Consider the following 45,718-nt stretch of genomic DNA (forward strand, 5'->3'; position numbering starts at 1 on the left):
ACCTTTCCGCCAGGCAACGGCGGCAACGGCGGCAACGCGCTGCTCATCGGCAACGGCGGCAATGGCGGCCACGCCACGGCCATCGGCAGCACCCCTGGCACCGGCGGCCTGCGGGGGCTGCTGTTCGGCCAAAACGGCGCGAACGGCTAGCCGTAGCGGCAGGTCAGCGCACCGTGCCGGTGGTTACGGTTGCGTACGTTTTCCTCACTCGGGGAAACTGGGCCCGGTCAAAACCCGGCCAAGGATCGAGCCGCCGAAGTGAAGGGAACCGCATTGGGCCACTACATCGCCAACGTCCGCGATCTCGAATTCAACCTCTTCGAGGTTCTCGATGTCGGCGCCGTCCTCGGCACCGGGCGTTATAGCGAGCTCGACGCCGACACGGTGCGCACCATCCTGGCCGAGGCGGCCCGCTTGGCCGAAGGTCCGGTCGCCGAGACCTTCGCCTACGCCGACCGCAACCCACCCGTCTTCGACCCGGCCACCCACTCCATCAGCGTGCCCGACGAGTTGGTCAAGACGGTGCAAGCGATCAAAGACGCCGAGTGGTGGCGCCTGGGTTTGGCCGAAGAGATCGGCGGCATGCCCGCACCCGCACCACTGGTCTGGGCCGTCAATGAAATGATCTACTGCGCCAACCCTTCTGCGGCCTTCTACAACCTGGGTCCGACGCTGTCCCAGTCCCTGTACGTCGAGGGCACCGATCAGCAACGACAGTGGGCGGCAATGGGTGTCGAACGCGGTTGGCAGGCCACCATGGTGCTCACCGAACCCGACGCGGGCTCCGACGTCGGTGCCGGCCGGACCAAGGCCGTCGAACAACCCGACGGCAGCTGGCACATCGAGGGCGTCAAGCGGTTCATCTCCGGCGGCGACGTGGGCGACACGGCCGAAAACATCTTCCACCTAGTGCTGGCCCGGCCGGAGGGCGCAGGTCCGGGGACCAAAGGTTTGAGCCTGTTCTACGTGCCCAACTACCTTTTCGACCCGGACACCGGTGAACTCGGCCCGCGCAACGGGGTCTACGTCACCGGCCTGGAACACAAGATGGGACTGAAGTCCTCCCCGACGTGCGAGTTGACCTTCGGCGCCACCGACGTGCCCGCGGTCGGCTACCTGGTCGGCGGAGTGCACAACGGGATCGCGCAGATGTTCACCGTGATCGAGCACGCCCGTATGACCATCGGCGTCAAATCCACGGGCACGCTGTCCACCGGCTACCTCAATGCGCTCGCCTACGCCAAAGAACGGGTGCAGGGCGCGGACCTGACCCAGATGACCGACAAGACCGCGCCTCGCGTCACGATCATGCGCCACCCCGACATTCGCCGCAGCCTGATGACCCAGAAGGCCTACGCCGAGGGCCTGCGGGCGCTGTATCTGTATGCCGCCGCACACCAGGACAACGCTGTGGCGCAACATGTTTCGGGCGCCGACCCAGACATGGCGCACCGCGTGGACGATCTGCTGCTGCCGGTTGTCAAAGGCGTCGGCTCAGAGCGGGCCTACGAGGTCCTGACCGAGTCGCTGCAGACCCTGGGTGGTTCGGGCTTCTTGACGGACTATCCCATCGAGCAATACATCCGCGACGCGAAGATCGATTCGCTCTATGAGGGCACCACCGCCATCCAGGCGCTGGACTTCTTCTTCCGCAAGATCGTCCGCGACCACGGCCAGGCGCTGCAGTTTGTGACGGCTCAGATAACGCAGACCATCGACAACATCGATGAAGCGCTGAAACCGCAAGCCGCGCTGCTGCAGACCGCGCTCGACGAGGTCACCGCAATGACGGGCGCGCTGACCACCTACCTGATGTCCGCCGCGCAGCACCCGACCGACATCTACAAGGTCGGGCTCGCATCGGTGCGATACTTGCTGGCCGTCGGCGACCTGATCATCGGCTGGCGGCTGTTAGTGCAAGCCGGAGTCGCCCATGCGGCGTTGGCCAACGGACCGTCCAAGGACGACGAGGCGTTCTACCGAGGCAAGGTCGCGGTTTCGGGTTTCTTCGCCAAGAACATTCTGCCCAAGCTGTCCGGAGTCCGGGCCGTCATCGAATCCGTCGACGACGAGATCATGCGCATACCCGAAGCTGCCTTCTGACGGGCCGTGGGCGCCGAAGCCCGCGTGCGGCTATGACCGGGGCAGCGCGCGGTGCAGTGCGTTCATGGTGATGTTGGCCCTGCCACGGCGGGCAGGAGGCAGGCCGCTGACCACCTGCGGTGAGTCAGCGGTGGCCCGGGTGCGGTCGTGGAGTCGCATCGCGGCGCTGCGACCGATACCGACCATCGGCGCAGCGGGAATTCTTCTGGCCAGGCAAGCGCACTGCGGACAGGCGGCGCTGTCGGGCACTGAGGCCATCGGATGCTGCTCGACAAATTTCGGACAGCCCCGCGCGCAGCGGAATAGGTAGGTCGGCACCCCGCCGACTATAAGTCGTCGGCGGCGACATGTAGACCGCCGCCGGCGTTGTCGTGGGCGGTTTGCAGAAGATCATCAGCACCATCACAGTTACCAGTCATCTTGGGCTGCAAGAGTCGTCATGTGCAGAGAGTGCGACGTGCCTGAATTACTGTTCCCGCTGGATTCCACCAAAAAATTCCATCAGCAACAGATAATCGGCCACAATCGCTGGCATCCGGATATCCCCCCGGCCGTCACCGTCAAGCGCGGTGCCACGTTCCGCGCACACTGCCGCGAATGGTTTGACGGCGCCATACACAACGACGATTCGGCCGAGGACATCCTCACCGCTCCCCTGCAGAATGTGCACTGCCTGTCCGGACCGTTCGCGGTCGACGGCGCCGAACCGGGCGACCTGCTGATCGTGGATATCCTGGACCTCGGTCCCATTCCGCAGGAGGACTCGGGCCCCCTGGCCGGACAGGGCTGGGGCTATACCGGGATATTCGCCAGACACAACGGCGGCGGCTTCCTCACCGATCAATTCCCCGACGCCTACAAGGCGATCTGGGACTTCGCCGGACAAACGGCGACCTCGCGACACATTCCCGGCGTCAAATACACCGGCATCGTGCATCCGGGCCTCATGGGAACGGCCCCGTCCGCGCAACTGTTGGCGACCTGGAACAGACGCGAGGGGGCTCTCATAGCGACGGATCCCAATCGGGTGCCGCCCCTTGCCCTGCCACCGGAACCAGACGGCGCCATTCTGGGTGCGCTGACCGGCGACGAGTTCAACCGCGTCGCGGCCGAGGCCGCCCGCACCGCTCCGCCCCGCGAGAACGGCGGCAACCAGGACATCAAAAATCTCACCAAAGGTACCCGGGTGTTTTATCCGGTGTTCGTGCCCGGCGCGAACTTGTCGTTCGGCGATTTGCACTTTTCTCAAGGCGATGGCGAGATCACCTTCTGCGGCGCCATCGAAATGGGTGGCTTCATCGACGTCCATGTGGACGTGATCAAAGGAGGCATGCAGACCTACGGCGTCCATGAAAATGCCATCTTCGTCCCGGGCAATACCGCCCCGCAGTATTCGGAGTGGATCGCTTTCTCGGGCACGTCGGTGACCTTGGACGGCGAACAGAAATACCTCGATTCGGATCTCGCCTACCAGCGCGCCTGCCTGCATGCGATCGACTACCTGACAAAGTTCGGCTATAGCCCCGAGCAAGCTTATCTGCTACTCGGGTCGGCCCCTATCGAGGGACGCCTGTCCGGAGTGGTCGATATTCCCAATTCGTGTGCCACCGTATACATTCCGACTGCGATCTTTGACTTTCCGGTGACGCCGTCAGCATCTGGACCGCATCGGATCGACCCCGGTATGGGGGCGCCCCGGGCCAGCTTCACCGGCACCCTGGAAATCAGACGGTGAAGCCGAGCGCGCGCAGTTGCTCGCGGCCGTCGTCGGTGATCTTGTCCGGACCCCACGGCGGGTTCCACACCCAGTTGATCCGTATCTCGTCGACCAGACCGCTGCCGACCAGCGCGCTGCGCGACTGATCCTCGATGACATCGGTGAGCGGGCAGGCCGCCGAGGTCAAGGTCATGTCGATCAGCGCGACGGTTCCTTCGTCGCCGTCCGCCACGTCCAGCCCGTAGACCAGGCCCAGGTCGACGACGTTGATCCCCAACTCCGGGTCGACGACGTCGCGCATCGCCTCCTCGAGATCGGCGAGCAATTCTTCGTTGGGAGCGGCGGTTTCACTCATTGCTGACCTCCTCCAGGGCATGACTGGCCTGAGCCAGCGCATCTTTGCAAGCCATCCATCCGAGCAACGCGCATTTCACCCGTGCGGGGTATTTCGCCACGCCGGCGAACGCGATTCCGTCTCCGAGAACGTCCTCGTCACCGTGCACCGTTCCACGTGAGGACACCATCTCGGTGAACGCGTCGATGATCTGCAACGCTTCGGCCACGCTGCGGCCGATCACCTGCTGGGTGAGCACCGACGTCGACGCCTGGGAGATGGAACAACCTTGGCCGTCATAGGAGACGTCGGTGACGGTCGTGCCGTCGTCGGACAGCGCGACCCGTAGGGTGACCTCGTCGCCGCAGACGGGGTTGACATGGTAGACCTGCGCGCCGAACGGTTCCCGCAGCCCGCGGTGCTGCGGATGCTTGTAGTGATCCAGGATGACGTCCTGATACATCTGCTCTAGTCGCAACGTCAGGCTCTCCCAAAGAACTTCAACGACCGTCGCACCCCGGCCAGCAGCCGGTCGACTTCGTCGAGCGTGTTATACACCGCGTAGGATGCTCGTGCGGTGGCGGCCACGCCGAACCGTCGGTGCAGTGGCATGGCGCAGTGGTGTCCGACCCGCACCGCCACACCTTCGTCGTCGAGAATCTGGCCGACATCGTGGGCGTGCACCCCGTCGACGACGAATGCGACCGGGGAGCCGCGGTTTTCCATCGTTGTGGGCCCGATGATGCGGACACCTTCGATAGCGGACAGCCCCTCGATGCTCGCCGCGACCAGCTCACGTTCGTGAGCCTCGACGGCGTTCATGCCGATAGCGCCCAGATAGCGTGCGGCGGCGGCCAATCCGACCACCTGGGAGGTCATCGGGGTGCCGGCCTCGAAGCGTTGCGGCGACGGCGCATAGGTGGACGCTTCCATGGTCACCGTCTCGATCATCGAACCGCCGGTAAGAAACGGGGGCATCGCGGCCAGCAGCTCGCGACGGCCATATAGCACGCCGATCCCAGTGGGACCCAACATCTTATGCCCGGAGAAGGCGGCGAAGTCCACGCCCAGCGCGTGAAGATCCACCGGCTGGTGCGGCACCGACTGGCAGGCGTCCAGCACGGTCAGCGCGCCGACTTCTCTTGCTCGGGACACTAATTCGGTTACCGGCGCCAGCGCACCGCTCACGTTGGAATGATGACTGAACGCGACCACTTTCACGCGCTCGTCGAGTCGCAGCGAATCCAGGTCGATACGCCCGTCGTCAGTCACGCCATACCAGCGCAGGCTGGCCCCGGTGCGCCGGGTGAGCTCCTGCCATGGCACCAGGTTCGCGTGGTGCTCGAGCTCCGTCGTGACGATGACGTCACCGGGACCGACGGCGCGCTCGAACCGCTTGTCGCCCAAGACATATGGCACCAGATTGAGCGCTTCGGTGGCGTTCTTGGTGAATACCAGCTCATCGGCACGGGCACCGACGAACGCCGCGATGTCGGCTCGGCCCTGCTCGTAAGCGTCGGTGGCCTCTTCCATCAGCTGGTGCGCACCACGGTGCACCGCGCCGTTGGAGGTGATGAGAAACTCCCGTTCGGCGTCGAGTACTTGCAGCGGCCGCTGCGACGTCGCGCCGGAATCCAAGTATGCCAACTGGTTTCCGCCCCGCATCACACGCTGCAGGATCGGGAAATCGGCACGGATCGCGGCGAGATCCAATGGCGTCGCGGAGATGGTCATGCCTACGCTCCAGCGGCCGCCGCTTGGGTAAAACGCACGTAGCCGTTTTCCTCGAGTTCGTCGGCCAGTTCGGGGCCGCCGGATTCGACGATGCGGCCGCCGACGAATACGTGCACGTGTTGCGGATGGATGTAGCGCAGGATTCGGGTGTAGTGGGTGATCAGCAGGACGCCGCCGTGCTCGGTTTCGGCGTAACGGTTCACCCCCTCGCTGACTACCCGCAACGCGTCCACGTCCAAGCCCGAATCAGTTTCGTCGAGGATGGCGATCTTGGGTTTGAGCAGCTCGAGTTGCAGGATTTCGTGACGCTTCTTCTCGCCACCGGAGAAGCCTTCGTTGACGTTACGTTCGGCGAAGGCCGGGTCGATGTCGAGTGCGGCCATCGCCGCCTTGACCTCTTTGACCCAGTGTCGCAGCTTCGGCGGCTCGCCGCGGATGGCGGTTGCCGCCGAGCGCAGGAAGTTCGACATCGAGACGCCGGGCACCTCGACGGGATACTGCATGGCCAGGAATATCCCCGCTCGTGCTCGCTCGTCGACGCTCATGGCCAACACGTCGGCGCCGTCCAGCGTGATGGAGCCCGAGGTCACCTGATACTTGGGGTGGCCGGCGATGGCGTAGGACAGCGTGGACTTCCCCGAGCCGTTGGGACCCATCAAGGCATGTGTCTCACCGGAATTCACGGTCAGGTCGACACCGTTGAGAATGGGGATTTCTCGCTCCCCGTCGGCGGCGTTGGGATTTTCGACACTGACGTGCAGGTCTTTGATTTCCAGGGTCGTCATGAGGCTGTTGATCTCGATTCCGTAATTTCCAGTTCGTGTTCGATGGCTGTGATCAGTCGTTCGCGTATCTCGGGCACTGCGATCTTGGAGATGATCTCGCCGAAGAAGCCGCGGATCACCAGCCGGCGGGCCTGCTCTTCCGGGATGCCTCGAGAGCGCAGGTAGAACAGTTGCTCGTCGTCGAAACGTCCAGTGGCGCTCGCGTGTCCGGCCCCGGCGATCTCGCCGGTTTCGATTTCCAGGTTGGGCACCGAGTCCGCGCGCGCCCCGTCGGTGAGCACCAGGTTGCGGTTGACCTCGAAGGTGTCGGTGCCGGTAGCCGCGGCGCGGATCAGCACGTCGCCCACCCACACGGTGTGCGCGTCGGGCCGCGACGATTCCGGATCTCCTTGCAGCGCACCCTTGTACAGCACGTTCGACTTACAGTCAGGGTGCGCGTGGTCGACCAGCAGCCGCGATTCCAGGTGCTGGCCGTCGTCGGCGAAGTACAGCCCGAGCAGTTCGGCATCACCGCCGGGAGCATCGAAGCGCACATTCGCCGCCAGCCGCACCACCTCCCCACCCAGCATGACGGCGACGTGCCGCAGCACGGCGTCCTTGCCGAGCCGGGCGTGGTGGGCGCTGAGGTGAACAGTGTCGTCGGCCCAGTCGGCGATCCACACAACCGTCAGCCGAGCGGCGTCATCGACAACGAATTCGACATTGTCGGCGTAGGTTCCGCTCCCCCGGTTGTCGATGATGACGACGGCTTCGGCAAGCTCCTCGACCCGGATCTGTAGGTGCCCGTAAGCGGTTGCGCCCTCGCCCGGGCCGGTGACGCTGACATTCACCGGCTCGGCGATGTGCGTGTCCCGCCCGATGGTAACCAGCGTCGCCGAGTTGAACGACGAAAACGCTTGCGCCGCAACCCGGTCGGCCGGAACACCGGCTTGACCGAGCCGCTCGTCACCACGGCGCACGGTTTCCACGCCGATGCCGGGGTGCTCGCTGACGCTGATCTGGGCAACGCCGGTGGCCGGCGCGGAGCCGTCGTGCAGGCCGCGCAGCCGCTTCAGCGGCGTAAACCGCCAGAGCTCGTCGCGGCCGTGCGGAACCTCGAAAGCGTCGACGTCGAAGGACGCGAACAGCTCACCCTTGTTCAATACGGGAGCGGACGTCATCCGACCGCGCCCTCCATCTGCAGCTCGATCAGCCGGTTCAGCTCGAGCGCGTACTCCATCGGCAGTTCCTTGGCGATCGGCTCGACGAAGCCGCGCACCACCATCGCCATGGCCTCGTCCTCGGTCAGCCCGCGGCTCATCAGGTAGAACAGCTGGTTTTCGCTGACCTTGGACACGGTGGCCTCGTGGCCCATGGTGACGTCGTCCTCGCGGATGTCAACGTAGGGGTAGGTGTCGCTGCGGCTGATCGTATCGACCAGCAGCGCATCGCATTTCACGCTGGACTTGGATCCATGCGCGCCCTTGTTGACTTGGACGAGTCCGCGGTAGGAGGTGCGGCCGCCGCCGCGGGCCACCGACTTGGACACGATGTTGCTCTTCGTGTTGGGAGCCAGGTGCAGCATCTTGGCGCCGGTGTCCTGGTGCTGGTCTTCGCCGGCGAATGCCACCGACAGCACTTCACCTTTGGCGTGCTCGCCGGTCATCCAGACCGCCGGGTATTTCATGGTCACCTTGGACCCGATGTTGCCGTCGATCCACTCCATGGTGGCGCCGGCTTCGGCGCGCGCCCGCTTGGTGACCAGGTTGTAGACGTTGTTCGACCAGTTCTGGATGGTCGTGTAACGGCAACGGCCACCGGGCTTCACGATGATCTCGACTACCGCGGAGTGCAGTGAGTCCGACTTGTAAACGGGCGCAGTGCAGCCCTCCACGTAGTGGACGTAAGCGTTCTCTCCGACGATGATCAACGTTCGCTCGAACTGTCCCATGTTCTCGGTGTTGATCCGGAAATAGGCCTGCAACGGGATGTCGACGTGCACGCCGGGCGGAACCATGATGAAGCTGCCGCCCGACCATACGGCCGAGTTCAAAGCGGAGAACTTGTTGTCCCCGGCCGGAATGACCGTGCCGAAGTACTGCTTGAAAATCTCGGGATGCTCGCGCAAACCGGTGTCGGTGTCGAGGAAGACGACTCCTTGCTTTTCAAGGTCTTCCCGGATCTGGTGGTACACCACTTCTGAGTTATGCACCACCAGACCTTCGGCAACGAAGTTGTGCGGCCCGTCGACTTCGATGTCGTACACCGGTTCCACCGCATAGGGTTCAACCGACTTGACTCGCTCGAAACCGAGCCAATCGTTGCAGTGCACCCGGATCGTCGTCCCATGCGAATTGTTGGACGAATGCATGTAGCGACGACGGCCAAAGCGATCGGTTCGCTTGGGGTTCCGGCATCCGAGCCGCTCAAAGTCACCCGAAATGCGCAGCCGCCAAGCGATTTGCATCCGCTCCGGCGCGTGCCGATAGGGCTGCGTGAACGACCAGGGTCCGTCTGCCCGCAATCCGGCCAATTCCACTAGTTCACGCGCTTGACCGATCAGGCTTTGATTGGCGCACGTCAGTAAGAGCGAACCGCTCTTGTCCGGCGTCATGTAACCGTCGGCGTCGACCCAACCGCCGAGGAATGCCAGTCGCTGGTCGACCGGCAAGCCGTAGACCCAGTCGGGCACTCGCTTAGTCAGAGACAGTCCCCCGAAGCCTAAGGCAACGATCCACTCGGTCAGCGCTTTCGAGTTCACCACGATGCGGTACTCATCAGCTTCGATGCACCGCAGGCCGAACAAGTCCTTCACGACGCGGGTCAATTCGGCCCGCAGTTCCACATCGGTTGCCGCGATAGCGAACTGAACGCGGTGGGTCCTAGTCGACAGATGCAGGTTGCCGTCGCCGATGTAAAGCCCTAACAACCACATGAGGTCAAGCGAGCTCGCTTGTGGTGAATTCAACCCGACAACACTCGGAAGTTGAGCTGCGACACCAACATCGGGGATGCGGCGCGGCACCGCGATCAAGTCACCCGGCTTGATCGCACCGACGGTGACCCAACGCCGGGCATACCGGGCGCATTGGCTACCCTCCTTGCGTTCGTCACGTAGTACCAGCATCGGGTGGTTGTCGGTCGCGCGGATGCTGCGCCGGGTCGTCTTGACCGCATAGGTAAGGCGGGTGTCCGTCTGCGCCGATGCCTTAACCGGCGCAACGACGAATCGCTCAGCACCTTCGTCGTAGGCGAACACACGATCGCCGAACTCGATCTCTTTGATCGGGATCTGCCCGCGGTTGGCGGTCCACACCAAGGTGTCACCGGCCAGACATTCATACTGGGCGGCTACACCAGCAACCAATCTTTGCTTTTCTGCTTCGGGAATTCCGAGCCGGTCATAAGTGTTTTTGATGTCCTCGGGCAAATCATCCCAGGTCGCGGCCTGCTTCTCGGTGGAGCGCACGAAGTACTTGATGTTGTCGAAGTCGATGCCGTCGAGGTTGGAGCCCCAGCGCGGCATGGGCTTGCGCTCGAAGATGCGCAGCGCCTTGAGCCGGTTCTGCAGCATCCACTCGGGCTCGTTCTTCTTCGCGGAGATGTCGCGAACCACCGCCTCGGACAGCCCGCGCTGAGCGCTGGCGCCGGCGACATCGGAGTCGACCCAGCCGTAGCCGTAGCGGCTCAGCGAAGCAATTGCCTCCGCCTGGGTCAGCGGCTCGGCAGCGGTCTTGCTGGCCTCGATGGTCATACGGACGCTCCTTTGATGCTCGTAGTGTCGCGGCGCGGGCTGGGCGCCGGGGTTAAAGGCACATGGGTGGTGCAAGCGCAGTCGCCGTTGACGATGGTCGCCAACCGCTGCACGTGGGTTCCCAGCACTTCGGCCATGGCCTGCTGCTCGGCTTCGCACAACTCCGGGAATTCCTCGGCGACATGGGACACCGGACAGTGATGCTGGCAGATTTGCACACCATGGATGGGCCCACCCACCCGGGTGGTGGTGGCGACGTAACCGGCTGTGGTCAACGCGTCGGCGATCCGCTCCGCGGCCGCTTCCACCGCGGCGTCGCCGGGCCCGTCGGCTCGGGCGACATCGGCCAGAATCGCGTCGATGCGTCGCCGCGCGAATGTCCGCACCGCGACGTCGCCGCCGATCTCCCGCAGTTGCCGCATGGCCGCCGACGCCAAGTCGTCATACGAGTGGTCCAGCTTGGCCCGGCCGGCCGAGGTCAGCCGGTAACGCTTCGCCGGCCGTCCGCGTCCCGCCTGCTGCCACGGCGCGGCCGGTACGGACTCCGCATCGCCCGCCTCGATGAGCGCATCAAGATGACGCCGCACACCGGCGGCCGACAGCCCCAACCGGTCGCCGATCTCACCGGCGGTGATCGACCCGGATTCCACCAGCAAGCGCACAATGGCGCGACGGGTATGACCGTCGGGGACCGCGGCTGGGACAGCAGGAGTAGCTGCCGAGATTTTCACAACACAAGTGTGACGTAATTCCAGGGAGCTGTCTAGCGAGGGTGCCCTCACGCCGCAACGCGGCGCGCCCAGCCATCCCAAGTCGCCGGGGCTAGGCTGCTCTGATGGCAGCCCGCCACCACACGCTGAGCTCGTCGATCGCCAGCCTCCACGGTGACGAGCAGGCGGTGGGGTCGCCGCTGAACGCTGCCGAACTGACTGCGCTCGCACGCACCCGGCTGTTCGGCGCCACCGGCACGGTCTTGATGGGCATCGGGGCCCTGGGCGCCGGCGCCAGGCCGGTCGTGCAGGATCCCACCTTCGGGGTCCGGCTGCTCAACCTGCCGTCGCGAATCCAGACCGTGTCGTTGACCATGACCACCACCGGTGCGGTCATGATGGCGCTGGCCTGGCTGATGCTCGGCCGGTTCGCGCTGGACAAGCGGAAGATGTCGCGCGGCGACCTGGACCGCACCCTGCTGTTGTGGATGCTGCCGCTGCTCATCGCCCCGCCGATGTACAGCAAGGACGTCTACTCCTACCTGGCCCAAAGCCAGATCTCCCGCGACGGACTCGACCCCTACCGAGTGGGCCCGGCGTCCGGCCTGGGTCTGGGCCACGTGTTCACGCTGTCGGTTCCCAGCCTGTGGCGGGAGACGCCGGCCCCCTACGGTCCGCTGTTCCTGTGGATCGGCCGCGGAATCTCCGCGCTGACGGGGGAAAACATTGTCGCCGCGGTGCTCTGCCACCGGTTGGTGGTGTTGATCGGCGTGGCGCTGATCGTGTGGGCCACGCCGCGGCTGGCCCGGCGCTGTGGTGTTGCCGAGGTCAGCGCGCTGTGGCTGGGCGCGGCCAATCCCCTGCTGTTCATGCACCTGGTCGCCGGTATCCACAACGAGGCACTGATGCTCGGGTTGATGCTGACCGGCGCCGAAATCGCGCTTCGTGGCATCGATTTGGCCGACTCGGGGGAAACCCCGCGCCTGATGCCCGCATCATGGCGCCCGGGCGCGGACTGGGAACCACTGGCCCTGTTGCTGGGCGGATCGATCCTGATCACGCTGTCGTCGCAGGTGAAGCTGCCTTCGCTGCTGGCGCTGGGCTTCATCACGATGGCCTTGGCTTACCGCTACGGCGGCACGATCAAAGCGCTGCTGCTGACCGGCGGCGGCATGGCGACACTGTCGACGTCGGTGATGGCCATCGTCGGATGGGCAAGCGGGCTGGGCTTCGGCTGGGTCTACACGCTGGGCACCGCCAACGTGGTGCGCAGCTGGATGTCGCCGCCGACACTGCTGGCGCTGGGCACCGGGCAGGTGGGCATTCTGCTGCGCTTGGGAGATCACACCACCGCGGTGTTGTCGCTGACGCGTGCCATGGGCGTGCTGATCATCATGGTGATGGTCTGCTGGTTGCTGCTGGCGGTGTTCCGCGGCCGGCTGCACCCGATCGGCGGCCTCGGGGTCGCGCTGGGCATCACAGTGTTGCTGTTCCCCGTCGTGCAGCCCTGGTATCTGCTCTGGGCCATCATTCCGATGGCGGCGTGGGCGACCCGCACCGGATTTCGGGTGGCCGCCATCGTCATCCCGCTCATCGTCGGCATCTTCGGGCCGACGGCCAACGGGGACCGCTTCGCGTTGTTTCAGATCATCGATGCCACCCTGGCCAGCGCGATCATCGTGTTGGTCCTGATTGCGCTGACCTACCACCGGTTACCGTGGCAAGGACTGCCGACGGGGAACGGCGAAGCGAAACACCAGATGCTCGTCGACCCGGTGCCCGCAGCTGAGGCTTCGGTGACCCCACAGACGACGTCGGCGCCGGGCGCCTACGCTGACTCCACGTGAGCTCGGCCCCCCACGCATCCCCAGGAGACTCCGTCGTAGTCCGGCTATGTGGAGTGACCAAGCGGTACGGATCCCTGACGGCCGTCTCCAGCCTCGACCTCGAGGTGCGGGCCTCCGAGGTACTGGCGCTGCTGGGCCCCAACGGTGCCGGCAAGACGACAACCGTCGAGATGTGCGAGGGCTTCGTACGCCCGGACACCGGAACCATCGAGGTGCTCGGGCTGGACCCGATCGCCGACAACGCGCGACTGCGCCCCCGCATTGGCGTGATGCTGCAGGGCGGCGGCGGATATCCAGCCGCACGCGCCGGGGAAATGCTGAACCTGGTCGCCGCCTATGCGGCCGACCCGATTGATCCGCGGTGGTTGCTGGACACCCTGGGGCTCACCGAGGTTGCCCAGACCACTTATCGGCGGCTCTCCGGAGGGCAGCAGCAGCGACTTGCGCTGGCCTGTGCGCTGGTGGGGCGTCCCGAGCTGGTTTTTCTCGACGAGCCCACTGCCGGCATGGACGCCCACGCCCGGCTAGTGGTATGGGAGTTGATCGACGCTTTGCGCCGCGACGGCGTGACGGTCGTACTGACCACCCATCAACTCAAAGAAGCTGAGGAACTCGCGGATCGGCTGGTCATCATCGACCACGGCGTCACGGTGGCCGCGGGGACCCCGACCGAGCTGACACGAACCGGCGCCAAAGACCAGTTGCGGTTTACCGCACCACCGCGGCTTGAGCTGTCGCTGCTGGCCTCCGCGCTGCCGGAGGACTATCAAGCCTCCGAGTTGACGCCCGGCGAGTACCTCGTCGAGGGCCCGGTCAACCCGCAGGTACTGGCAACCGTCACCGCCTGGTGCGCGCAGATCGACGTGCTGGCCACCGATATGCGGGTCGAACAACGCAGCCTCGAGGACGTGTTCCTGGATCTCACCGGCAGGAAGTTGCGACCGTGACCGACAACACGCTGTTCCCCCCGGGAACCTTCACCCCGAACCCGCGCCCCAATGCCGTATCCCGGATGCTGGCCGCACAGTTCGGGCTGGAACTCAAACTGCTGTTGCGCAACGGCGAGCAGCTGCTGCTGACCATGTTCATCCCCATCACCTTGCTGGTCGGGCTCACGCTGCTGCCGCTCGGCTCGTTCGGGCAGCACCGCGCGGCCACGTTCGTACCGGTGATCATGGCGCTCGCCGTGGTCTCCACCGCGTTCACCGGCCAGGCCATCGCGGTCGCGTTCGACCGCCGCTACGGCGCACTCAAACGACTCGGTGCGACGCCGCTACCGGTCTGGGGAATCATCGCCGGCAAGTCACTGGCCGTGGTCGCCGTGGTATTTCTGCAAGCAATCATCTTGGGCGCAATCGGCTTTGCGCTGGGCTGGCGACCGGCACCGGCCGCACTGGCCTTGGGGGCGGCCGTCATCGCGCTGGGCACCGCGGGCTTCGCCGCGCTCGGGCTGCTGCTGGGCGGCACGTTGCGGGCCGAGATCGTGCTCGCGGTTGCCAACCTGATGTGGTTCGTGTTCGCCGGGTTCGGCGCACTCACCCTCGAAACCACGATGATCCCGATGGCGATCAAGTGGGCGGCCCGGCTCACCCCGTCCGGCGCGCTCACCGAGGCGCTGTCGCAGGCGATGATCCTGTCGGTGGACTGGTTCGGGCTGATCGTCCTGGCGACGTGGGGAACGCTGGCGGCGCTGGCGGCGCGTCGCTGGTTCCGCTTCACCTGATCGGGCCCCGGTCAGCCCGTCGATATTGCCGCCATGGTCGCCGGCCTAGCTGAAACCACAGCCATGGCGGCAATCTCGGCGCGACGCCCGCTTCTACTACGTGACGTAGTTGTCGTTACGATCGGGCGGTGGCCGTCGGACGAACGCTGATGCGGTTGGTGGACCTGCTCCCCGACCCGAGTCTGCGGGTGCAGCGCGCAATTGCCGCCGCCGTCATCGTGACCCAGGGCGGTATCGCGGTCACGGGCACGATCGTGCGGGTCACGGCGTCGGGCCTGGGTTGTCCGACCTGGCCGCAGTGCTTCCCCGGCAGCTTCACCCCGGTAGCGGTTGCCGAAGTGCCGCGGATCCACCAGGCGGTGGAGTTCGGCAACCGGATGATCACCTTCGCGGTCGTGATCGCCGCGGCGGCTGCCGTGCTGGCGGTCACCAGGGCGCGCCGGCGTCCCGAGGTGCTGGTCTACGCATGGCTGATGCCCGCGTCGACGGTGGTGCAGGCGGTGATCGGCGGCATCACGGTACGCACCGGGCTGCTGTGGTGGACAGTGTCTGTTCACCTGTTGGCATCCATGACGATGGTGTGGCTGTCGGTGTTGCTCTACGTCAAGATCGGCGAGCCCGACGACGGGATTGTTCGCCGGCTCGTGGTCCGACCGCTGCGCGCGCTCACGGTGTTGAGCGCGGTGAATCTGGCCGCGGTCCTGGTCACCGGCACGCTGGTGACAGCCGCCGGGCCGCATGCCGGTGACAAGAGCCCCACCCGCACGGTGCCGCGGCTGAAAGTCGAGATCAACACCCTGGTGCACCTGCATTCGTCGCTGCTGGTTTCCTACCTGGCGTTGCTGGTCGGCCTCGGATTCGGGTTGTTGGCTGTCGGTGCGGGACGGCCGATCCTGCGGCGCCTCGCCGTGCTGCTCGCCCTGGTTTTCGCGCAGGCGCTGGTGGGCATCGTGCAGTACCACATCGGGGTTCCGCCGGCGCTGGTCGCCACCCACGTCGCCGGGGCCGCAGCGTGCACCGCAGCCACCGCGGCGCTATGGGCGTCGATGCGAGAACGGGCCCAGCCCCAACCGCTCCAGAGCTGACTCCACGCACACCGCGAACCGCCGCTGGCCCCGATCGCGGGCCGATGCGTCCAATCGCCGCCACCCCAACGACGGGTCCACCAGCTGCAGTTCCAGCAGCCGCGCACCGACCAGGTGGGCCCGCGCGCAGAGCAACTCACCGATGCCGACGCCGCATGCGGCCGCGGCGGCGCCCAGCGCGGCGGCGCCGATCTCCCAGGTTTCGAAATCGGGCTCACCCTGGCGCAACACGTCATCGTGCGAAGTGAAGGCGTGCGACGGCTGGCCCCCAAGGAAGATCAGCACCGTTTCAACGTCCGGGCCGGCCGTCTGCACCACCACCGAATGGCCGCCTTGCCGGCGTTCGGCGATATAGGCCGCGGCCGGCGAGGGATCACTGAACCGGCGGGCGCCGGTGCCGACCGTCGGGCTGATGAAGACCCGTCCGGCATACGGCAGCCGGATCTGCTGGCCCGGCGCGCATACCTCACCGGGCACGGTCGGCACTCCCCGACTGTCCAGGTCTTCCAGATAGCCACGGTCGGCGTTCCAGGCGACCACCGAAGGGGCATTCAGCAGATTGGCCACGCTGTTGGTCCAGGGCAGGAACTCGTCGAGGCGCTCGGCGTAATCGCGGGTGGCCCGCAATATCACCAGATGCGCGCGCGCCACGTCGGGATCGTCCCAAGGTAACCAATGGGCGTGTAACCCACGGTGGCGCAACGCCGCAACCAGCCCGACGTCGTCGCCGTCACCGGCGGGCTGCCGCGGCCAACCCGCCAGCACGACGCGCGGATGGAAGATATCCGGCCGGGCAAGCTTCATTGCCGGGCATGATAACCAGATGCACGCAATCGAAGTCAGTGAAACCGGCGACCCCGAGGTGTTGCGCTACGTCGAGACGGCACAGCCCGAGGCGGGCGACGGCCAACTGTTGGTCAAGGCCGAGGCGATCGGTGTCAACTTCATCGACACCTATTTCCGTTCGGGGCAGTACCCACGACCACTGCCGTTCATCATCGGCTCCGAGGTGTGCGGCACCGTGGTGGCCATCGGTGAAGGAGTCGAGAGCGCCATCACGGTGGGCGACCGGGTGGTCAGCGCTTCCGCCAATGGTGGCTACGCCCAATTCTGCACGGCGCCAGCGTTTTTGAGCGCCAAGGTACCGGACGGCGTCAGCTCCGAGGTGGCGGCGTCGGCGTTGCTGAAGGGCCTGACCGCCCATTACCTGCTGAAGTCGGTGTACCCGGTGCAATCCGGCGAAACGATCTTGGTGCATGCCGGCGCCGGCGGTGTCGGGCTGATCTTGACGCAGTGGGCCACTCACCTGGGAGTGCGGGTGATCAGCACCGTCTCGACCCCGGAGAAAGCCAAGCTGTCCCGGGAAGCCGGTGCGGCCGAGGTTCTCGACTACCCCACCGATGCCGGGCAGTTCGCCGATCGGATCCGGGCGCTGACCGACGGAGCCGGTGTGGCGGCCGTATACGACGGCGTGGGCGCCACCACGTTCGACGCCAGCCTGGCCAGCCTGGCCGTCCGCGGGACGCTGGCGCTGTTCGGCGCCGCCTCCGGTCCGGTTCCGCCGGTCGACCCGCAGCGCCTCAACGCGGCCGGGTCGGTGTATCTGACCCGCCCATCACTGGTCCACTTCCTGCGCACCGGCGAGGAATTCGGCTGGCGCGCCGCCGAGCTGTTCGACGTCATCGGCGGCGGGGTGGTCAACGTGGAGATCAGCGGTCGGTATCCGCTGGCCGAAGCTGCCCGGGCACATCAGGACTTGCAGGGCCGCAAGACCACCGGCTCAATAGTGTTGCTGCCGTAAGTCGCTGACCCGCTGCGTGAATCGACGGAGATAATGTGAGCCCGGCTCATCACCCCCAGGTCAGACGGATGTTTGATCAGGCCGACGTCGTGATGTCTCTTCTGGACCAGCAAGTTCACCGGATGGACGCCGAGGCGTTCACCGCCACACATCAGACAGGCGCCGTCGAGGTGACGGTTAATGGGCATCGACGCCTCATCGGACTCAGCATCAACCCGGGGATACTTGGCATGGGCGCCCACGACGTTGCTCGGATGATCAACGAAACCATCAGCGCGGCAACCGATTACGCGCAGGAATGCATGGCCGATGATGTTGCGGAGCTAGCGGACAGTATTGCCGACGCCCTGGCGGTGATGCGGGACCTGCCGCCTCCGGCGTAGGGACGTCAAGACACCCAGATGCGTGGATCTTCCCGGTGAGCCGAGGGTGCCTCAAGCTGATAAGCGCCGTCGGCGCCGCGGGTGTAGGGGAAGATCAGCCCGATCGCCACACCTTCGCGGTGCTCAACGCTGATCTCGATACCGTCCTGATTCGCCTCGGTCAATCTGACGTTGACCGCGACGGCGGCGGCCCGCAGGCTGTCCTTCAAGTCGGTGAGCGCGCGCCACTGCGTAGCGATCTGCTCTGCTATCGGCAGTTCACGACCGCGGGGATAGTTAGGCGCGATGGCTTGTCGTTCGCCGCCGTTGGACACCGCGAGGGCGAACGGCAGAAATTCACCCGCCGAGGCGACCCGCTCGAGCGCGAACCCGGTTGCGGCGTCGACCAACTCGTCGAGGTCGGCTTGTGCTTCCTCGGTCACGCTGTCGCGCCAACCGGCCATAGCTCGCCATCTCCGCTTCGTTCTAGTCGCGTGTGGACCGCCTGTGACAGTAGTCTGCGGATACGACGTCTTTTCGAGGGGTGGTCAGCATGGCGGCCGAAGAGCTTCGCGTTTACTGTGCAGAGCTGGCTCACGCGTCGAAGACCACGACGGGCGCTGCCGACGAGATCGATGGCCTGCGCGACAAGCTGGGCGGGCAGACGGACGGCCTTGCCGGCACCTGGACCGGTCAGGCAGCCAGTGCCTATCTGGATGTCTGGGCCGAGATCGACGACGAGTGCGGCCAGATGCTCGCCGACCTGCGATGGATCGGGGAATCGCTGGCAGCCGCGGCCGCCGGCTACGCCCAGATGGAGCACGCCGCGGCCGATGCTTTCGGCAGCATCAGGCCCGCTGGCCCGGTTGACGGGCGCTGATCATGGCGCGCCGCACCGTCAACGAGCATGACTTGGTGGACGCCGCCGATGCGATGCGGCAGTTTTGCCTGGTGATGAAGGATCGCCTCAACGAGGTGGCCACCGAATTGCGTGGCCTGCAACATCATTGGGAAGGTGTGGCGTTCGACGCATTTCTGGAGCGGGTGCAGCACTGGCAGGGCTGGGCGGACGAGATGAGCGAGGTGGTGTTCGACATGCACCTCAACGCGCACATCGCGCATCGCAACTATGTGCATAACGCGGAGGTTAATACCGCGATGTGGGGCGGTTAACCCTGGTTGAGGCGAGGGCGGATCGCCGCCGGGCTGTTCATGGGAGTGTTGCTAGGCCCATATTCCGAAGGGATGGCCGTGACGCGCAGTGACGCCGGGAACGGATCGGGCAGTCCGGCGAGTTGGCCGCGATCGGTGGGTTCCTCGGTCGGCGCGTATAGGGCGCCCTCGTCGTAGTAGGTGGTGTGTTCGGGCGGCAGATAATCGCGGACCAGTGGCAGGTAATCGTTGCCCAGCCAGGTCCACCAGACTGGGTTGGCCGGCAGACCCAGGATCCCGCCGGGGCCGCGCAGTGAGCCGCTCAGATCCCAGCTGGTGTCTGGGGGTCCGGACAGTTTGTGGTTGCGTAGCACTTCGCCGGTGGCCAGCACGCTGCCGCGCCGGCGGGCGTACTCGACGAAGAAGCGCTGCACGGTGTTGCGCCACGGTGGGTCGTCCAACGGTTGGGCCACCATTTTGAGGGTGTCAATCAGGATGCCGTCCCATGGCTCGAGGTACAGCCCGCCGTCGATGCACGGCAGGGTGGCCTTGAACCATGCGCCGTGGGAGGCGAAGGTTGCGATGAATTGGTCGTCTCCGTCCCGATCCAGCCGATACCGCAGCGGGTAGACATTGCCGAAGCGACGTGGCAGCGCCTCGGGCAGAAACTTTCTTGCCAGCTCCAGCCACAGGGTCGCCGCGTCGGGCGCCGACTCCGGTGAGTGCCACTGCAAGTCAACGATGCGGATCAGCTCCGAACCGGGCGAGGCGATCTGGCGTGCCCTCTTCGCGCCGAGAATCTCCTCGGTCTGCTCGTCGACCGCAACACCCCCCGCGGCCCAAGCCAACGCCTTGGCGAACCGCCGGGCGGGCCGCACTTCGGCCGGATCGCTGCCCTCGATGACGATCTGCCAACTGGTGGTCGGGTCCAGCACATGCGGCACCACGTCGTCCGGCACGTCCTCGGGCTCGATCTCGTGCGGCCCGAAGACGGTGAACGAGTACTTTTCTTGCTTACCGCGCAGCACGGTCATCTCATGGTCACCGCTATCGCCGACCGACAACCCGGGGACCGATGCGACGATTTCTTCCAACTGCTCGTCGTCGATGCTGGACGCGGCGTAGACGGTCAGGTCATAGGACAATGGGGTCAGCCCTTACTGTCGTCCGAATTCACCCGAAATCACCGAACGCCAGGTTGCCATACAATCGATCCGCTAGCGCGGGAGGTGGGCGGGGCGGCCATGACTGACGTTGACCCGGAGTTGTTCTACGACGCGGCCGCGGCGTACAAGGAAAACAGCGACCACGCCGGCGCCGCGCTGCGCAAGCTGGCCGGGGTGGATGCCGCCGGAGCGGCCGGAACCCACGGGGTCGGCCCGCAATGGGCGAGTTCCTACGACGCCGCGGCCGAGGAGGCCGGCCAGGTCGCCTACCGGTTGGTCAACGTGTTCCACAATTTGGGCAGCCTGCTACGCCAAAACGGCATCAACCACGACCAAACCGAGGAAGCCTCGACCCTCAACCAGCGCGATGCCTATGGCGCGCCGATCACCCCGCCGGGTGAATCCGCCGGCACCTTCATCGACGCGGCGGTGGCTGTGAGTTCGGTGGCCGGTGGCGGCGATCCCGAACCGCCGCACTGGAATCTGGTCGCCGACCGCATCGTGGACGGCTGGCCCGACGGGCATCCCGATCATGCGCTGGCGGCCTCGGCGGCCTGGGAAACCTTCGGCCACGACCTCGTTCGCATCGACGATCAACCCGGCCCCGAAGAGCAACGGCTGATCGTCGATGTGGAGGCCGCCGAGATTGCGCCGCTGGTCGACCGGCTGGAGGAGGCGCGCGGTGTCAACACCGATATCGCCGGCGCTTGTGGCGATTTGTCGCGTGCGGCAAAGGATTACGGCAATAAGCTGAAGTCCGTCAAGGACGACATGGCCTTCGTCGTCAACCAGTTGCATTGGCTGATAATCATTTTGGATAGCTACCCGCCGGTGCTGCATCGACTGACCGGGCCGATCAAGGAGACCTTCATCGCCGCGGCCGTTACCCAAATCAACGGGCTCAACGCCGCGCTGCGCACCACCGCGACCGCGTCGATGACCGATTTGACGGCGGCAGGCAGCGCCATGGGCACGGCATTGCCCGCGGTGAAGCGGCTGTTGGATCTGGTGCCGCGTCGGGTCAATCCGACACCGACGCATCGGGTTAACGACAACCGCCGCAAAGGCCGCCGCGCCGAGGACATCGCCGGCATCGACCAGTCAAAGAAGGTGCGGATCCCCGTCAGGAACCCGAAACCTGGCCGCCCCAGGTTCAGGATCCCTGATGAAATCGACGATGAAAATCACGTAGTGCGTGAGGTCAAAAATGTTAAGAAGCTCGACACCACCCAGCAGATCCGCGATATCGCAGAGTGGGCGCGCGACAACGGCTACAAGCTGGTCATCGTGGTGGACAAAGGCCGGACGGACGCCGGAAGCGTAGAACAAACATTGGAACGCGACTTTGAAGGACTGGATGTGGTAATCGACGACAGCAAGAACCTGTCATGAACCAGAAGTACGGCGACGACCCCGCAACCTGGCCGGAATACCGACGAGCGATGAAACACGAACTCAACGCCGCTGGCATCCCTGAAGACACCATCTTCCAACTTGTCAACTCCCGCTACGACTACCCTCAGGCAGTGCCGATCATGGTGGACTGGCTGCAGAACCTCGACGAACGCATCCCAGCCGAAGAAGATCGCCGCGCCTGGCGAGTCGCCTTGATCCGCAACCTGATCACCAAGAACGCCAAAGGCAACCGTGTTGCCGCCGACATCTTATTCCACCAATTCGATATCGACCCGCCGCTGAGCGGCTTGGAACTCGAAGTCACCGGGTTTGCCCTGGCTGAAGTCTGTGATGGCTCCGACTTCCCAAGGGTGGCCGCGTTGCTTCGCTCCGGCAAGGACTTCTCAACAAAGTTTGAGTTGGTGCGCTGGCTCGGCCGATTCAAGACCGAGGAGGCCAAGGAGCTAGTGGTTAGCCAACTCGCCGATCCGACAACTCGGGCTGACGCTATGGCGGCCCTGGTGCGCCAACGCGCCACCGGGGTACGGGTGACCGTTGCGAGGTACCTCAACGACGAGGTCTGGCGCAAGGAAGCGCAAAAGACCCTCGACAAACTGCCCCCGGACTAGTCCTGTCCCCCGCCTCACCCGCGGCTCGCGCCGGTCGAGCATGCCCACGCCCGCAGCCACAACGCTCACCCAGCCGGCCCTAGGTGAATCGGACGACGCTGCCCGGTACCAGGAGTTCCACTCGTCCGCGGCATTCGATTTGTACCGGCGGCACATCACGCGGTTCGACGCTGATCTCCGCGCCCTTGCCGCTGACCCGCAGGTGCAGGTGGTTGCCGCGGTAGTGAATCGGAAAGCCAAGCGCACCAAGGTATTCCGGCCAGAGCGGAGACAGCACGATGCGATCTCCACGAATCTCGAGGCCAGTGAAGCACCGTTGCACGAAATCGACACTGCCGGCCATGGCGGCGAGGTGGACGCCTTCCGAAGTGGTGCCACCCTGGATGTCGGCGATATCGGACTTGAGCACTTGCTGGAAGAACTCCAGCGCCCGATCCCGGTTGGCCCTGGCCAGCACCCAGCCATGGACGACCGCGCTCAGCGTCGACCCATGTGAAGTACGCGCCACGTAATAGTCGACCATCTCCGGAATCCGGCGCGGATCCAAGTGGTAGTCGAGCCGGTCCAACAGCTCCCGCAATTCGTCGGCCGACAGCAGGTAGAGCAGCATCAGCACGTCGGCCTGCTTGGACGCCCGGTATCGGTTGACGTCGTCGTCCTCGGCTTCGAGGATGCGGTCGAGCCGCTGAATATTGCGGTATCGCCGTCGGTAAGCGTCCCAATCCAGTTCCAGCAATTGCTCGTATCCTTCGAACTGGCTGATCACACCATCGTGGAACGGAACGAACATGCGCCGGCTGACGTGGTCCCAGTGGGCGAGCTCCTCGTCGGTCACGCCCAGCTCTTCGCACAGGTCCAGCCGGTTGGGCAGCGGCATCAGCTGCAGCGCGTCGATGGCCCGCAGGATCACCCAGACCGCCATCACGTTGGTGTAGGCGTTGTTGTCCACGCCGTCGTATGGCCGGTCCGGGTAGCCGGAGTGGAATTCGTCGGGCCCGATGACTCCGTTGATGGTGTAGCGGTCGCGGTCCCGGTCGTAGGTGGCCCGGCTCACCCAGAATCGGGCGATCTCGGCCATCATCTCGGTGCCGTAGTCGATCATGTACGCCAAATCACCGGTGACCTGGTAGAAGTTCCATACGTTGTAGGCGACGGCGATGCCGATGTGGTGCGCGCGATGGCTGGCATCGGGTCGCCATCGCCCGGATCGCGGATTCAGGTGCTGCTCCGGGCTTTCCTCTCGCCCGTCGCTCCCGGACTGCCATGGGTACATGGCGCCGCGGTAACCGGCCAGCTTGGCCGCGCGCCGAGCCTCCACCAGGCGCCGATGCCGGTACCGGAGCAACGACCGGGTGACCGTGGGAACTCGCAGGTTCAGCACCGGAAAGATGAACAGCTCGTCCCAGAAGATATGGCCGCGGTATGCCTCGCCATGCAGCCCGCGGGCCGGGACGCCGACATCGAGTTCCTCGCTGTTGTAGGACACCGTCTGCAGCAGATGAAGCAGATGCAGCCGCAAGACTCGCAACTCTTCGGTGTGGTTGCTGAATTCGATCGACAACCGCTCCCACAGATGCGCCCAGGCGAGCCGATGGGCAGCACAGATGTCGGCGAACCGCCCTTGGCGGGCGAGCCTGCGCTCGGCTCCGGTCGACGGGTGTGACGTGGCAACGTCACGCCCGGTCACCAGGGCGACGATCTTCTCCACGGTCAGCGGCTGACCCGGTTTCAGGTCGGTGAAGATCTGGTGGCCGATCTCGAATTCCTGGTCGAGCAGTCGATACGTCGCGGGCGCCGGCGCATCGCCGTGCCACACGCTGGTCCGCGCGGCCAGCGCGACCGGGATCTTCGACTGGGTGGTCTCGACGGCCATCAGCACCGAATTCTCTGACAGCGCAACCTTTTCCAGTACCTGGAGGTGGTTGCTGGCCAAGTCCCGGTAACGCTCCACGCCGGAGTTGCGGACGTCGCCGTCCAGGGTTGACCGGATCTCGATTGTCCCCTCCCAGTCCTGGGCCACGATGGTGGTTTGCAGCGCCGCCACGTGCGCCTGGTTCATCGCCACGAACCGGTGCTGCGTTATCGAGGTGGTGCGGCCCGCGTCGTCGCGGTAGGTCAGCTCCCGAGCGAGCACCGCACCGCGCAGGTCCAGGGTCTGGCGGTAGGACAGCAACGTCACCGCGTCGACGTCCAACCAGTCACCGCCGTCGATGCGGAAGGTCAGCGGAAGCCAGTTGGGCAGATTCACCAGGCTTTCGTGCGCAGTCCTGGTACCGGCGACCAGATCATCGAGCCGGTTGTAGACACCGGCGGCATAGGTTCCCGGATAATGGACTTGCCCGGCCTTCGATTCCGGAGCTGCCCCTCGGGTGGCGAAGTAACCGTTGCCCACCGTGCACAGGGCTTCACGCAGCTTTTCGCTCGGCGGATCGTAACCCTCCCAGGTGAAAGTCCAACCGCGAGCGCGCGTCTCCCGGTCATAAGCCAGCCACCTGGCGCCACGCCGGACGAAGTCACGAGCTTCGGTGGGGCTGGTCAGCGTGAAGCTGGCAGCGGTCGGGCGGTCACCGTCCTCGTCGTGCCGGACCACGACCCCGATACCGCTGAACCGCACGGCGTCGAAGGCGTCCTCGTCGGTGAGGTCGCCACCGATGTAGATCGGCAGCACCCGGCCCGGTTGGGCCCCCGATTCGACCCCCGATTCGATGACGTGATTGCGGATCCAGGCAAGTGCGGTGCCCTTGTCCCAGTCGACATCGGGGCGCAGTTCGACAACGCCGCGGGCGGTGGTCAGCCGAAGGCCGTGTCGTCGGCTCTGCCGGTGCGCTGCCCCGACCACCGCGGACACCTGCTCATGCGCGACCTTGCCATAGTGCACGCGGACGACGAACCGGGTGTGTTCGACGAGCGCACCCGATGTCGGGTCCAGTTCGTCGCGAAGTGCGGTGGCCGCGCTTGCCAGCACGGGGACCGCGGCGGCCGCCGCGTCATGCTGATACCGAGTGCCGTCGGGTGCCATCAGGTCAAAACCGTGGCCGCCGGCATACCAGATGCCCGGCAGCCCCACCCGGTTGCGAATATCCGCCAGATCCCGGCCGGACAGCATCGCGACCGGACACTGCATCGCCAAATCCGCAAGCGCCTCGGCCGCACCGTCGACCAGCGTGGCGAGGTCGGGGTCCGGCACGGTCTCCGACAGCGTGCTGTCGTAGTTCACACAGACGAACGGCTGCCGGCCGGAGACCATCCCGATGACCTGACCGTAGGAATCCAGCGCGTTGGGGCGCCGCGACATGCATTCGTCGCCGGTGCGGACCATGACGTCGGAGAGATTGGCGACGACGACGTCGGCGCCGCAGTGCAGTAGCTCGTCGGGATGCCCCTCCTCGTCGAGACCAACGACGTAGGCGAAGCCGCACTCACGGGCCGCCGCAACCCCGCCGCTATCGCCCGCAATCACCGCCGATCGCTCCGCGGCGACTCCCAGCTTGCCGGCGGCCGCTAACAGGCCGATGCAGTAGCGCTTGGTGGGCAGTTCCGGTGCCCCCGCGGGGGCTCGCTCGACCCGGGCGGTGAACGGTTCGGCGATCCCCGTCGCCTCCAGAACTCGGATGCTGTGGCCGGCCGGCGTGTAGAGGGCGGTGACCAATCCGGCTTGGCGGAGCCGATGGGCAAGCGCGAGGGTCGACTCCATCACCGAGTCGTCAGGCTCGGGTCTCATCGGCACGGCAGGAGTGTCGAGAACGAAGATCACCCCGTCGTGCCGACGCGGATCGATCGTGAACGACTTCATCGCGGGGATCCCCCTTGGCCCGGGTACTCAACGTCCAATGGTCGCGCGCATGCGCAACGGCGAGAACCTTTTCCGGGTGATCCGAGCATTTCGGCAGCCGATTGGTGACAAAGGTCCCGTCGAGCGAAGGCAGCTAGGCCATGGCGGCACGCCGTACGGAAACTAGAGCAGCGCTTGGAAACTAGAGCAGCGTAGGTAGGCCCAACGCCGAGTCGACCGCCAGTGCGCAGAAGACCAACGCCAGATAGTTGTTCGACTGCAGGAACAGGCGCAGCGGTTTGACCGGCTCACCGGCGCGGACACCCGCGTCCAACTGATGTGCCATCGCCAGGAACCACGCACCCGCCACCACGGCTACCGCCGCGTACAGCCATCCGGTCGCCGGTGTCAGCGCCAGCGTCGCCAACACGGTCAGCCAGGTATAGATCAGGATCTGCTTGGTGACCTGACGTTCGGTCGCCACCGCGGGCAGCATGGGCACGCCGGCCTCTTGGTAGTCCTCCTTGTACCGCATCGCCAACGCCCAGGTGTGCGGCGGCGTCCAGAAGAAGACGATCGCGAACATCGCCAGCGCCGGCCACGCCAGGGTGCCGGTGACCGCCGACCAGCCGATCATCACCGGCATGCAGCCGGCCGCCCCGCCCCACACCACGTTCTGGGAGGTGCGGCGCTTGAGCAGCAGCGTGTAGACGAACACGTAGAACGCCACCGTCGCCAGGGCCAGCAGCCCCGACAGTAGGTTCGTCGTCCACCACAGCCAGAGAACGGAGACCACCGTCAGCGCCAGACCGAAGGCCAGCGCGCTTCTGGTCGGCACCGCCGCACGCGCGAGCGGCCGACGCGCCGTCCGCTTCATCACCTTGTCGATGTCGGCGTCGGCCACACAGTTGAGGGTGTTCGCGCCGCCGGCGGCCATCATTCCGCCGATCAGCGTGTTGAGAATGACGAACGGATGTACGCTGCCGCGATCGGCAAGCAGCATCGCCGGGATCGCGGTGACCAGCAGCAGCTCGATGACCCGCGGCTTGGTCAACGCCAGGTAGGCCAACGCTGTTGCGAGCGCGCGGCTCCTCTTCGACGTCGCGATGTTCGGCGCGTACTGCCGCCTGGCCATGCCAGGTATGCCAGGTATGCGGCCCGTCGCGACGCGGCCACGAACGCTCACGAAATAACTCCTTGGGGAACGGCCGCGCACAGCTTCTACTACGCACGATGGTAGACGGCGTGGCCGCGGCAGCAGCGCCGCAGGGTCGATTCACAGCAATTTTTCCGGCCTTGCGGCACTGATTGCACAGCCTACGCAGCCGGCAGGCTATTTTCACAGTGCTGTTGGACGCTTTGCTACAGGCCGCGATGGTTACTCCAACTTGGGGCCTGCAACCGCCGGCCATCCCGCACTAGGGTGGGATTGATCAGTTTGATGACCCTGGACTGCGGACTGAACTGAGGACTGAATCTGTGACCACACTCGAAGAGATCTCGACGCTTACCCAACCGCGCCACCCCGACGACTGGACCGAGATCGATTCGGCTGCGGTCGACACCATCCGGGTGCTTGCCGCCGACGCCGTCCAAAAGGTCGGCAATGGTCACCCCGGGACGGCCATGAGCCTGGCTCCGCTGGCCTACACCCTATTTCAGCGCACGATGCGCCACGACCCGAGCGACACCACCTGGCTGGGCCGCGACCGGTTCGTGTTGTCGTGTGGGCACAGCAGCCTGACCCTCTACATTCAGCTCTACCTGGGCGGCTTCGGCCTCGAACTATCCGATATCGAGTCGCTGCGCACCTGGGGTTCCAAGACTCCCGGACACCCGGAATTCCGGCACACCCGAGGTGTGGAGATCACCACCGGCCCGCTGGGTCAGGGGTTGGCGTCGGCGGTCGGAATGGCCATGGCGTCGCGGTACGAACGTGGTCTGTTCGACCCGGACGCCGAGCCGGGCACCAGCCCCTTCGACCACCACATCTATGTGATCGCCTCCGACGGGGACATCGAGGAAGGAGTGACCTCCGAAGCGTCGTCGCTGGCCGCCGTCCAGCAGCTGGGCAACCTAATCGTGTTCTACGACCACAACCAGATCTCGATCGAGGACGACACGGACATCGCGCTGTGTGAGGACACCGCCGCCCGCTACCGCGCCTACGGCTGGCACGTACAGGAGGTGGAGGGCGGCGAGAACGTCGTCGGGATCGAGGAGGCCATTGCCAACGCGAAGGCCGTCACCGACCGGCCGTCGTTCATCTCGCTGCGGACCATCATCGGCTACCCGGCGCCGAATCTGATGAATACCGGGAAGGCGCACGGTGCGGCCCTCGGCGACGACGAGGTGGCCGCCGTGAAGAAGGTGCTGGGATTCGATCCCGACAAGACTTTCGAGGTTCGCGACGACGTCCTCACCCACACTCGGGGTCTGGTGGCTCGCGGCAAAGAAGCCCACGACCGCTGGCAGGTCGAATTCGACGCCTGGGCACAGCGCGAACCGGAACGTAAGGCGCTGCTGGACAGGTTGACCGCCGAGCAGTTGCCCGACGGATGGGACGACGACCTGCCGCATTGGGAACCCGGGTCCAAAGCGCTGGCCACCCGTGCGGCCTCAGGCGAGGTGCTGTCTGCCCTGGGACCGAAGCTGCCGGAGTTGTGGGGTGGGTCCGCGGACCTGGCGGGCAGCAACAACACCACCATGAAGGGCGCGGATTCCTTTGGCCCGCCGTCGATTTCGACCAAGGATTACACCGCGCACTGGTATGGCCGAACCCTGCACTTCGGGGTCCGCGAACATGCGATGGGCGCCATCCTGTCCGGCATCGTGCTGCATGGCCCCACCCGCGCCTATGGCGGCACGTTCTTACAGTTCTCCGATTACATGCGCCCGGCGGTGCGGCTGGCTGCTCTGATGGATATCGACACCATCTACGTCTGGACGCACGACTCGATCGGGCTGGGCGAGGATGGGCCGACCCACCAGCCGATCGAGCACCTTGCGGCGTTGCGGGCGATTCCCCAGCTCTCGGTGGTACGTCCGGGCGACGCCAACGAGACCGCATATGCCTGGCGCACGATCCTGGCCCGCGGCAACGGCAGCGGTCCGGTCGGGTTGATTTTGACCCGGCAGGGCCTACCGGTGCTCGAGGGCACCAGCGCCGAGGGCGTCGCCCGTGGCGGCTATGTGCTTGGCGACGTCGGCGATGACGAGCCTGACGTGGTGATAATCGCTACCGGCTCGGAGCTGCAGCTCGCGGTCGAGGCCCAGCAGTTGTTGGCGGACAAGGACATTATCGCGCGAGTGGTGTCGATGCCCTGCGTGGAGTGGTTCGAGTCCCAGCCATCGGACTACCGCGACAGCGTGCTGCCGCCGTCGGTGTCGGCCAGGGTCGCCGTCGAGGCCGGTGTCGCGCAGTGCTGGCACAAACTGGTCGGGGACACCGGCGAGATCATCTCGATCGAGCACTACGGCGAATCCGCCGACTACAAGACGTTGTTCCGGGAATTCGGCTTTACCGCGCAAGCGGTTGCCGCCGCCGCGGAACGAGCACTCGACAACTGAGAAAGGGCGTTTCCATGAGTCAGAACCCCAACCTCGCCGCGCTCAGCGCCGTGGGCGTATCCGTGTGGCTGGACGACCTGTCCCGCGACCGATTGAATTCGGGCAATCTGCAGGAGCTGATCGACACCAAGTGTGTCGTCGGCGTGACCACCAATCCGTCCATCTTCCAGAAGGCGCTGGCCGAAGGCGATGCCTACAACGGCCAGATCGCCGAGCTGGCCGAGCGCGGAGCCGACGTGGACGCCACGGTGCGCACCGCCACCACCGACGACGTGCGCCGGGCTTGCGACGTGTTCGCCCCGGTGTGGGAGGCTTCCGACGGACTGGACGGCCGGGTATCGATCGAGGTGGACCCGCGACTGGCGCACGACACCGACAAGACGATCCAGCAGGCCGTCGAGCTGTGGAAGATCGTCGACCGGCCGAACCTGTTCATCAAGATTCCGGCCACCAAGGCCGGCCTGCCCGCCATCACCGCCGTTCTGGCCGAGGGGATTTCGGTCAACGTCACGTTGATCTTCTCCGTCGAACGCTACCGTGCGGTCATGGACGCCTTCCTCGCCGGAATCGAGAAGGCACGAGAAGGTGGCCAGGACGTATCCAAGATCCATTCGGTGGCATCGTTTTTCGTGTCCCGGGTGGACACCGAGATCGACAAACGGCTGGAAAAGCTCGGATCGCAGGACGCGCTGGCATTGCGCGGGCAGGCCGGGGTAGCCAATGCCCGCCTCGCCTATGCCGCCTACCAGGAAGTCTTCGGGGGCGGCGACCGTTTCCGAGCCCTCAAGGCAGACGGCGCCCGCGTACAACGACCCCTGTGGGCTTCGACCGGCGTCAAGAACCCCGACTACGCGGACACTCTCTATGTCACCGAGTTGGCGGCTCCCGACACGGTGAACACCATGCCGGAACCGACGCTGGATGCTGTCGCCGATCATGGCGTGATCACAGGAGATACCGTCAGCGGCACCGCATCCGACGCCCAGCAGGTATTCGACAACCTTCAGGCGGTCGGCATAGACCTGGACGATGTGTTCATCGTGCTGGAGAACGAAGGCGTGGCGAAGTTCGAGGCGGCGTGGACGGAGCTGCTCAAAGAGACTCAGGCGCAGCTCGACTCCGTCACCAAATGAGCGCAGCTCGCAACTCCGCCGCCACGCAGTGGCACAACCCGCTGCGCGACAAGCTGGACAAGCGGCTGCCCAGAATCGCCGGTTCCTGCGGCATGGTGATTTTCGGCGTCACCGGCGACCTGGCCCGCAAGAAGGTGATGCCGGCGATCTACGACCTGGCCAACCGCGGGCTGCTACCGCCGACATTCGCCCTGGTGGGATTCGCCCGCAGAGACTGGGACACTCAGGATTTCGGCCAGGTGGTCTACCAGGCGGTCAAAGAACACTGCCGGACCCCGTTCCGGCAGGAGAACTGGGATCGGCTGGCCGAGGGGTTTCGTTTCGTACCAGGCTCTTTCGATGACGAGCAGGCGTTTGCGCGGCTCGCCGAGACGCTGGACAAACTCGACGCCGAGCGCGGCACCGGCGGCAATCACGCCTTCTATCTGGCGATCCCGCCCAAGTCCTTCCCGGTGGTGTGCGAACAGTTGCACAAATCTGGACTGGCCCGTCCGCAAGGTGACCGGTGGAGCCGGGTCGTCATCGAGAAGCCGTTCGGTCACGACCTGGACAGCGCCCGCGAGCTGAACAAGGCTGTCAACGCGGTCTTCCCGGAGGAATCGGTCTTCCGCATCGACCACTACCTGGGCAAAGAGACGGTGCAAAACATCCTGGCGCTGCGGTTCGCCAACCAGTTCTGGGATCCGATCTGGAATGCGCACTATGTCGACCATGTGCAGATCACCATGGCCGAAGACATCGGCCTGGGTGGTCGGGCCGGCTACTACGACGGTATCGGTGCGGCCCGTGACGTCATCCAGAACCACTTGATGCAGCTGCTGGCGCTGACCGCGATGGAAGAGCCGGTCAGCTTCAAACCGTCTGCGTTGCAGGCGGAAAAGATCAAGGTGCTCTCGGCGACTCGGCTCGCCGAGCCGCTCGACGAGACCAGCAGCCGTGGGCAATACACGGCCGGCTGGCAGGGCGGCGACAAAGTGGTGGGTCTGCTCGACGAGGAAGGTTTCGCCGAGGACTCCACCACCGAGACGTTCGCCGCGATCACGCTCGAGGTCGACACCCGCCGCTGGGCCGGTGTGCCGTTCTATCTACGCACCGGAAAACGCCTGGGCCGCAGGGTAACTGAGATCGCGTTGGTCTTCAAGCGGGCGCCCCATCTGCCGTTCGACGCCACCATGACCGACGAGCTCGGAGCCAACGCTTTGGTCATCCGGGTGCAACCGGACGAAGGGATGACCCTGCGGTTCGGATCCAAAGTCCCGGGCAGTGCGATGGAAGTCCGCGACGTCAACATGGACTTCTCCTATGGCTCGGCGTTCGCCGAAGACTCACCGGAGGCCTACGAGCGGCTCATCCTCGATGTGCTGCTCGGCGAACCGTCGCTGTTTCCGGTCAATGCGGAGGTCGAATTGGCCTGGGAAATACTGGATCCAGTCCTCGATTACTGGGCGGCACATGGCAAGCCTGACCCCTACGAGGCCGGCACGTGGGGCCCGGATTCGGCATTCCAGATGCTGCACCGCACCGGCCGGGAGTGGCGGCGCCCGTGATCCGCGCCGGCGACGATGGATTGCGAAGCGATGAAAAGGAGCGACGCCAATGATCGTCGATCTGCCCGAAACCACCACCACCGCGGTCAATAAGAAGCTCGACGAGCTACGCGCAAGGATCGGCGCTGTCACGATGGGCCGGGTCCTGACGCTGATCATCGCCCCGGACAGCGAGGCGATGTTCGAAGAATCCATCGAAGCCGCCAACTCCGCCAGCCATGAACATCCCAGCCGGATCATCGTGGTGATGCGAGGTAATCCGTACGCCGAGAAACCACGCCTGGACGCCCAACTGCGGGTGGGCGCCGACGCCGGCGCCGGGGAGGTCGTGGTGTTGCGACTGTCCGGCCCCCTCTCCGGCCATGCCCACAGCGTCGTCATCCCGTTCCTGCTGCCCGACATCCCGGTAGTGGTCTGGTGGCCCGACATCGCTCCGGCGGTACCTGCCCAGGATCCCTTGGGCAAGTTGGCGATTCGGCGCATCATGGACGCCACCAATGGCGTCGACCCGCTGTCGGCGATCAAGAGCCGACTACCCGGTTACACCACCGGCGACACCGACTTGGCCTGGAGTCGCATCACCTATTGGCGGGCATTGCTGACCTCTGCCGTCGACCAGCCGCCCCACGAACCGATCGAGTCGGCGCTCGTGTCGGGCTTGAAGACCGAGCCGGCGCTCGACATCCTGGCGGGCTGGCTGGCCAGCCGGATCGACGGTCCGGTGCGCCGCGCGGTCGGCAAACTCCAAGTCGAGCTGGTGCGCAAGAGCGAGACCATCGTGTTGAGCCGACCGCAGGAAGGGACCACCGCCACCCTGAGCCGGACGGCCCGGCCCGATGCCCGGGTTCCGTTGGCGCGCAGGGTAACTGGGGAATGCCTGGCCGAAGATCTGCGCCGGCTGGACCCCGACGAAATCTACTTCGCGGCATTGGAAGGCATCAAGAAGGTGCAGTACCTATGAATCTGGACGTCCAGACCTTTCCTGACAGCGAGATTCTGGTCGAGGCCGCCGGCCAACGACTGATCCGGGCCATCGACAACGCGGTGGCGGCCAGGGGGCAAGCACTGATCGTGCTGACCGGCGGCGGGAACGGCACCGCGTTGCTGCGCTATCTCGGTGCGTCCGGGCCGCGGATCGACTGGTCCAAGATTCATCTGTTCTGGGGTGACGAGCGCTACGTCTCCGAGGACGATGACGAGCGCAACGACAAGCAGGCGCGTGCGGCGTTGCTCGATCACGTCGACATCCCACCGAGCCAGGTGCACCCGATGGCCGCCAGTAATGGTGAGTTCGGCACCGATTTGGACGCCGCGGCACTGGCCTACGAACAGGTGCTGGCAGCAAATGCGGCACCCGGTGATCGGGCACCGAATTTCGACGTACATCTGTTGGGAATGGGGCCAGAAGGCCACGTCAACTCGCTGTTCCCGCACACTGCGGCCGTGCGTGAGGCCACTCGTCTGGTGGTCCCCGTCGACGACTCGCCCAAACCCCCGCCCCAACGAATCACCTTGACCCTACCGGCGATACAGCGTTCCCGCGAAGTGTGGCTGATCGTTTCGGGCCGGGCCAAGGCCGACGCGGTGGCCGCTGCCATCGGCGGCGCGGACCCGGTTGCGGTGCCGGCGGCCGGAGCAGTCGGACGGGAGAGCACACTGTGGCTGCTCGACGAGGAGGCCGCGGTCAAGCTCGGCTGACAACGCGGTCGGCAGACTCGAAGCCGCGTCGGCTCCAACTGGCGCAATAATGGCCGTCATGGCAGACAGAAGCGTGCGCAGCGGGGCGGAGCGTAGCCGGATCAAGACCCTCACCCAGGCGGCGCTGAACGCCGACAAGACGGTGGAGCAGGTCGAGGACGTCCTCGAGGGACTGGACAAGACGATGAAGGAGCTGAACAGTTCACTGTCGGCTCTCAACACCACGGTGGAGCGGCTGGAGGGTGGCCTGGACCACCTCGAGGGCACATTATCCAGCCTCGACGATCTGGCCAAGCGGCTTATTATGCTGGTCGAGCCGGTAGAAGCCATCGTCGACCGGATCGACTACATCGTGAGTCTGGGCGAGACCGTGATGTCGCCACTGTCGGTCACCGAGCACGCTGTCCGCGGCGTGCTGGACCGGCTACGCAACCGCGCGGTCCACTGAGCGCTGACTCGGCAGCGGTGACGGGGTCGGGCCGCAGTTGGCGATCACACTCGCGACGCCCGCCGCTACCCGCTGTTTCGCAGCGCGCTGGCCAGCCCGTTCATCGTCAGCAGGATGCCGCGCTGCACCAATTCGTCGTCTTCGCCCGAGCGGTAGCGACGCAATAACTCCACCTGGAGGTGATTCAGCGGCTCGAGGTACGGGAAGCGGTTGAACACCGACCGCGCCAGGGCCGGGTTGTCGGCCAGCAGATCGTCGTGGCCGGTGATGCGCTTGTACAGGGTGATGGTGCGGTGATGTTCGTCGACAATTTTGTCGAAAACCCGGCGCCGCAATGATTCATCGGCGACGAGTTCGGCGTAGTGGGCGGCCAGGCCTAGATCGCTCTTGGCCAGCACCTGCGCCATGTTGGACAGCACGCTGCGAAAGAACGGCCACCGCTGGTAGAGATCGTGCAGAACGTCGAGTCGCTCGGCCTCACCTTCGGGGCCCGCCGCGATCCATTGCTCGAACGCCGTGCCGGCGCCGTACCATCCGGGAAGCATCACCCGCGACTGGCTCCACGCCAGCACCCATGGAATGGCGCGCAGGTCCGCGATCGACGAGGTGGGCTTGCGGGACGTCGGGCGACTGCCGATGTTCAGCGACCCGATCTCGCTGACCGGCGTGGACGCCATGAAATACTCGACGAAACCCGGTGTCTCGTGGACCAATTCGGCATACGCACGCTGCGACAGGGCGGCGACCTCCTCGAGCACCCCGTAGGCCGGCGCCGCCGTGTCACCGAGACCCTCGACATCCAGCAGCGTCGATTCCAGGGTTGCGGCCAACAGGCTCTCCAGATTGCGCCGCGCCATCTGCGGCTCGGCGTATTTGGCGGCAATCACCTCGCCCTGCTCGGTAAGACGCAACGAGCCGCTCACCGCGCCCGGCGGCTGCGCCAGGATGGCTTGATAACTCGGGCCACCACCGCGGCCGACGGTGCCGCCGCGACCGTGGAAGAGCCGCAACCGAATTCCCGACTTGCGGGCCGTTTCGACCAGGGCCAGCTCGGCGCGATACACCGCCCAGTTGGCGGCCAGATACCCGCCGTCCTTGTTGGAGTCGGAGTAGCCGAGCATCACCTCCTGTATGTCACCTCGGGCCTCGACCAGCCCGCGATAGAGCGGAAGGTCCAGCGTCGCTTGCAGAATCGTCGCGCCGTTGCGCAGGTCGTCGATCGTTTCGAACAGTGGCGAGATACCCACCGGGCAGTACGGTTGCGGTGCCGAGGCGTCCAGCAAGCCGGCCTCTTTCAGCAGGATCGCCGCCTCCAACATGTCCGATACCGACCGGCACATGGAAATAACGTAATTGGGCACCGCCTCGGGACCGTAGGTCTGGACCGCGTGGGCGGCGGCCGCCATGATGTCCAGCTCGCTACGCGCCAGGTCGGACAATTGTGCCCAGCCGCCGATCAGCGGTCGCCGGGTGCTGAGCTCCCCGACCAGCAGCGCAACCCGCTCGTCTTCGGGCAGCGAGCCATAGTCGGGATGCACCCCGGCCCATGCCAGTAGCTCGCCAACGACCTCCTCGTGTACGTCGGAATTTTGCCGCAGGTCCAGGCCGCACAGGTGAAAACCGAAGACGTGCACGGCTTCTCGTAACAAAGCCAGCCGGTCGTCGGCCAACAGCGCGCTGCCGTGGGTGCGCAGCGATGCATCGATGACGTCGAGGTCGGCCCGCAGCTCACCCGGCGTGGCGTACGGCGGCAATCCCAGGTCCAGCTGGTGCTGCGGTTGTTGGTCCAGGATCTCGGCGCCGGTGGCGCTGAGCCGGGCGCGGATCACGCGCAGCGCCCGCCGGTATGGTTCGTCGTCGCGAGCCTTGTCACGGCAGCCGTCGGCCAGCGCGGACAGCTCGGGTGTGACGGTGAGCAGCCGCGACGACATCGACAGCTCCTGCTCGAGCTGGTCGAGCTCGGCCAGGTAGTGCGACAGCGCGGTGTAGGCGGCGCCGCCGGTGGCCAGCCGCACCACCTCGGCGGTCACGTTGGGGTTGCCGTCACGGTCGCCGCCGATCCATGATCCCGGTTTCAGAATGGGCTCCGACAACAGGTCGGTGTCGGGCCACCGGTCGCGCAATGCCCCCCGCACCTCGGCATTGACCTGCGGGACGACCTTGAAGAACGCCGACCGGTACAGCCGCAGCCCGACGGCGATCTCGTCGCTGATCTGCAGTCGCGATAGCCGGATCAGCGCGGTCTGCCACAAGGTCAGAACCTGGCGACGCAGCTCCAATTCGATGCTGCGGCCGTCGTCGGTCTCGCTGTGGCCCTCGGCATGGAGCCGCATCAACTCGGTGATCCGGTGCTGGGTGACGAAGATGGTGCGCCGGCGGATCTCGGTCGGATGGGCCGTGATGACCGGGGAAACCAGCGCGCCCTTCAACGCGTCGGCAACGGTGACCGAATCCAGCTCGGCCGCTTCGAGTTTCAGGTACGTGGCGGCTAGGCTGCTGTCTTGCGGCGGCTCCCCGGCGGCGATGTGACCGGCGCGGCGGCGTTCCCGGTGGATGTCTTCGGCGACGTTGGCCAGCAACGCGAAATGGCTGAAGGCCCGAATGACCGGAAGCGCCCGGTGAATGTCGATACCGTCGAACATCCGCGCCATCTCGGTTCGGTCGATCTCGGAGCGACGCACCCGGAAGGCTTCCACCCGTGCTCGCTCGACGAGTTCGAAGATCTCGTCGCCGTTCTGTTCGCGAACGGTGTCGCCCAGGATGGAGCCCAACAACCTGATGTCGGCGCGCATCGGCTCGGTCGCCTCGCGCCCCAGCCGGGTCCGGTGGACATCGCCAATCGGTTCCAGCGCGGCATCTGAAACCAGGTCGGTAGCGTCACCCATGAGTCCCAGTATCAGCGACGGGCCGTAGGGCAACGGCGTGGACCGCACGTTTGCGGGCTGATCTGCCCTACGGGGCCGTCGTGCCGACGCATGGACCGCGTAGCCGTGGGGCGACAAGTGTGGCTCCGGCGTCTTTGGCGATTTCACCGGATAATGGCGACGCAGATGCGCGACGCCCTGAACGGCACTGGTCCTCGTGCAACACCCGTTCGCAATCGCCCCCTCGTGATGGCGGCTCCCCCGCCCGCAGGCTCGTCGGCGCTCGTCGCCGGGGAGTCTGAACCTGCTGGTCCCAGGCGCAAACTGGCCGCCGGGGCGATGATCGCTCTACTCGTGCCAGCGATCATGGTGATGGCATGGGATCCGCCGTTCGCAGCGCCGCCACTACCAGCAAGCCGTCCACGGCACCGGAGGCGGCGACGTCGCCGACAGAGGCGACATCGCCCGTCAGCATCCCGGCACCGCCACCACGGCCGCCGCGGGGGCCATGGCAAGAACCCCAAGGGCCGACCAGGCGACTAATCGGTCGGGCAGTCGCCAACCCGATGCCCGACGCCACGCAATCGTTTCCACCACCGTGCGGTGATCGCGAAACGCCTGCCGCCTTGACGACCGCCGGCATCAACGACCCGACCGCCCGCCGCCCGCTATCGGCCGGACATTCGGTAGGCTGCCGGTCATGGAGTTGGCCCTGCAGATCACCTTGGTGATCACCAGTGTGCTGGTGGTGTTGCTGGTGCTGTTGCACCGCGCGAAAGGTGGCGGCCTGTCGACCCTGTTCGGCGGCGGTGTGCAGTCCAGCCTATCCGGGTCGACCGTTGTCGAGAAGAACCTGGACCGGTTGACGCTGTTTATCACCGGGATCTGGGTGGTGTGCATCGTGGGCGTGGGTTTGCTGATCAAGTACCGCTGACGCGCCCGCGCAGCCCAGCGCCGCGACGGGTCGTCTGGTAGCTTTCAGCCCTGGTGTTCGTCCCTATCCTGGTAGCCGGCGTCGGTGTCTGAGCTGGTGCGGTTCACCGACGCGTCGGGGCATGGGCCCGGCCACGGCGTCGCGGGACCGCTGGCCCGGTCGGAACACGACCTGGTTCGCGGCACCGGCGCCTACGTGCGATGCGGTTCGACGGCGAGGCGCACGGCTGCCTGGTGCGCTCCCCGTTGCCGCATGCCCGGATTCGGCGCATCGACAGCTCGCGGGCAACGAGCGCGCCGGGGGTTCTGACTTCGGAGTCGTTGCAGTCCGATACTCAAGACCGCGGGCACATCACCGACGCGGCGATCGCCCTGGACAAGGACGGCCGCTTTCTGGCGTTGTCGGTCCGGTCGACCGTCGACTTGGGCGCCTACCTGTCGCAGCTCGCGCCGCTGACCGCGACCGGCGTCGGCGCGCCGGTACAGGCCGGCGCCTACCGCTTCCGGGCCGTCGAAATCAACGTACGAGCCATGTTCGCCAACAACGTGCCGATCGACGCTTTCCGCGGAGCGGGCCGTCCGGAGGCGACCTACGTGCTGGAACGACTGATCGACCCGAGCGGCTCAATAACTGGGCTTCGATCCGGCCGCGCTGCAGGCCCGCAATCTGCCCGCCACCCAGACCTGGTCCCTGACCGCGGCCACCGGGCTGGTCATCGACGGCAGCCGGTTTCTGGACAACCAGATTCGGTGTCCGGAGTGGCCGACCGTGCCGGGTTCGAATCGCGCCGGCGAGAATCGGCGGCACGCGGCCGGTTGCGTGAATGCGGCTTTGCCAACTACCTGGAAGCCAACGGCGGCCTCCAGGTCGCCGAGGCCATGCGCACCGGCGCCTTTCCCGTCGAGTGCGCCGCCCTGACGTTTTCCGGCGACGGCTGCCTGGACATTGCGGACGGGACCCAATCGAGCAGGACCATGCTGTTCCGCTTCAGCAGCTGGCTGCCGAGCGGCTCGGTATCGATCCGCGGCACATCACCGTGCGCGCGACATCACCGCCGGTGGCACCGAGGTCCGTATCGGCGCAATGGCGACCCATACCCGGGTCGCTACCGATGCCCTTGTCCGGCAAGCAATTCCAACACTGGCGCTGCCGGCTTCCCAAATCGCAGATCTGCAGGTGCGCAATCACGCCACCATCGGCGGGTCACTGGCATACAACGATCCAGTCGGCGACTACCCGGCTGGCTGCGTCGGAATGGGCGCCACGGTGAGCACCGACCGGCGGCGCATTCCGGCCGAAGAATTCTTCACCAGCGCTTTCAGCACCGCGTTGGCAGAGTCGGAAGTCATTGTCTCACTGGCCTTTCCGAAAATCCCCCAACTATTTCGGGCGGCGTTCGTGCGGCTGCCCGATCGAGCCGCGCGCCGTGCGCTGGTAGGGGTGACGGTGGCCGAGACGAAAGCACCTGGCACGGACACTGACCATTCGGGCGGTGCGGTCGTTGACCACATGACCTCGCGATCGACTATCGAAGAGCGAGTGCGGCCGCGCATGCCGCACCGAGGCAGGCCACTACCGCGACTCGGGGATCTCCGACGAGCACTCCGACACCGCCGCTCAACGCCGCGGTGGCCATCGCCCAGGCCGCCGGCTCGACCACCCAGCGCGCTTGGGCCGGCCGACCGTCGAGCTGAGCTACCCCGCCCGCTACTACGCACCGTCGCAATCGAAATGCAAAGCATGCTAGAGAATCGGCCGCTTAGAATTTCGATAACGCGCCTTCGAGTATATCGTGTGGCGCCGCATTCTGCCGGATGCATAAATTGCTCCCGATGATGTCCGGTGCATACCGCGCCGGACGTCGCGAAGTGCGATTAAAACGAACGCAATAGCAGTTCCCGCACCCGGCCTGCCATCCCTTGTCTGGTGTACAAAGTCTCTACATCCATGTTGTCACTCCGCACATCGCGCCCTGATGTCGAAAACTTGTGCAGCGCACCCGGAACCAATCACCGGTTCGACAGGGCAGGTGATTACCAAAACCGCTCGTCAACGGGAAATCGCGGGCGAATTTAAATCACCGACATAGTTATTGTTGACGATAGCTATATTCCCTGGGATTCATTGGTTCCGCCGGAGATTCGGCCGGCCTCCGAGTCGGCGTGAATGTGATCTGGGCCTGCCGGTGAAGAGCTGCACCAGAAAGGTTGGCTAATGGCGTTAGGGCTGAGTGATAAAGGTTCCACAGTGGCTAACGGCCTCCCGATATTTCAGCGCGGTCGTTGTATCCGATATTCGCCGGCCCGGCCCGAGGAAAGACCTCAATGCTGACCGTGACGTTCATGGTCCACGAAAGCTAGGAACCTTTCCTACCCGCGCAGCTTCGGCACCGCGATACTGATCGGTTTTGCCGAGAGCCGCCGCCGAATGCATTAGCCGCCGCAGTTCGAACAAATCACCCGCCAGCACCGGACACCGTAGCCCGGGCTTCATCAGGCCGGGCCCCGGTTCGCATGCACCGAACCGCGTCGCCTTAGTCGCCTCGACCAGCCAAGGAGGTAGCACATGTTCACCAATTTTGCGTTACTACCGCCAGAGGTCATCTCGACCAGGATGTATAGCGGTCCGGGATCAGGCTCGCTGCAAGCCGCGGCGGCGAGCTGGCAGCAGTTGTCTGCTGAATTGCAGACCAGCGCCCAGACGTACCGATCGGTGGTCTCGGACCTCATCGCCTGGCATTGGGTGGGCCCTTCGTCCGCTGCGATGGCGGCAGCAGCCACCTCTTACGCGGAGTGGCTGGAGGCAACAGCCATCCAGACATGGCAGACCGGCCGGCAGGCCGCGGCCGCGGCGAGCGCATTCGACGAGGCGTTTGCCATGACGGTGCCCCCGTCGATCGTCATCGCCAACCGCGAGCAGCTGCACTTGCTGATAGCGACGAATTTCTTCGGACAGAACACTTCGGCGATCGCCGCCTTGGAGCTGGCCTACGCCGAAATGTGGGTCACCAATAGCAGCGTGATGCAGGATTATGCCGTCACTTCGGCGGCCGCGACGACGCTGACGCCATTTGCTTCCCCGCAGCAATCCACCAACCCCGCCGGTCTACCGGCGCAGACCGCCGCGGTGGCTCAAGCCACGGCCGGAGCCGCCGCTGACGGCGGTAACTGGCTGGGGAATCTCTTGGAACAGATCGGGATCGCCCTGCTGCCGATCGCACCCGAGCTGACGCCGTTCTTTCTGGAGGCGGGTGAATTCATCAACGCCATTCCTTTCCCGTCCATCGTCGCGGACGACTTCACGTTCCTCGACGGCGTGATGGCGTGGTACGCAACCGTCAGCTCGATCAACAACATCAGCTCGCTGGGCACCGGTATCATCGGGGCCGAGAAGAATCTGGGCATCCTGCCCAACCTCGCGGCACCGGCAGCCGATGTTGTCCCCAGTGAGCTTGCCCCGCTGGTCAATTCGGTCAAGAACGTAGCCGACGCGGTGGCGAAGGGCGGACCAGGAATTGGCGAGGTGTCCGCAGCTTTCCGCGGCGCCGGTTCGATCGGGCAAATGTCGGTGCCGCCTACCTGGACCGCACCGGCAGTCACCACGGTGAAGACGTTCCAAGGTACGCCCCTGACTACGCTGCCAGCCGGCGACGGAGGGGCCGGGATGCCGGGGATGCCAGGGATAGCGTCTGCCGGGACGCGGCGCGGCGGGGTGGTGCCCCGGTACGGTTTGACACCTCGAGTGATGACACGCCCCCTCTCCGGAGGGTAGCGCGAGCGTCGATTGCCGTGCGGTGGCTACGGAAGCGGTCCCCCGGCGGCGATGGCCGCCAGCGTCGCGAACTGCTCCCCGTCCAGCGACGCGCCACCGACCAGCCCGCCGTCGATGTCGTCTTGGGCAACCAGGTCGGCGACGTTCTTCGCGTTCATCGAGCCGCCGTAGAGCACCCGCACCGTCTCGGCGATCTTCGCTGATGCCAGCGACGCCAATTCCTTTCGGATCGCCGCGCAGACCTCCTGGGCGTCGGCGGCGCTGGCCACCCGCCCGGTGCCGATCGCCCAGACCGGCTCATAGGCGATGACGACGGACCCGATCTGCTCAGCCGACAGCCCGGCCAGCGAACCACGTAGCTGTTCGACGTTGTATGGCACGTGGTTTCCCGCTTCCCGCACGTCGAGGTGTTCGCCGATGCAGACGATCGGCGTGAGCTCGTGCTTGAGCGCGGCGGCGGCCTTGGCGGCGACCAGGGCATCATCCTCGTTGTGATAGGTGCGCCGCTCGGAGTGTCCGACGATGACGTAGCTGCAACCCAATTTCGCCAGGAACGCCCCGCTGATGTCACCGGTGTAGGCGCCGGAGTCGTGTTGTGACAGGTCCTGGGCACCATAGGTCAACCGGAGCTTGTCGCCGTCGACCAGCGTCTGCACGCTGCGCAGATCGGTGAACGGCGGGATCACCGTGACGTCCACCTTGTCGTAATACTTGTCCGGCAACGCGAACGCGACCTTCTGCACCAGCGCGATCGCCTCGAAGTGATTGAGGTTCATCTTCCAGTTGCCGGCGATCAACGGCTTGCGGCTCACGACTGTCCGCCTCTCTTGTCTTGACCGGGCTGGACCTCACCAAGGACCTCGATACCGGGAAGTGCTTTGCCCTCAAGGTATTCCAGCGACGCGCCGCCGCCGGTGGAAATGTGCGAAAAGTCGCTTTCGGCGATGCCGAGCGCGCGCACCGCGGCCGCCGAGTCGCCGCCGCCGACCACGCTGAAAGCTCCTCTACCCGTCGCGGCGGCGATCGCCTCGGCGACGCCTCTGGTGCCCGCCGCGTAGCCGGGGAATTCGAACACGCCCATGGGCCCGTTCCAGAAAATGGTCTTGGCGTTGGACAACAGCGTGGCGAAACGTTTGACCGATCCCGGGCCGATGTCCAGGCCCATCAGCTCGTGCGGGATAGCGTCGGCGGCGACGGTTTGGGGCGGGGAATCGGCGGCGAACTTCTCGGTCACCACGATGTCGACGGGCAGCCGCAGTACGTCGTGGTAGGTGTCGAGCAGCCTGCGGCAGGTGTCGATCATCTCGCCTTCCAGCAGCGACGTGCCAACCGAATAGCCTTGCGCGGCAAGGAAAGTAAAACACATTCCGCCGCCGATAACGATGCTGTCAGCCTTGGTGGCCAGCGACTCGATCACACCGAGTTTGTCCGACACCTTCGATCCGCCCAGCACCACCGCGTAGGGCCGCTCGGAGGAGCCGGTCAGCTGCTCGAGTACCCGGATCTCCTCGGCCACCAACTCGCCGGCATAGTGCGGCAGCAACGTCGCCACGTCGTACACCGAGGCCTGCTTGCGGTGCACCACGCCGAACCCGTCGGAGACGAAAGCACCTCCCGGAGATACCAATTCGGCAAGCTGTCGAGCCAGGGCGAGGCGCTCACCGTCGTCCTTGGCGGTCTCGCGCTTGTCGAAGCGGATGTTCTCCAGCAGCAGGATGTCGCCGGCCGTCAGCCCTTCGGCGCGGGCTAGCGCGTCAGCACCGACGACATCCCCGGCCAGCTGAACGTGCCGACCCAACTGCTCACCCAGCGCCGCGGCCACCGGCGCCAGCGACAGCTTCGGGTCGGGGCCGGCCTTGGGGCGACCCAGGTGCGCGGTGACCACCACCTTGGCGCCGGCATCGAGCAGTGCCTGCAATGTCGGTACCGACGCGGTGATGCGGCCCGGGTCGGTGATGGCGCCGTCCTCATCGAGCGGAACGTTCAGGTCGGAGCGCACCAATACGCCGCGACCCGAAACGCCTTCGGCGAGAAGGTCTTCGAGGGAATGGATAGTCACGGCTGCCTGAGTTTACAGGGACTTGCCGACCAGGGCGACCAGGTCGATGAGGCGGTTGGAGTAACCCCACTCGTTGTCGTACCACGACACGACCTTGGCCTGGCCTTCGATCACCTTGGTCAACCCGGAGTCGAAGATCGAGCTGTGCGGGTCGGTGACGATGTCGCTCGAGACGATCGGGGCGTCGTAATACTTCAAAATTCCCTTGAGCCTGCCCTCGGCGGCCGCTTTGTATGCGGCGTTGATCTCTTCGGCAGTGGCAGACTTGGCCAGGTCGGCGGTCAGGTCGGTGACCGAACCGGTGGGGATCGGCACCCGCAGCGCGTAGCCGTCGAGTTTGCCCTTGAGCTCGGGCATCACCAACCCGATGGCCTTGGCGGCTCCGGTCGAGGTGGGGACGATATTGAGCGCGGCGGCGCGGGCGCGCCGCAGGTCCTTGTGCGGGCCGTCCTGCAGGTTCTGATCCTGGGTGTAGGCGTGGATGGTCGTCATCAGGCCCCTGACGATGCCGAACTCGTCGTTCAGCACTTTGGCCAGCGGTGCGAGGCAGTTCGTCGTGCACGAGGCGTTGGAGATGATGTTCTGGCTGCCGTCGTACTTGTCGTCGTTGACACCCAACACGATGGTCAGGTCCGGGTCAGTCGCGGGCGCCGAGATGACGACCTTCTTGGCACCGGCGTCGAGATGACCCTTGGCTTTGGCGGCGTTGGTGAACAGGCCGGTGGATTCGACGACCACATCGACGCCGAGGTCGCCCCACGGCAATGCGGCCGGCCCTTCGCGAACGGCCAGCGCCTTGATCTTGGTGCTGCCGACCACGATCGTGTCCTCGCCCTCGAGGCTGACGTCCTGGGGCAGCCGGCCCAGGATCGAGTCGAATTTCAGCAGGTGAGCCAGTGTATGGTTGTCGGTGATGTCGTTGACGGCCACCACCGCCATATCAGCGGTGCCCTGCTCCTGTTGAGCCAATAAGGCCCGGTAAAAGTTGCGGCCGATTCGACCAAAGCCGTTGATGCCTACCCGGACCGTCACTTGCCTCTCCCTGCCTTTCGCTGTCCACTCATGAGTCCGCTTACGAGCGCCTTGCCGCCAGCCTAGATCAGTGACGGGCGCCCCGACGCCCCGCCAGTAAGAGTGCGGGACCTCCGCGGCGCGAAAAGCCGGCGCGGGTCGAGCGCGGGTTGCGACAGAGGTGGGTGAGAGCACCGATGGTCCTGTTCGACGGCGCACGGCTGGCCCCCGCCGCCCTCCTTTGCAAGGAAAAGTGATGGCGAACGTCACCATTTGGAAACGGCGCGGTGCGGCGCGCCTCGTCTTTCCCGTCGGCTGCCGAAAATTGTGCCGGTCGGCTAGACACGAGTGCAGTAGGGCTAGCTCTGCTGCTGCACGTTTTGATTGCGGAAATGCTGGGTGCCAATAAAGAGGAGTCGGCGTGATGACGGTCTTCGATCGGTTCAACTTGAAAGTGGTTGCCTGCGCTGGCTTGTGCGGGGCCGCCATAGCGTTGAGCCCGAATGTAGCTGCCGCCCCGCTGAAGACCGGCGGCTACGGCTGCGTGCAGGGGATGGCGGGCGAGGGTGCGACGCCGGCGGCCGCTGGTGCGGCCGCGGCCGCATCCGGGGCGTGCTGCGCGCCGGGAGGACCGG

The 45,718-nt window shown here is 65.5% G+C and carries 39 protein-coding genes and 2 pseudogenes; 23 read left to right on the plus strand and 18 right to left on the minus strand.

The genetic code is table 11. The features are described from left to right. The first annotated feature begins 273 nt into the window (after positions 1-273). Positions 274-2,103 carry an acyl-CoA dehydrogenase gene (locus BST40_RS13645; protein WP_083154513.1) on the plus strand — a complete coding sequence of 610 codons (1,830 nt, stop codon included), beginning with the start codon at positions 274-276 and terminating at the stop codon, positions 2,101-2,103. A gap of 30 nt (positions 2,104-2,133) precedes the next feature. Here BST40_RS13645 and BST40_RS13650 read toward each other — a convergent pair whose 3' ends face one another. Beyond that, entirely contained in the window at positions 2,134-2,421 is a 288-nt protein-coding gene (locus BST40_RS13650) for an FmdB family zinc ribbon protein (RefSeq protein WP_075546070.1), read from the minus strand. 139 nt (positions 2,422-2,560) lie between these two features. Here BST40_RS13650 and fmdA point away from each other — a divergent pair, with 139 nt between their 5' ends. After that, the gene (gene fmdA / locus BST40_RS13655) at positions 2,561-3,838 is read left to right on the plus strand and encodes a formamidase (RefSeq protein ID WP_075546069.1); all 1,278 of its coding nucleotides are present in this window, start codon (positions 2,561-2,563) and stop codon (positions 3,836-3,838) included. On the opposite strand, the gene BST40_RS13660 is transcribed toward fmdA, so the two are convergent. Genes BST40_RS13660 through BST40_RS13690 form a run of 7 tightly spaced genes read right to left on the minus strand, consistent with a single transcriptional unit; the run spans position 3,828 to position 11,209 of the window. Then, positions 3,828-4,175, minus strand: coding sequence for a metal-sulfur cluster assembly factor (locus BST40_RS13660; RefSeq protein ID WP_036401045.1), 348 nt, complete (start codon positions 4,173-4,175; stop codon positions 3,828-3,830). The two genes, fmdA and BST40_RS13660, sit on opposite strands and share 11 nt — an antisense overlap. Then, positions 4,168-4,638 (minus strand): Fe-S cluster assembly sulfur transfer protein SufU, encoded by a 471-nt coding sequence (gene sufU / locus BST40_RS13665; RefSeq protein ID WP_075546068.1) that lies wholly within the window; start codon positions 4,636-4,638, stop codon positions 4,168-4,170. The genes BST40_RS13660 and sufU overlap by 8 nt, the downstream gene beginning before the upstream one ends. Beyond that, positions 4,635-5,888: a cysteine desulfurase gene (locus BST40_RS13670; RefSeq protein WP_083154500.1), complete on the minus strand. Its 1,254-nt coding sequence runs from the start codon at positions 5,886-5,888 to the stop codon at positions 4,635-4,637. The genes sufU and BST40_RS13670 overlap by 4 nt, the downstream gene beginning before the upstream one ends. A 2-nt stretch (positions 5,889-5,890) precedes the next feature. Next, entirely contained in the window at positions 5,891-6,673 is a 783-nt protein-coding gene (gene sufC / locus BST40_RS13675; protein ID WP_063470159.1) for a Fe-S cluster assembly ATPase SufC, read from the minus strand. Continuing rightward, entirely contained in the window at positions 6,670-7,833 is a 1,164-nt protein-coding gene (gene sufD / locus BST40_RS13680; protein ID WP_075546066.1) for a Fe-S cluster assembly protein SufD, read from the minus strand. Before sufD ends, sufC begins: the two co-directional genes overlap by 4 nt. After that, positions 7,830-10,406 (minus strand): Fe-S cluster assembly protein SufB, encoded by a 2,577-nt coding sequence (sufB, locus tag BST40_RS13685; RefSeq protein ID WP_162877242.1) that lies wholly within the window; start codon positions 10,404-10,406, stop codon positions 7,830-7,832. Before sufB ends, sufD begins: the two co-directional genes overlap by 4 nt. After that, positions 10,403-11,209, minus strand: coding sequence for a helix-turn-helix transcriptional regulator (locus BST40_RS13690; RefSeq protein WP_089025140.1), 807 nt, complete (start codon positions 11,207-11,209; stop codon positions 10,403-10,405). Before BST40_RS13690 ends, sufB begins: the two co-directional genes overlap by 4 nt. Positions 11,210-11,241: 32 nt before the next feature. On the opposite strand from BST40_RS13690, the gene mptB reads away from it, so the two are divergent. The 4 genes from mptB to BST40_RS13710 all read left to right on the plus strand — a co-directional run bounded on the left by mptB (position 11,242) and on the right by BST40_RS13710 (position 15,771). Next, the gene (gene mptB / locus BST40_RS13695) at positions 11,242-12,963 is read left to right on the plus strand and encodes a polyprenol phosphomannose-dependent alpha 1,6 mannosyltransferase MptB (protein ID WP_083154502.1); all 1,722 of its coding nucleotides are present in this window, start codon (positions 11,242-11,244) and stop codon (positions 12,961-12,963) included. Further along, positions 12,960-13,910, plus strand: a complete 951-nt coding sequence (locus BST40_RS13700) for an ABC transporter ATP-binding protein (protein WP_083154504.1) — start codon at positions 12,960-12,962, stop codon at positions 13,908-13,910. The genes mptB and BST40_RS13700 overlap by 4 nt, the downstream gene beginning before the upstream one ends. 65 nt (positions 13,911-13,975) lie before the next feature. Then, a complete protein-coding gene (locus BST40_RS13705) occupies positions 13,976-14,686 on the plus strand; it encodes an ABC transporter permease (protein WP_241780198.1) in 711 nt (236 codons plus the stop codon). A gap of 149 nt (positions 14,687-14,835) precedes the next feature. Next, positions 14,836-15,771, plus strand: coding sequence for a COX15/CtaA family protein (locus tag BST40_RS13710; protein ID WP_036392222.1), 936 nt, complete (start codon positions 14,836-14,838; stop codon positions 15,769-15,771). Here the strand turns inward: BST40_RS13710 and BST40_RS13715 are convergent. Further along, positions 15,721-16,575, minus strand: a complete 855-nt coding sequence (locus tag BST40_RS13715) for an ATP-grasp domain-containing protein (protein WP_083154506.1) — start codon at positions 16,573-16,575, stop codon at positions 15,721-15,723. The two genes, BST40_RS13710 and BST40_RS13715, sit on opposite strands and share 51 nt — an antisense overlap. Positions 16,576-16,594: 19 nt before the next feature. Here BST40_RS13715 and BST40_RS13720 point away from each other — a divergent pair, with 19 nt between their 5' ends. Together BST40_RS13720 and BST40_RS13725 are read left to right on the plus strand one after the other, a co-directional pair. Beyond that, positions 16,595-17,572 (plus strand): quinone oxidoreductase family protein, encoded by a 978-nt coding sequence (locus BST40_RS13720; RefSeq protein WP_083154508.1) that lies wholly within the window; start codon positions 16,595-16,597, stop codon positions 17,570-17,572. Positions 17,573-17,640: 68 nt separating this feature from the next. Then, positions 17,641-17,955: a YbaB/EbfC family nucleoid-associated protein gene (locus BST40_RS13725; RefSeq protein WP_042313027.1), complete on the plus strand. Its 315-nt coding sequence runs from the start codon at positions 17,641-17,643 to the stop codon at positions 17,953-17,955. 5 nt (positions 17,956-17,960) lie between these two features. Here BST40_RS13725 and BST40_RS13730 read toward each other — a convergent pair whose 3' ends face one another. Continuing rightward, positions 17,961-18,398 (minus strand): hypothetical protein, encoded by a 438-nt coding sequence (locus BST40_RS13730; RefSeq protein WP_023373298.1) that lies wholly within the window; start codon positions 18,396-18,398, stop codon positions 17,961-17,963. A gap of 89 nt (positions 18,399-18,487) precedes the next feature. Here BST40_RS13730 and BST40_RS13735 point away from each other — a divergent pair, with 89 nt between their 5' ends. Both BST40_RS13735 and BST40_RS13740 read left to right on the plus strand, forming a co-directional pair. Continuing rightward, on the plus strand, positions 18,488-18,814 hold the full coding sequence (locus BST40_RS13735; RefSeq protein ID WP_129111742.1) for a WXG100 family type VII secretion target: 327 nt from the start codon (positions 18,488-18,490) through the stop codon (positions 18,812-18,814). A gap of 2 nt (positions 18,815-18,816) precedes the next feature. After that, the gene (locus BST40_RS13740; protein WP_023373294.1) at positions 18,817-19,107 is read left to right on the plus strand and encodes a WXG100 family type VII secretion target; all 291 of its coding nucleotides are present in this window, start codon (positions 18,817-18,819) and stop codon (positions 19,105-19,107) included. Here BST40_RS13740 and BST40_RS13745 read toward each other — a convergent pair. Continuing rightward, complete coding sequence (locus tag BST40_RS13745; RefSeq protein ID WP_075546060.1) at positions 19,104-20,231, minus strand: hypothetical protein; 1,128 nt, start codon at positions 20,229-20,231, stop codon at positions 19,104-19,106. The two genes, BST40_RS13740 and BST40_RS13745, sit on opposite strands and share 4 nt — an antisense overlap. A gap of 303 nt (positions 20,232-20,534) precedes the next feature. On the opposite strand from BST40_RS13745, the gene BST40_RS13750 reads away from it, so the two are divergent. Beyond that, positions 20,535-21,644: a putative toxin gene (locus BST40_RS13750; RefSeq protein ID WP_239988062.1), complete on the plus strand. Its 1,110-nt coding sequence runs from the start codon at positions 20,535-20,537 to the stop codon at positions 21,642-21,644. Beyond that, positions 21,641-22,276, plus strand: coding sequence for a hypothetical protein (locus BST40_RS13755; RefSeq protein WP_023373288.1), 636 nt, complete (start codon positions 21,641-21,643; stop codon positions 22,274-22,276). The genes BST40_RS13750 and BST40_RS13755 overlap by 4 nt, the downstream gene beginning before the upstream one ends. A 79-nt stretch (positions 22,277-22,355) precedes the next feature. Here BST40_RS13755 and otsB read toward each other — a convergent pair whose 3' ends face one another. Together otsB and BST40_RS13765 are read right to left on the minus strand one after the other, a co-directional pair. Beyond that, a complete protein-coding gene (gene otsB / locus BST40_RS13760; RefSeq protein ID WP_075546058.1) occupies positions 22,356-26,069 on the minus strand; it encodes a trehalose-phosphatase in 3,714 nt (1,237 codons plus the stop codon). 181 nt (positions 26,070-26,250) lie between these two features. Next, positions 26,251-27,234 (minus strand): heme o synthase, encoded by a 984-nt coding sequence (locus BST40_RS13765; RefSeq protein WP_089025139.1) that lies wholly within the window; start codon positions 27,232-27,234, stop codon positions 26,251-26,253. A gap of 293 nt (positions 27,235-27,527) precedes the next feature. Between BST40_RS13765 and tkt the strand changes: the two genes are divergently transcribed. From tkt to BST40_RS13795, 6 genes are read left to right on the plus strand one after another with little or no spacing between them, the layout of a single operon-like run. After that, on the plus strand, positions 27,528-29,618 hold the full coding sequence (gene tkt / locus BST40_RS13770) for a transketolase (RefSeq protein WP_075546056.1): 2,091 nt from the start codon (positions 27,528-27,530) through the stop codon (positions 29,616-29,618). A gap of 14 nt (positions 29,619-29,632) precedes the next feature. Further along, positions 29,633-30,751, plus strand: coding sequence for a transaldolase (gene tal, locus BST40_RS13775; protein ID WP_075546055.1), 1,119 nt, complete (start codon positions 29,633-29,635; stop codon positions 30,749-30,751). Continuing rightward, positions 30,748-32,298 carry a glucose-6-phosphate dehydrogenase gene (gene zwf / locus BST40_RS13780; RefSeq protein ID WP_075546054.1) on the plus strand — a complete coding sequence of 517 codons (1,551 nt, stop codon included), beginning with the start codon at positions 30,748-30,750 and terminating at the stop codon, positions 32,296-32,298. Before tal ends, zwf begins: the two co-directional genes overlap by 4 nt. A 49-nt stretch (positions 32,299-32,347) precedes the next feature. Continuing rightward, entirely contained in the window at positions 32,348-33,259 is a 912-nt protein-coding gene (gene opcA / locus BST40_RS13785) for a glucose-6-phosphate dehydrogenase assembly protein OpcA (RefSeq protein ID WP_075546053.1), read from the plus strand. Further along, entirely contained in the window at positions 33,256-33,996 is a 741-nt protein-coding gene (gene pgl / locus BST40_RS13790; RefSeq protein WP_075546052.1) for a 6-phosphogluconolactonase, read from the plus strand. Before opcA ends, pgl begins: the two co-directional genes overlap by 4 nt. A 49-nt stretch (positions 33,997-34,045) precedes the next feature. Then, positions 34,046-34,444 (plus strand): ATPase, encoded by a 399-nt coding sequence (locus BST40_RS13795; RefSeq protein WP_075546051.1) that lies wholly within the window; start codon positions 34,046-34,048, stop codon positions 34,442-34,444. 65 nt (positions 34,445-34,509) lie between these two features. On the opposite strand, the gene ppc is transcribed toward BST40_RS13795, so the two are convergent. Beyond that, the gene (gene ppc / locus BST40_RS13800; RefSeq protein WP_075546222.1) at positions 34,510-37,329 is read right to left on the minus strand and encodes a phosphoenolpyruvate carboxylase; all 2,820 of its coding nucleotides are present in this window, start codon (positions 37,327-37,329) and stop codon (positions 34,510-34,512) included. Between the two features lie 679 nt (positions 37,330-38,008). On the opposite strand from ppc, the gene secG reads away from it, so the two are divergent. Then, entirely contained in the window at positions 38,009-38,242 is a 234-nt protein-coding gene (gene secG / locus BST40_RS13805; protein WP_036391473.1) for a preprotein translocase subunit SecG, read from the plus strand. Between the two features lie 200 nt (positions 38,243-38,442). Beyond that, positions 38,443-38,844: pseudogene (locus tag BST40_RS33245) on the plus strand (molybdopterin cofactor-binding domain-containing protein); the annotation flags it as partial. Positions 38,845-38,865: 21 nt separating this feature from the next. Here the strand turns inward: BST40_RS33245 and BST40_RS30835 are convergent. After that, entirely contained in the window at positions 38,866-39,204 is a 339-nt protein-coding gene (locus BST40_RS30835; protein WP_167381691.1) for a hypothetical protein, read from the minus strand. Positions 39,205-39,325: 121 nt separating this feature from the next. Here BST40_RS30835 and BST40_RS33250 point away from each other — a divergent pair, with 121 nt between their 5' ends. Together BST40_RS33250 and BST40_RS13820 are read left to right on the plus strand one after the other, a co-directional pair. After that, entirely contained in the window at positions 39,326-40,078 is a 753-nt protein-coding gene (locus tag BST40_RS33250; protein ID WP_082275315.1) for an FAD binding domain-containing protein, read from the plus strand. A 729-nt stretch (positions 40,079-40,807) separates the two neighbouring features. After that, entirely contained in the window at positions 40,808-42,013 is a 1,206-nt protein-coding gene (locus BST40_RS13820; protein WP_075546048.1) for a PPE family protein, read from the plus strand. A gap of 26 nt (positions 42,014-42,039) precedes the next feature. Here BST40_RS13820 and tpiA read toward each other — a convergent pair whose 3' ends face one another. Genes tpiA through gap form a run of 3 tightly spaced genes read right to left on the minus strand, consistent with a single transcriptional unit; the run spans position 42,040 to position 45,104 of the window. Then, positions 42,040-42,825, minus strand: a complete 786-nt coding sequence (tpiA, locus tag BST40_RS13825; protein ID WP_075546047.1) for a triose-phosphate isomerase — start codon at positions 42,823-42,825, stop codon at positions 42,040-42,042. Then, positions 42,822-44,072 (minus strand): phosphoglycerate kinase, encoded by a 1,251-nt coding sequence (locus BST40_RS13830; RefSeq protein WP_083154511.1) that lies wholly within the window; start codon positions 44,070-44,072, stop codon positions 42,822-42,824. The genes tpiA and BST40_RS13830 overlap by 4 nt, the downstream gene beginning before the upstream one ends. Before the next feature lie 12 nt (positions 44,073-44,084). Further along, the gene (gene gap, locus BST40_RS13835; protein WP_075546045.1) at positions 44,085-45,104 is read right to left on the minus strand and encodes a type I glyceraldehyde-3-phosphate dehydrogenase; all 1,020 of its coding nucleotides are present in this window, start codon (positions 45,102-45,104) and stop codon (positions 44,085-44,087) included. Between the two features lie 403 nt (positions 45,105-45,507). Here gap and BST40_RS30840 point away from each other — a divergent pair. Continuing rightward, a pseudogene (locus BST40_RS30840) lies at positions 45,508-45,718 on the plus strand (beta-xylosidase); the annotation flags it as partial.

This window comes from Mycobacterium persicum, assembly GCF_002086675.1.
Lineage (GTDB): Bacteria > Actinomycetota > Actinomycetes > Mycobacteriales > Mycobacteriaceae > Mycobacterium > Mycobacterium persicum.

Coding starts and splice junctions, on each gene's coding strand:
- BST40_RS13730 (WP_023373298.1), bottom strand. CDS start 18,398: ATGGCCGGTTGGCGCGACAGCGTGACCGAGGAAGCACAAGCCGACCTC.
- BST40_RS13820 (WP_075546048.1), top strand. CDS start 40,808: ATGTTCACCAATTTTGCGTTACTACCGCCAGAGGTCATCTCGACCAGG.
- pgl (WP_075546052.1), top strand. CDS start 33,256: ATGAATCTGGACGTCCAGACCTTTCCTGACAGCGAGATTCTGGTCGAG.
- BST40_RS13715 (WP_083154506.1), bottom strand. CDS start 16,575: ATGAAGCTTGCCCGGCCGGATATCTTCCATCCGCGCGTCGTGCTGGCG.
- sufC (WP_063470159.1), bottom strand. CDS start 6,673: ATGACGACCCTGGAAATCAAAGACCTGCACGTCAGTGTCGAAAATCCC.
- BST40_RS13755 (WP_023373288.1), top strand. CDS start 21,641: ATGAACCAGAAGTACGGCGACGACCCCGCAACCTGGCCGGAATACCGA.
- BST40_RS13660 (WP_036401045.1), bottom strand. CDS start 4,175: ATGAGTGAAACCGCCGCTCCCAACGAAGAATTGCTCGCCGATCTCGAG.
- BST40_RS13710 (WP_036392222.1), top strand. CDS start 14,836: ATGCGGTTGGTGGACCTGCTCCCCGACCCGAGTCTGCGGGTGCAGCGC.
- BST40_RS13720 (WP_083154508.1), top strand. CDS start 16,595: ATGCACGCAATCGAAGTCAGTGAAACCGGCGACCCCGAGGTGTTGCGC.
- BST40_RS13795 (WP_075546051.1), top strand. CDS start 34,046: ATGGCCGTCATGGCAGACAGAAGCGTGCGCAGCGGGGCGGAGCGTAGC.
- ppc (WP_075546222.1), bottom strand. CDS start 37,329: ATGGGTGACGCTACCGACCTGGTTTCAGATGCCGCGCTGGAACCGATT.
- BST40_RS33250 (WP_082275315.1), top strand. CDS start 39,326: ATGGCGACCCATACCCGGGTCGCTACCGATGCCCTTGTCCGGCAAGCA.
- sufB (WP_162877242.1), bottom strand. CDS start 10,406: ATGACCATCGAGGCCAGCAAGACCGCTGCCGAGCCGCTGACCCAGGCG.
- secG (WP_036391473.1), top strand. CDS start 38,009: ATGGAGTTGGCCCTGCAGATCACCTTGGTGATCACCAGTGTGCTGGTG.
- BST40_RS13735 (WP_129111742.1), top strand. CDS start 18,488: ATGGCGGCCGAAGAGCTTCGCGTTTACTGTGCAGAGCTGGCTCACGCG.
- mptB (WP_083154502.1), top strand. CDS start 11,242: ATGGCAGCCCGCCACCACACGCTGAGCTCGTCGATCGCCAGCCTCCAC.
- opcA (WP_075546053.1), top strand. CDS start 32,348: ATGATCGTCGATCTGCCCGAAACCACCACCACCGCGGTCAATAAGAAG.
- sufD (WP_075546066.1), bottom strand. CDS start 7,833: ATGACGTCCGCTCCCGTATTGAACAAGGGTGAGCTGTTCGCGTCCTTC.
- tal (WP_075546055.1), top strand. CDS start 29,633: ATGAGTCAGAACCCCAACCTCGCCGCGCTCAGCGCCGTGGGCGTATCC.
- BST40_RS13740 (WP_023373294.1), top strand. CDS start 18,817: ATGGCGCGCCGCACCGTCAACGAGCATGACTTGGTGGACGCCGCCGAT.
- otsB (WP_075546058.1), bottom strand. CDS start 26,069: ATGAAGTCGTTCACGATCGATCCGCGTCGGCACGACGGGGTGATCTTC.
- BST40_RS13725 (WP_042313027.1), top strand. CDS start 17,641: ATGTTTGATCAGGCCGACGTCGTGATGTCTCTTCTGGACCAGCAAGTT.
- BST40_RS13705 (WP_241780198.1), top strand. CDS start 13,976: ATGCTGGCCGCACAGTTCGGGCTGGAACTCAAACTGCTGTTGCGCAAC.
- BST40_RS13670 (WP_083154500.1), bottom strand. CDS start 5,888: ATGACCATCTCCGCGACGCCATTGGATCTCGCCGCGATCCGTGCCGAT.
- zwf (WP_075546054.1), top strand. CDS start 30,748: ATGAGCGCAGCTCGCAACTCCGCCGCCACGCAGTGGCACAACCCGCTG.